Origin of the sequence: Xenophilus sp. Marseille-Q4582 (assembly GCF_916700565.1) — a bacterium.
GTDB lineage: Bacteria > Pseudomonadota > Gammaproteobacteria > Burkholderiales > Burkholderiaceae_C > Xenophilus.
On sequence record NZ_CAKAKO010000004.1, the window covers coordinates 1 to 56,445 of the forward strand.

General features: G+C 66.9%; 51 protein-coding genes, 1 pseudogene, 1 CRISPR repeat array and 1 riboswitch (1 of these 54 only partly in view). Of the genes and pseudogenes, 29 read left to right on the plus strand and 23 right to left on the minus strand.

All coding sequences use genetic code 11. The features are described from left to right. Positions 1 to 273: 273 nt before the first annotated feature. A complete protein-coding gene (locus LG388_RS15320) occupies positions 274 to 489 on the minus strand; it encodes a DUF3820 family protein (protein ID WP_225783618.1) in 216 nt (71 codons plus the stop codon). 70 nt (positions 490 to 559) lie between these two features. After that, positions 560 to 877, minus strand: coding sequence for a hypothetical protein (locus LG388_RS15325; RefSeq protein ID WP_225783619.1), 318 nt, complete (start codon positions 875 to 877; stop codon positions 560 to 562). Positions 878 to 1,089: 212 nt separating this feature from the next. On the opposite strand from LG388_RS15325, the gene LG388_RS15330 reads away from it, so the two are divergent. The 9 genes and pseudogenes from LG388_RS15330 (at position 1,090) to LG388_RS15370 (ending at position 8,176) form a co-directional block, all read left to right on the plus strand. Continuing rightward, positions 1,090 to 1,512 (plus strand): DUF6152 family protein, encoded by a 423-nt coding sequence (locus LG388_RS15330; RefSeq protein ID WP_225783620.1) that lies wholly within the window; start codon positions 1,090 to 1,092, stop codon positions 1,510 to 1,512. Between the two features lie 49 nt (positions 1,513 to 1,561). Then, entirely contained in the window at positions 1,562 to 2,035 is a 474-nt protein-coding gene (locus LG388_RS15335; RefSeq protein ID WP_225783621.1) for a DUF2214 domain-containing protein, read from the plus strand. Positions 2,036 to 2,108: 73 nt separating this feature from the next. Further along, positions 2,109 to 2,747 carry an ankyrin repeat domain-containing protein gene (locus LG388_RS15340; protein ID WP_370630205.1) on the plus strand — a complete coding sequence of 213 codons (639 nt, stop codon included), beginning with the start codon at positions 2,109 to 2,111 and terminating at the stop codon, positions 2,745 to 2,747. A 160-nt stretch (positions 2,748 to 2,907) separates the two neighbouring features. Then, positions 2,908 to 3,831, plus strand: a complete 924-nt coding sequence (locus LG388_RS15345; protein ID WP_225783623.1) for a hydroxymethylglutaryl-CoA lyase — start codon at positions 2,908 to 2,910, stop codon at positions 3,829 to 3,831. A 5-nt stretch (positions 3,832 to 3,836) separates the two neighbouring features. Further along, positions 3,837 to 4,361, plus strand: a pseudogene (locus LG388_RS26830) (DUF924 family protein); the annotation flags it as partial. 17 nt (positions 4,362 to 4,378) lie between these two features. Beyond that, positions 4,379 to 4,646: direct repeats of the CRISPR family, unit length 28 nt; unit sequence TTTCTGAGCTGCCTATGCGGCAGTGACG. Between the two features lie 142 nt (positions 4,647 to 4,788). Further along, positions 4,789 to 6,315 (plus strand): IS21 family transposase, encoded by a 1,527-nt coding sequence (istA, locus tag LG388_RS15355; RefSeq protein ID WP_225782461.1) that lies wholly within the window; start codon positions 4,789 to 4,791, stop codon positions 6,313 to 6,315. Beyond that, a complete protein-coding gene (gene istB, locus LG388_RS15360) occupies positions 6,308 to 7,123 on the plus strand; it encodes an IS21-like element helper ATPase IstB (RefSeq protein ID WP_225782451.1) in 816 nt (271 codons plus the stop codon). Before istA ends, istB begins: the two co-directional genes overlap by 8 nt. Before the next feature lie 376 nt (positions 7,124 to 7,499). Further along, positions 7,500 to 7,790: a nucleotidyltransferase family protein gene (locus tag LG388_RS15365; RefSeq protein WP_225783624.1), complete on the plus strand. Its 291-nt coding sequence runs from the start codon at positions 7,500 to 7,502 to the stop codon at positions 7,788 to 7,790. Continuing rightward, entirely contained in the window at positions 7,787 to 8,176 is a 390-nt protein-coding gene (locus LG388_RS15370; RefSeq protein ID WP_225783625.1) for a DUF86 domain-containing protein, read from the plus strand. The genes LG388_RS15365 and LG388_RS15370 overlap by 4 nt, the downstream gene beginning before the upstream one ends. Here the strand turns inward: LG388_RS15370 and cas3f are convergent. From cas3f to LG388_RS15410, 8 genes are all read right to left on the minus strand, one after another. Further along, a complete protein-coding gene (gene cas3f / locus LG388_RS15375) occupies positions 8,160 to 11,555 on the minus strand; it encodes a type I-F CRISPR-associated helicase Cas3f (protein ID WP_225783626.1) in 3,396 nt (1,131 codons plus the stop codon). The two genes, LG388_RS15370 and cas3f, sit on opposite strands and share 17 nt — an antisense overlap. Next, positions 11,552 to 12,553: a type I-F CRISPR-associated endonuclease Cas1f gene (gene cas1f / locus LG388_RS15380; protein WP_225783627.1), complete on the minus strand. Its 1,002-nt coding sequence runs from the start codon at positions 12,551 to 12,553 to the stop codon at positions 11,552 to 11,554. The genes cas3f and cas1f overlap by 4 nt, the downstream gene beginning before the upstream one ends. 29 nt (positions 12,554 to 12,582) lie before the next feature. Continuing rightward, positions 12,583 to 18,396 (minus strand): DNA repair ATPase, encoded by a 5,814-nt coding sequence (locus LG388_RS15385; RefSeq protein WP_225783628.1) that lies wholly within the window; start codon positions 18,394 to 18,396, stop codon positions 12,583 to 12,585. A gap of 85 nt (positions 18,397 to 18,481) precedes the next feature. Continuing rightward, positions 18,482 to 20,608: a flotillin family protein gene (locus tag LG388_RS15390; RefSeq protein WP_225783629.1), complete on the minus strand. Its 2,127-nt coding sequence runs from the start codon at positions 20,606 to 20,608 to the stop codon at positions 18,482 to 18,484. Between the two features lie 142 nt (positions 20,609 to 20,750). Further along, positions 20,751 to 21,395, minus strand: a complete 645-nt coding sequence (locus tag LG388_RS15395; RefSeq protein ID WP_225783630.1) for an OB-fold-containig protein — start codon at positions 21,393 to 21,395, stop codon at positions 20,751 to 20,753. A gap of 48 nt (positions 21,396 to 21,443) precedes the next feature. Beyond that, positions 21,444 to 21,842 (minus strand): hypothetical protein, encoded by a 399-nt coding sequence (locus LG388_RS15400; RefSeq protein ID WP_225783631.1) that lies wholly within the window; start codon positions 21,840 to 21,842, stop codon positions 21,444 to 21,446. Positions 21,843 to 21,902: 60 nt separating this feature from the next. After that, positions 21,903 to 22,661 carry a PspA/IM30 family protein gene (locus tag LG388_RS15405; RefSeq protein ID WP_225783632.1) on the minus strand — a complete coding sequence of 253 codons (759 nt, stop codon included), beginning with the start codon at positions 22,659 to 22,661 and terminating at the stop codon, positions 21,903 to 21,905. A 31-nt stretch (positions 22,662 to 22,692) separates the two neighbouring features. Further along, positions 22,693 to 23,109, minus strand: coding sequence for a YjfI family protein (locus tag LG388_RS15410; RefSeq protein WP_225783633.1), 417 nt, complete (start codon positions 23,107 to 23,109; stop codon positions 22,693 to 22,695). 208 nt (positions 23,110 to 23,317) lie between these two features. Continuing rightward, positions 23,318 to 23,424, plus strand: a riboswitch (S-adenosyl-L-homocysteine riboswitch). Between the two features lie 61 nt (positions 23,425 to 23,485). Here LG388_RS15410 and ahcY point away from each other — a divergent pair. Genes ahcY through LG388_RS15430 form a run of 4 tightly spaced genes read left to right on the plus strand, consistent with a single transcriptional unit; the run spans position 23,486 to position 27,353 of the window. Further along, a complete protein-coding gene (gene ahcY, locus LG388_RS15415; protein WP_225783634.1) occupies positions 23,486 to 24,943 on the plus strand; it encodes an adenosylhomocysteinase in 1,458 nt (485 codons plus the stop codon). Positions 24,944 to 24,986: 43 nt separating this feature from the next. Beyond that, positions 24,987 to 25,802 (plus strand): TlyA family RNA methyltransferase, encoded by an 816-nt coding sequence (locus LG388_RS15420; RefSeq protein ID WP_225783635.1) that lies wholly within the window; start codon positions 24,987 to 24,989, stop codon positions 25,800 to 25,802. Further along, positions 25,780 to 26,613, plus strand: a complete 834-nt coding sequence (gene metF / locus LG388_RS15425; protein WP_225783636.1) for a methylenetetrahydrofolate reductase [NAD(P)H] — start codon at positions 25,780 to 25,782, stop codon at positions 26,611 to 26,613. Before LG388_RS15420 ends, metF begins: the two co-directional genes overlap by 23 nt. A gap of 53 nt (positions 26,614 to 26,666) precedes the next feature. Continuing rightward, entirely contained in the window at positions 26,667 to 27,353 is a 687-nt protein-coding gene (locus tag LG388_RS15430) for a septal ring lytic transglycosylase RlpA family protein (protein ID WP_225783637.1), read from the plus strand. Positions 27,354 to 27,374: 21 nt separating this feature from the next. Here LG388_RS15430 and LG388_RS15435 read toward each other — a convergent pair whose 3' ends face one another. Beyond that, entirely contained in the window at positions 27,375 to 28,304 is a 930-nt protein-coding gene (locus LG388_RS15435) for a 23S rRNA (adenine(2030)-N(6))-methyltransferase RlmJ (protein ID WP_225783638.1), read from the minus strand. A gap of 219 nt (positions 28,305 to 28,523) precedes the next feature. Here LG388_RS15435 and rplM point away from each other — a divergent pair, with 219 nt between their 5' ends. The 4 genes from rplM (at position 28,524) to mdtD (ending at position 31,498) form a co-directional block, all read left to right on the plus strand. Next, entirely contained in the window at positions 28,524 to 28,952 is a 429-nt protein-coding gene (gene rplM / locus LG388_RS15440) for a 50S ribosomal protein L13 (protein WP_225783639.1), read from the plus strand. Between the two features lie 11 nt (positions 28,953 to 28,963). Then, positions 28,964 to 29,356 (plus strand): 30S ribosomal protein S9, encoded by a 393-nt coding sequence (gene rpsI / locus LG388_RS15445; RefSeq protein WP_225783640.1) that lies wholly within the window; start codon positions 28,964 to 28,966, stop codon positions 29,354 to 29,356. 232 nt (positions 29,357 to 29,588) lie between these two features. Further along, positions 29,589 to 29,966, plus strand: coding sequence for an iron-sulfur cluster insertion protein ErpA (gene erpA / locus LG388_RS15450; RefSeq protein ID WP_225783641.1), 378 nt, complete (start codon positions 29,589 to 29,591; stop codon positions 29,964 to 29,966). A gap of 86 nt (positions 29,967 to 30,052) precedes the next feature. Beyond that, positions 30,053 to 31,498, plus strand: coding sequence for a multidrug transporter subunit MdtD (gene mdtD / locus LG388_RS15455; protein WP_225783642.1), 1,446 nt, complete (start codon positions 30,053 to 30,055; stop codon positions 31,496 to 31,498). Positions 31,499 to 31,534: 36 nt separating this feature from the next. On the opposite strand, the gene LG388_RS15460 is transcribed toward mdtD, so the two are convergent. Together LG388_RS15460 and LG388_RS15465 are read right to left on the minus strand one after the other, a co-directional pair. Then, positions 31,535 to 32,659 (minus strand): anhydro-N-acetylmuramic acid kinase, encoded by a 1,125-nt coding sequence (locus LG388_RS15460; protein WP_225783643.1) that lies wholly within the window; start codon positions 32,657 to 32,659, stop codon positions 31,535 to 31,537. A 79-nt stretch (positions 32,660 to 32,738) separates the two neighbouring features. Next, on the minus strand, positions 32,739 to 34,088 hold the full coding sequence (locus LG388_RS15465; RefSeq protein ID WP_225784394.1) for a M23 family metallopeptidase: 1,350 nt from the start codon (positions 34,086 to 34,088) through the stop codon (positions 32,739 to 32,741). A 165-nt stretch (positions 34,089 to 34,253) separates the two neighbouring features. Between LG388_RS15465 and tyrS the strand changes: the two genes are divergently transcribed. From tyrS to LG388_RS15525, 11 genes are all read left to right on the plus strand, one after another. After that, positions 34,254 to 35,489, plus strand: coding sequence for a tyrosine--tRNA ligase (tyrS, locus tag LG388_RS15470; protein ID WP_225783644.1), 1,236 nt, complete (start codon positions 34,254 to 34,256; stop codon positions 35,487 to 35,489). 174 nt (positions 35,490 to 35,663) lie between these two features. Further along, the gene (locus LG388_RS15475; RefSeq protein ID WP_225784395.1) at positions 35,664 to 36,467 is read left to right on the plus strand and encodes a Stp1/IreP family PP2C-type Ser/Thr phosphatase; all 804 of its coding nucleotides are present in this window, start codon (positions 35,664 to 35,666) and stop codon (positions 36,465 to 36,467) included. A 49-nt stretch (positions 36,468 to 36,516) separates the two neighbouring features. Then, positions 36,517 to 37,167, plus strand: coding sequence for an FHA domain-containing protein (locus tag LG388_RS15480; protein WP_225783645.1), 651 nt, complete (start codon positions 36,517 to 36,519; stop codon positions 37,165 to 37,167). 90 nt (positions 37,168 to 37,257) lie between these two features. After that, on the plus strand, positions 37,258 to 39,525 hold the full coding sequence (locus LG388_RS15485; protein ID WP_225783646.1) for a CHASE2 domain-containing protein: 2,268 nt from the start codon (positions 37,258 to 37,260) through the stop codon (positions 39,523 to 39,525). 56 nt (positions 39,526 to 39,581) lie between these two features. Continuing rightward, complete coding sequence (locus tag LG388_RS15490) at positions 39,582 to 40,400, plus strand: MBL fold metallo-hydrolase (RefSeq protein ID WP_225783647.1); 819 nt, start codon at positions 39,582 to 39,584, stop codon at positions 40,398 to 40,400. 291 nt (positions 40,401 to 40,691) lie between these two features. Further along, the gene (locus tag LG388_RS15500; protein WP_304956852.1) at positions 40,692 to 41,135 is read left to right on the plus strand and encodes a pilin; all 444 of its coding nucleotides are present in this window, start codon (positions 40,692 to 40,694) and stop codon (positions 41,133 to 41,135) included. 76 nt (positions 41,136 to 41,211) lie between these two features. Further along, on the plus strand, positions 41,212 to 43,206 hold the full coding sequence (locus LG388_RS15505) for a hypothetical protein (protein ID WP_225783648.1): 1,995 nt from the start codon (positions 41,212 to 41,214) through the stop codon (positions 43,204 to 43,206). Continuing rightward, complete coding sequence (locus LG388_RS15510) at positions 43,203 to 44,063, plus strand: glycosyltransferase family 2 protein (RefSeq protein ID WP_225783649.1); 861 nt, start codon at positions 43,203 to 43,205, stop codon at positions 44,061 to 44,063. Before LG388_RS15505 ends, LG388_RS15510 begins: the two co-directional genes overlap by 4 nt. Then, a complete protein-coding gene (locus LG388_RS15515; protein ID WP_225783650.1) occupies positions 44,060 to 45,241 on the plus strand; it encodes a DegT/DnrJ/EryC1/StrS aminotransferase family protein in 1,182 nt (393 codons plus the stop codon). The genes LG388_RS15510 and LG388_RS15515 overlap by 4 nt, the downstream gene beginning before the upstream one ends. After that, positions 45,238 to 46,197, plus strand: a complete 960-nt coding sequence (locus LG388_RS15520; RefSeq protein ID WP_225783651.1) for an ATP-grasp domain-containing protein — start codon at positions 45,238 to 45,240, stop codon at positions 46,195 to 46,197. Before LG388_RS15515 ends, LG388_RS15520 begins: the two co-directional genes overlap by 4 nt. Before the next feature lie 3 nt (positions 46,198 to 46,200). Next, positions 46,201 to 46,917, plus strand: a complete 717-nt coding sequence (locus LG388_RS15525; RefSeq protein ID WP_225783652.1) for a class I SAM-dependent methyltransferase — start codon at positions 46,201 to 46,203, stop codon at positions 46,915 to 46,917. A gap of 16 nt (positions 46,918 to 46,933) precedes the next feature. On the opposite strand, the gene LG388_RS15530 is transcribed toward LG388_RS15525, so the two are convergent. The 7 genes from LG388_RS15530 to LG388_RS15560 form a co-directional block, all read right to left on the minus strand. Further along, entirely contained in the window at positions 46,934 to 48,184 is a 1,251-nt protein-coding gene (locus LG388_RS15530; protein WP_225783653.1) for a lipopolysaccharide biosynthesis protein, read from the minus strand. Then, positions 48,181 to 49,248, minus strand: a complete 1,068-nt coding sequence (locus LG388_RS15535; protein WP_225783654.1) for a glycosyltransferase — start codon at positions 49,246 to 49,248, stop codon at positions 48,181 to 48,183. Before LG388_RS15535 ends, LG388_RS15530 begins: the two co-directional genes overlap by 4 nt. 29 nt (positions 49,249 to 49,277) lie before the next feature. After that, on the minus strand, positions 49,278 to 50,573 hold the full coding sequence (locus LG388_RS15540; protein ID WP_225783655.1) for a glycosyltransferase family 4 protein: 1,296 nt from the start codon (positions 50,571 to 50,573) through the stop codon (positions 49,278 to 49,280). Between the two features lie 144 nt (positions 50,574 to 50,717). Next, a complete protein-coding gene (locus tag LG388_RS15545) occupies positions 50,718 to 52,025 on the minus strand; it encodes a nucleotide sugar dehydrogenase (RefSeq protein ID WP_225783656.1) in 1,308 nt (435 codons plus the stop codon). 208 nt (positions 52,026 to 52,233) lie between these two features. Next, on the minus strand, positions 52,234 to 52,830 hold the full coding sequence (locus tag LG388_RS15550; RefSeq protein ID WP_225783657.1) for a Uma2 family endonuclease: 597 nt from the start codon (positions 52,828 to 52,830) through the stop codon (positions 52,234 to 52,236). A gap of 108 nt (positions 52,831 to 52,938) precedes the next feature. Beyond that, positions 52,939 to 53,556, minus strand: coding sequence for an OmpA family protein (locus LG388_RS15555; RefSeq protein ID WP_225783658.1), 618 nt, complete (start codon positions 53,554 to 53,556; stop codon positions 52,939 to 52,941). Positions 53,557 to 53,573: 17 nt separating this feature from the next. After that, a complete protein-coding gene (locus LG388_RS15560; RefSeq protein WP_225783659.1) occupies positions 53,574 to 53,957 on the minus strand; it encodes a FecR domain-containing protein in 384 nt (127 codons plus the stop codon). Between the two features lie 300 nt (positions 53,958 to 54,257). Between LG388_RS15560 and dtd the strand changes: the two genes are divergently transcribed. After that, positions 54,258 to 54,698, plus strand: coding sequence for a D-aminoacyl-tRNA deacylase (gene dtd / locus LG388_RS15565; protein WP_225783660.1), 441 nt, complete (start codon positions 54,258 to 54,260; stop codon positions 54,696 to 54,698). Between the two features lie 74 nt (positions 54,699 to 54,772). Here dtd and LG388_RS15570 read toward each other — a convergent pair whose 3' ends face one another. The 3 genes from LG388_RS15570 to LG388_RS15580 form a co-directional block, all read right to left on the minus strand. After that, positions 54,773 to 55,528, minus strand: a complete 756-nt coding sequence (locus LG388_RS15570; RefSeq protein ID WP_225783661.1) for a sulfite exporter TauE/SafE family protein — start codon at positions 55,526 to 55,528, stop codon at positions 54,773 to 54,775. 110 nt (positions 55,529 to 55,638) lie between these two features. Further along, positions 55,639 to 56,094 carry an rRNA maturation RNase YbeY gene (ybeY, locus tag LG388_RS15575; protein WP_225783662.1) on the minus strand — a complete coding sequence of 152 codons (456 nt, stop codon included), beginning with the start codon at positions 56,092 to 56,094 and terminating at the stop codon, positions 55,639 to 55,641. Between the two features lie 10 nt (positions 56,095 to 56,104). Further along, positions 56,105 to 56,445 carry the 3' end of a PhoH family protein gene (locus LG388_RS15580; protein ID WP_225783663.1) on the minus strand. Its footprint extends 598 nt past the window's final position, so the window shows 341 of its 939 coding nt (coding positions 599–939); the start codon falls outside the window, past its right edge — the gene reads right to left on this strand; the stop codon is at positions 56,105 to 56,107.

The following is a 56,445-nucleotide window of genomic DNA, read 5'->3' on the forward strand; positions in this document are numbered from 1 at the left end:
GTCGCCTTGCCGGGCGTCCTGCGGCGTTGCAGCGCTTGCGCGTAGATCGCTACGAGCGGCGCGCTGCGCCTTGCAGGCCACCCGGCAAGGCGGCTGCGCGACCCCTTGGAGACACTGAACAGGCTCTGAGTTCTCGTGGCATGCAGGGCTCGGCGCTTGCATGCACGCGTGCCGCATTGTGAGGGAGCTCGCCGCCGCGCGCGGATGCGGGCGCGCCCCGGCGCGCGGTGTGTGGCGCAAACGCCGCGCCGGCGTTCGCCCCGCGGGGGGCCGTCAGCGCCGGGGGCGCAGCGGCTGCAGCAAGGGCCGCAGCCCGTTGTGGTCGATCTCGTGCATCAGCGCCAGCAGGCGGCCGATCTCCCCCTTGGGAAAGCCTTCGCGCGCGAACCAGGTCAGGTAGTTGCCCGGCAGGTCGGCCAGCAGCGTGCCCTTGTGCTTGCCGAAGGGCATGGGCAGGGTGACGAGGCGTTGCAGGTCTTCAGGATTCATGCGCGCAAGCGTAGCGCCCGTGCGCCGCGCCCTCGGACTTGCCGGCGCGCGGCCTGCGGGAGGGGCGCGCCTACCGCAGGCGCACCGTGCCCTGGATCACGAGGCCTCCCGGATCGGGCGCAGGCCCATAGGCCGGCGGCGCATACACAGGCACGGGCGCCGGGCCGCCGTAGCCGGGCGCGGGGCCCTTGCACTTGCGCTCCTCCTTGTACGCGCCGTCCTTCTTCCACTTGCGCTCCACCTTGCAGGGCCCGTCCCAGTACACCTCCTTGTGCGCGCGGTGGCCCTGGCCGCGCTGGCCGTGGCCAGGGTCGTGGGGGTCTGCCAGGGCCAGCGCCGGGGAGAGCAGGGCGGCGCCGGCCAGAAGGGCGAGGAGGGAGGATGGCATGGGCAGCTCGTGTGGCGAAGGCCGGAAGAAGCGTTTTCGCGGAGTCGGCCAAAGGTATCGCGGCCTGGGCCCTTGCCCGTAAGAAGAGGTAAGCGGCGGCCGGCGGCCGCGGCTTGCAAGGCCGGGCGCACCGCATCCCCATGTCCGTATGGGCCGAACCGGGAAAGCGCAGCCGGCTATGCTGGCCCACCGCTTGACAAGGAGTGCTTCCCATGACGAATGCGCAGAACCTCCCGCCCCGCGCGGCACGCGTCCGTTGCGCGCGCCGGACCCTGCTGGCCGCTGCTCCGGCGCTGCTGGCCCTGCTGGCCCCGGCCGCCCAGGCCCACCATGGCTGGTCCTGGGCCGACGGCGAGCAGATCACGCTCCACGGGACGCTGGAGTCCATCTCGATGGCGCCGCCGCATCCCACCCTGCGCGTGAAGGCCGCGGACGGGACGCGCTGGCAGGTGGACCTGGGCAACCCGTCGCAGACGCAGCGCTCGGGCTTCACGGGCGAGACTGCCAAGGTGGGCGATGCCATCGTGGTGCTGGGCAACCGGCACCAGGACCACAGCAAGCCGCACATGAAGGCGGTGCGCATCACGCTCGATGGCAAGCCCTACGACATGTACCCCGAGCGCATCCGCCACTGAGCCGCGCCGTGCGCACGACGGAGGCCGGACCTGAACGGGGCGCGCTGCCGTGGATGCCTGGCTGAGCCTGCTCGGCACCTGGCCCGGGGGGCGCTGGCTCCAGGGTTCGGGCACGGCCTACCTGTTCGTCAACACGGTCCATCTCCTGGGGCTGGCGCTGCTGCTGGGCGCCATCGTCCCGCTGGACCTGCGGCTGGCCGGCGGGCTGCGCGGCGAGGGGCTGCCGCTGCTGGCACGCGCCCTGTCGCGCACGGCCGCGGCGGGGCTGGCGCTGGCCCTGCCCACGGGGCTGTGGCTGTTCAGCGTGCGGCCGGTCGACTATGCGGACAACCCGGCCTTTCTGTACAAGCTCGCGCTGCTGTTCCTCGCGTTGCTCAACGTGGCCTGGCAGCACGCGGCGCCGGGCTGGCGGGCGGTGCTCGGCGGCGCGCCGCCCACGGCCGGGGTGCGCTGGCGCGCGCGCCTGTCGCTGCTGCTGTGGCTGGGCGTGCTGCTGGCCGGGCGGTGGATCGGCTTTCTGTGAGGCCGCTATCCTGGGCGCCATGAGAACGCCCGACAGGAGCCGGCCCATCAACCGCCGCCGGGCGCTGGGCGCCATGGCGCTGGCCTGGGGCCCGTTCGCCATCGCCGAGGACCCGGAAACCGCCATGCCTCCATTGCACCAGGCCGCCCAGGCCAACGACCTGAACGCCCTGCGCCGGCTGCTGGCGACCGGCGCAGCCGTGGACGCGCGCGACGCGCAGGGCCGCACCGCCCTGCTGGCCGCCACGCATGCCAACCAGATCGAGGCGGCGCGGCTGCTCATCGAGGCCGGTGCCGACGTGAATGCGAAAGACGCGATCCAGGACAGCCCCTACCTTTACGCCGGCGCGCGCGGCCACCTGGAGATTCTGAAGCTCACGCTGGCGCATGGCGCCGACCTGCGCAGCACCAACCGCTATGGCGGCACGGCGCTGATCCCCGCCTGCGAGCGCGGCCATGTGGAAACCGTGCGCACCTTGATCGCGGCCGGCGTGGACGTGGACCACGTGAACCGCCTGGGCTGGACCGGGCTGCTGGAGGCCATCGTGCTCAGCGATGGCGGGCCGCCGCACCAGCAGATCGTGCAGCTGCTCATCGAGGCGCGCGCCGACCTGAACCGGGCCGACCGCGACGGCGTGCGTCCGCTGCAGCATGCGCGCCGACGCGGGCAGACGCAGATCGTGCGGCTGCTGGAGGCGGCCGGCGCACGATGAGCCTGCCGCAGGAGGTCCCCACCGGCCCCACGCCTTCGCTTGGCGCGATTTGCAACGACCTTGGCCGGCAAGGGCCGCGCGGATCGCGTAGGCTTGCCTTTTCGTTCCCCCGGGGCCCGGCCGGCTGCCGCGCCGCGCCCGCACAGAGACACTGCACACCATGGCTTCCTACCCCTCCCGCGTGAAGATCATCGATGTGGGCCCGCGCGACGGCCTGCAGAACGAAAAGCAGCCCGTGCCCGCCGCCGTCAAGGTGGAACTGGTGCACCGCCTGCAGGCCGCCGGCCTGCAGGAGATCGAGGTCACCAGCTTCGTGAGCCCCAAGTGGGTGCCGCAGATGGCCGACAACGCCGAGGTGCTGCACGGCATCCGGCGCCAGCCGGGCGTGCGCTACTCGGTGCTCACGCCCAACATGAAGGGGCTGGAAGCGGCCCTGGCCGCGCCGCGCGCCGAGTGGCCCGACGAGATCGTGGTCTTCGGCGCCGCCAGCGAGGCCTTCAGCCAGAAGAACATCAACTGCTCCATCGCCGAGAGCATCGAGCGCTTCGCGCCCGTGGTCGAGGCCGCGCGTGCGCAGGGCATCGCCGTGCGCGGCGCCATGAGCTGCACCGTGGGCTGCCCTTACGAAGGCGAGATCGCGCCCGAGAAAGTGGGCTACCTGGCCGGCCTCATGAAAGGCATCGGCGTGGAACGCGTGGACGTGGCCGACACCATCGGCGTGGGCACGCCGATCAAGGTGCAGCGGGCCATCGAGGCGACGCAGGCGCACTTCGGCATCGACCAGATCTCCGGCCATTTCCACGACACCTATGGCCAAGCGCTGTCGAACACGCTGGCCGCGCTCGGCATGGGCGTGTGGAACTTCCAGTCCTCCGTGGCGGGCCTGGGCGGCTGTCCCTACGCCAAGGGCGCGACGGGCAACGTGGCCACCGAAGACGTGGTCTACCTGCTGCAGGGCATGGGCATCGCCACGGGCGTCGACCTCGATGCGCTGATCGACGCCGGCATGTACATCAGCGAAGCGCTGGGCCGCGAGCCGCATTCGCGCGTGTCCAAGGCCATCCGCGTCAAGCGCGCGGGCTGAGCGCCATGGAAGTCCAGGCCGCCGAGGCCATCCTGCGTTTCTGGTTCGAGGAATGCACGCCCGCGCAATGGTGGAAGGCGGACGCCGCCTTCGACGCGCAGCTGCGCGAGCGCTTCCTGCCCACGCTGCAGGCGGCCGCGCAGGCCGAGCTGCATGCCTGGCGCGCCACGCCCGAAGGCCGGCTGGCCGAGGTGATCGTGCTCGACCAGTTCTCGCGCAACATCTTCCGCGGCACCAAGCAGGCCTTTGCGCAGGACGCGATGGCCCTGGCGCTGGCGCAGGAGGCCGTGCTGCGCGGGTGGCACGCCGCCTTGCAGCCCGACCGGCGCGCCTTCCTGCTGATGCCCTTCATGCACAGCGAGTCGCGCGCCATTCATGCCTGGGCCGAACCGCTGTTCCGCGATTTCGCGCCCGCCCACAACCATGACTTCGAGCTCAAGCACAAGGCCATCGTGGACCGCTTCGGTCGCTACCCGCACCGCAACGCCATCCTCGGCCGCAGTTCGACGGCCGAGGAAATCGAATTCCTGAAGCAGCCGGGTTCGAGCTTCTGAGCTGCCTATGCGGCAGTGACGAACCCCGACACCATCCGCGCCCTGCTGGCCGATTTCTGAGCTGCCTATGCGGCAGTGACGGAGGTGCGGGCGGCCGGGATCGCGGGGCGCCTTTTCTGAGCTGCCTATGCGGCAGTGACGAGGCCCGCCGGCCGTCAGCCTGTTTCCGTGATTTTCTGAGCTGCCTATGCGGCAGTGACGCCCCTGGGCCGACGCTGGCGCCGAACCCGCAATTTCTGAGCTGCCTATGCGGCAGTGACGATCCTGGGGAGACGCCGAGACGGCGGCTGTTGATTCATTTCCAAAGCTGGGCCATTTCGGGACGCATTCACGTTGAAATTTGAGCCACGTTGCCGCTCTATCCTGCTGAATTTTTCAGCACGGGGGAGCAGGAGTGATCAACGTGAGCACATTGAGCAAGTTACGCCGCCTCGTGCTGAGGCAGGACGTGTCGGTGCGCGAGGCCAGCCGGCGCCTGGGCATCTCGCGCAACACAGCCACCAAGTGGCTCAAAGACGGGCAGATGGCCGAACCCCGATACCCGCAGCGGGTGTCGGGCCCCAGCATCCTGGATCCGTACAAGGAGCAGTTGAGCCAATGGCTCAAGGCCGATAGCCATCGCAGCAAACGCGATCGACGCGGGATCAAGGCCATGTTTGAGGCGCTGCGCGCGCAGGGCTACAGCGGCAGCCGAGGGCCGGTCTACGCCTTTGCCCAGCGCTGGCAGCAAGAGCAAGGCAACGCTGCGCGTGGTGCGGGGTTCGTGCCGCTGAGCTTCGAGTTGGGCGAGGCGTTCCAGTTCGACTGGAGCTGCGAGTACCTGTTCATCGGCGGGCTGCGCCGCCGCCTGGAAGTGGCACACACCAAGCTGGCGGCCAGTCGCGCCTTCTGCCTGGTGGCGTACTACAGCCAAGCGCACGAGATGCTGTTCGATGCGCACGCACGGGCGTTCGCCCTCTTCGGTGGCGTGCCCCGGCGGGGCATCTACGACAACATGAAGACCGCTGTGGACAAGGTCGGCCATGGCAAACAGCGCAGCGTCAATGCACGCTTCGAGGCGATGACCGGGCACTACCTGTTCGAGCCGGAGTTCTGCAACCGGGCCGCCGGCTGGGAGAAGGGGGTCGTGGAGAAGAACGTTCAGGATCGGCGCAAGGACATCTGGCGTGAGGCCAGCGAGCGGCGCTGGGGGACGCTTGGTGAACTCAACGACTGGTTGCAGCAGGCCTGCGTGAAGGCCTGGGCTGAGATGAGTCACCCGGAATGGACTCAGCTCACGGTGGCCGATGTCTGGCAGGACGAACGTGCTCGTCTCATGCCCAACCCCCGTGCGTTTGATGGCTACGTGGAGCAGCCGGTACGGGTCTCTGCGACCGCACTGATCCACTTCCAGCGCAACCGCTACAGCGTGCCGTGTGAATGGATTCATGCGGTGGTCAGTCTGCGGGCCTACGCGGATGGCCTGCTGGTGGTCGGGCCCGATGGGCGACAGGTGCGCCTGGCGCGCAGCTTCGAACGTGATCAGACGCTCTACGACTGGATGCATTACATCGCGCTCATCGAGCGAAAGCCCGGCGCGCTGCGCAACGGCGCGCCCTTCAAGACCATGCCCGAGCCACTGCAGGAAATGCAGCGCCAGTTGCTGCGCCACAGCGGTGGCGACAGGGTGATGGCGCAGGTGCTCATGGGGGTGAGCCTGCATGGACTGGAGGCCGTGGTGGTGGCGGTAGAGCTGGCGCTGCAGTCCGGGCGGGTGAGTGCCGAGCACGTGCTCAACGTGCTCTCGCGTCTGAAGGAGCAGCGCGTGCCCGAGCCACCGGTGGCCACGATGCTCAAGCTCAACACGCCGCCACTGGCCAACCTGCAGCGCTACGACGCACTGCGCAACGTCCAGCCTCATGAGGCATCACCGGAGTCCGACCATGCATGACGTCATTGATGCCCTCAAAGCGCTGGGCCTGCACGGCATGGCCAGTGCCTGGCCGGAGGTACTGGGCACCGCCCGCATGAAGTCGCTGGATCATGAGGCCGTGCTGCACCAGCTCATCAAGGCCGAGACCGCTCAGCGTGAGGTGCGTTCCATGGCTTACCAGATGCGCGTGGCGCGCTTCCCTTCGCACCGTGACCTCGCCGGCTTTGACTTCGCCCACGCGCAGCTCGACGAAGCACTGGTGCGCCAGTTGCACACCCTTCGCTTCGTGGAGTCGGCGCACAACGTGGTGCTGGTTGGTGGCCCCGGCACGGGTAAAACCCACCTGGCCACGAGCCTGGGGATCGAGGCCATTCGCATGCATGGCAAGCGGGTGCGCTTCTTCTCAACGGTGGAGCTGGTCAACGCCCTGGAGCTGGAGAAGGCGCAGAACAAGGCCGGGCAAATGGCGCACCGCCTGATGTACGTCGATCTGGTGATCCTGGATGAACTGGGCTACCTGCCATTCACGCAGTCGGGCGGCGCGATGCTGTTCCACCTGCTCTCCAAACTCTATGAGCGAACGAGCGTGGTGATCACCACCAACCTCACCTTCTCGGAGTGGAGCAGCGTCTTTGGAGACGCCAAGATGACCACGGCCTTGCTTGACCGGCTCACGCACCATTGCCACATCGTCGAGACGGGCAACGAGAGCTGGCGATTCAAGCACTCCAGTGCCGCTGGCGCGGCTCCCCCAAAGCAACGCCCAAAGAGCCAGAAAGGAGATCGAAAAACAGCAGACCCGATAGACTTATCCACAACCGAATAGTCAAAGAATCCATCAACCCAGTGGCTCAATATTCAACGTGATCACTGGCTCAGTTGTGCTGATGAATCAACAGACGTGAGCGCTACGCACGATGAACCTCCATTTGTTTGCAGACGGGTTGAGGGGCCAGGCTTGCCGGCCTGGAGTGCGGCGAGTTTGGGATGGGGTGCAAGGAAGCACCCCATCCCGAACCCGTTTCGCGGATTCTGAAGGAGAGTGGCCGGAAAATAAACCTATGAGCGCTGTAGTAAGAACCGGCTTCGATGCAGGTAGGTAGGTCTACACTCCACGTTGCCACTGCCGCACAGGCAGCTCAGAAATATGAACGCTGGAGTTTTGCTACTCTTTTGTACTACTGCCGAATAGGCAGCACACCATGAAACCCTCCGTCCCGTTCCAACAGAAGCGCCAAGATATCCGCCGGATTGCCAGCCGCTTTCGGGTGACGAATCCACGCGTCTTTGGCTCGGTGCTGCATGGGGACGACAGCGAGGACAGCGACCTCGACCTGCTGGTCGATCCGTTGCCGCAGACCACGCTGTTTGACCTGGGAGGGCTTCAAGGTGAACTGGAGGATCTGCTGGGCGTCAAGGTCGACGTACTGACGCCCAACTCCTTGCCCGACAAGTTCCGCGCTGCGGTCCTGGCCGAAGCGCAGCCCGTATGAAGTCTCAGCCGCGCTTGGCGGACTATCTGCGGCACATCCAGGAGGCCGCCGAGCAGACGCTGGCCTACATCGCCGGAATGGACCTCGCCGCCTTTCAGGCCGACCGGCGCACCCAGCAGGCCGTGCTCTTCAACTTCGTCATCCTGGGCGAGGCCTCGGCCAAGGTCATGGATGCGTATCCTGACTTCATGGCGCGGCACGCTGCGGTGCCGTGGCGCTCGATTCGCAACATGCGCAACCGGGTGGCCCACGGCTACTTCAAGATCGACTATGAGGTGCTGTGGGAAACGATGGCAGCGGCGCTGCCGGAACTGCTTGCCCAACTGCCTGCCCTGATCGCCGAAGCAGACCAGACGGTGGGCGATCTCCCTAGCGACGCTTCGTGAATCCCAGCGCCGGGTGGAAGCGCCAACCCCGGTCATGGTCTGGCAGCGTGACTTGGCCATATCGCTGCGCGCACAGCAGCAAAGGCATATCGAGCGCCGCCGCGAGGTCGGCCAGCGTCTGCAGGTAGTCCGGCGCGTTCCAGGGGGCGATGCGCTCGCCAGCCACAGCGGCGCCGGGAACGCGTTCCAGCTTGCTGTCGTACTCGACGTAGAGCGTCTCGCGCTTCACCCCTGGCTTGTCCTGCACGAGATGCAGGGCGAAGTCCTCACCATCTTCATCCGGCAACAGGCAGGCGTCGACCTCCCGGCCGTCGTCCTGGCGGAACGGCTGCTGCTGTTGCAGCACCGCCGCCAGCAAGGCATCGTGCCGCGCCAAGGTCCACCAGTGGTGGGCGAACAGTTCGTGCTGAGCGGTCGCTTCCACGCGGCTGTTGCTGCGGCGTCCGGGAGAGGGTGACGCGACGGCAACCGGCGGCGCGGGCTGCAGGGTGGCCTGCAGGCGCGCGTGTTCCAGGTCGACGAGGCTGGCGTCCGGCCGCAACGCCGGCTGCGGCAGGATGCGCGGCCGGGCGTCGATGACCTCGCGCTCGCCGGGGCGCAGCAGTTCGCCCAGGGGCTTGCGCGGCAGGCGCTGACTGGTGGTCTCGAAACCCGGGCGCATGAAAGCGGGCTGGTCCGGTTGCGACCAGAAGCGCAGGTTGTGGTCCAGCACGATCACGTTCGGTGCCGTGCATTCGCGCAGCGGCCGGTGGCGCCACACGCGGCCCGCCAGCTGGATCAGCGAACGCATGGACGAGGGCTCGACCACGGCCCAGTCATAGTCGTGGTCGCGGCCCACTTCGGTGACGGGGCTGCCGAGCACGACGAAGACCTGGTCGTCCTCGTCGTGCGCGACCAGCCGCGCACGCACCTCGGGCAGGCGGAACACCGCGCCGTCCTCCCGGCGGTCCAGCGCCTGGTCCAGCACGCGCTCGATGGCCGAGCGCAGCAGCAGCGGAAAGCGCGAGTGGTACACACACAGGTGCAGCCGCATGCCTGCTGGCGCCCCCAGGCGGTACAGGGCCAGCGCCACCTCCACCAGCGGCGCGATGTTGGCCATGCGCACCAGGCCGAAGCTCACGCGCTTGCCCGTGACCGGGTCGTGCCCGTGGTGGCGTTGGTGCAGCGTGGCTACGGCTTCGCGGATGCACTGAGCGGCGTGGGTCGGCAGATCGGCCGCCCGGCCGGCATGCGTGAACGGAAGCAACTCCACGCGGCGACGCACCAGCCCTTTGGCCAGATGCGCATGACGCTGCCGCACGAATCCGAGATGGGCCTGTGCAAAGCCTGCAGCCTCATCACTGTCATGCCGCTGCTGGTCGAATTCGTCGACCCAGGCGCAGGCGATCGGCGCGGCCTCGCCAGGCCGTAAGCCGCGGTTGCGGGCATACAGGCTGCGACCATCCCGATAGGCCTCAAACATGCCCTGCACCAATGCCGGTGGCAGCGTGGCCGACGAGATCATCACGCGCGCCCCCAGCAGGCCGGCCCAATGCACCAGTCGGGCCACGGCTGGCAGGTCCGCGATGTCGAAGTCGTCCAGCTCGTCGAGCACCAGGTCGCTGCTCATCAGCCGCAGCATGGGCGCGATCTGCCGGCCGCCGCGTTGGCTCTCGGTGGCAGGCGTCAGGTGGTCAATGGTGCAGACCAGCACCGGCGCGGCCAGCAGCTTGCGCACGGCGGGGTCGTGCATGGCCTTGGCCAAGAGGGGGTGTCCATCGGTGTTGCCTTCGAAGAACACGCCGCCATCGTCGTGGTCGCCCGCTTCGCCGAGCAGTGCCTGGCTTGAAGCGGATCCCGTGGCTTCAGCTTGCGCGAGCTGGTGTTCGAACAACTCCCGGCTGGGCGCACCGCCCACGCGGATGGCCACCACCTCATCGCCCAGCCGCACGTCGTCGCGGTAGACGCGGCCGGTCTGCAGGGTCAGCGTGCGCAGCCCCAGCGCAAAGCTGCAGCGCATGCCCTGCTGCGGGTCCGCCAGCGCGTACATGACGCGCGCATTGGCCAGCGTCTTGCCGCAGCCGGTGGAGGCCATGTTGACGATGAAGGCGCCACCGGCCGCTGCAGCGGTACGCATGCCGGCCGCCAGATCGGCCGCCTTGTCCTGCCAGCGAAAGCGCGCATCGTCGCTGCGCCGCTTCAGGCCCTTGTGGCGTGCGAGGCGCGGGAGGTGCTGCTCGAAGCGCGGCAGCGCGTGGCACAGCTCGGCGCAGTGGCGGGCCACACCCACCAGGTGCTCATCCAGCGTTTGGTTGACTACGCGCCGGCCTTCGCTGTCAAAGCGCGTGTTGGCGGCCAGCGGGTAGCCACGCTCGCCACGCACACGCCGGGTGTCCTTCGGATCGGTCAGGCTGGAATAGTGGTGGTCGGCCAGCATCAGCGCCAGGCGCGACACGTGCATCACGTAGGGGTTGGCCAGCCAGTCGCCCTTGCCGGGCTGCTGTCTCAGCGCGGCAAGGCGCCTGGCCACGCGGGCTGCGCGCTCGCGCCAGGCGGTGGTGGTCACGGGCAAGCCGTGCGGGAACTGCCAGTAAGGGCTGATGTGCTCGCGAGCGGTCTCGGTGCATTGCTCGTTCCAGCTCGCGTCGACCTGGGCCAGCAGGTCGGTCAGGTCATCGGGATTCAAGGGGGCGAGCTTCCTGCCCAACCTGGTCCCGTCGGGGCGTGGTTTGACTGGCAATCGATGGTGCGTCAGCACCAGCCAGGCCACGGCCTGCGCCAGTGGCGGCAGCACGGCAAAAGGCTTGTCGCACGGAGCACCCATGCCATCGCATTGCAGCCGGTCGAACCAACTGGCGTCGTCTCGCGCATCGGGTGCAGCCAGTCGTGCGAGCCAGACGGCGTCGTCATCGCGGCCGACGAAAGCCTGGAAGAGCCGCACCGACACCCACTCGTGGCGGTACAGGTTGCGCGTCAGCGGACCGTGGCCCTGCAGGCGCTGCTGGAACGCGGCCGTGGCCTTGCCCAGGTCGTGCAGCAGCGCGGCCAGCGTGCCGAGCAGATGGATGTCTTCACCTGTCTGCCAGTCGTTCTCGTCCCGCGCCCGCAGCACATTGCGCGCGGTGGTGTTGGTGGGCACTGCGCCTTCGGCATTGAATCGGCTGGCATCGCCCACCACCCACAGCATCTCGCTGTGGTCCATCCCGCGGATCCAGTGGCAGGCCACCGCAGTGTTCTTGCGCGCGGTCTTGCGCAGCAGGCGGCGCAGCGTGTCCAGCCCGTCCTGGGTGATCGGGGTCTGCCAGGTACGCTCGCCACGGCGCTCGGCGAACTGGTCGAGGATGCGGCGCGTCTCTGTCAACGCGCGCTTGTCGCATTGGGAAACGAGCAGGACGTTCATGCGCCGGAGCTCTGTGCCTTGGCCTGCGCCAGCCGGCCACCCTGCTCGGCCACGGCCTTCACGGTGTCGATCATGAAGTCCAGCGCCTCGCTGCGGGTGAGGCTCTCGATGCAGGCGCGACGGAAATCCTGCTCCTCGTCGCCGCGCACGGCGGCCACGAAGGCCAGCGGCAGGATGGTGGCGTCCTTCACGAGGTCGGCCACGTCGAACACCAGGCCGCCACGGCGTGTCTTGCCATGCAGCACGGCCAGGCCATGCGGCAGACCCAGCACCCAGGTGGCTGTGGCACCCAGACCGTAGGCCAGGTAGTTGCCGTGATCGAGGAAGCGGTTGGCCGGATCACCGCTCTCACCGCGCTTGGCACGGGTGAACTCACCATACTTCGTCGCCTGCGCGGCCAGCTTGAACAAGTGCTTGGACAGGCGTGCTTCCTCGGTCAGCTGGAAGGTGTTGTCTGGGGCAGCGTCGATGCTGCGCAGCGAGGCTGCCAGCGCCGCCTCCAGCGCCTGCGCATCCACCATGAATCCCGCATCCTTCAAGGCACGACTCTTGAGCCACTGCGAACGGATGCGCCCCAGCCGCGCGCGCTGGAAGGCCTTGGCCGCGGCGAGGCGCAGCCCGTCGTCGAACCAGAAGCGCACCCAGTGCTGCAGGTACTCCGTGGGCCGGTATTCGCTCTGCGGCGTGAGCCATGCCACGTCCACATCGACCTCGTTGGCACTGAACAAAGGCGTTCCGCCCCCTCCGCAGAAGCCTACCAGCACGCCGGCCTTGGCCAGTTCGCGCATGGCAGCCTGCGTGATGGACGTACCCGTGCCGAGAAGCACCGTGGTGGTGTTGGCGATGGGAATGTTCCAGTACAGCTGGCGCTTGCCCTCGTCCGTCACATACTCGACACGGCCACCGTTGACCAGAACGCGACAGTGCTCCAGGTAGTACAGGTTGGCTCGCTTGGAATGCAGGATCGTCTTGAGGTCGGTGGGGCTGAAGTCGTCCATGAGGTGCTCCTGTGTCCCGGGATGAGCGACTACTCGCGGCTCTTGTTTCCGCTGCGCCTCGCCTGCTTCTCCTCCAGCGCCTGCAGCTCCCCCTCCACACGCGCCACCTCGGGATGCGCCGTGTCCATGCCCATGCGCGCTTCGACGGCCTTCACCAGCGGCATGATGAGCTGGCGGTAGGTGACCGACAGCGACAGCAGCGCATCGACCATGCGCTGGTTCTGCGCGGCGTCGCTGTGGGTGTGCAGCGCCTCGGTGCTCTCGCGCAGGGCCTGCAGGGCGGCGGCGCTGGCGTCCAGGCTGGCGCGCAGTTGCTGTTGCGACTCGGTGTGGCCGGCCTGGAGTTGCTGCGCCAGCGCGCCCAGGCCGGCCAGCGGCTTCGCGAGCCGGTCCAGCAGCGCCTGCCGCTCGGGGCCGGCCGCGGCCAGCTGGTCGGCGATGCGCGCAAGCGGCACCTGCACGCGGTCGTCCAGGTGGGTCGCCATCTGCGTCGCCATGTGGCTGCCGACCTGGGCCAGACCGTTGGCGAATTGCGTGGACAGCTGGCTGGACAGATGGGACGAGAAGCGCTCGACCAGCGGCCCGGCCAGCTCGGCCAGCGGCTGGCGCGGGGCCAGCGCTTCCACGCTGCGCGCGATGTCCAGCAGGCCATTCGTGACGCGCAGGCTGGGGTCATCCTCGCTGCCGCCCAGCTTGCGCTGGCGCACGAAGTCCTCGCGGATCTGCTGCCAGCGCGCCTGTTCCTCGGGCGTGGCCTGGCCGATCAGGTGGGCCAGCGCCAGCAGGTTCTCTTCGGCGCCGGTGGTCAGCGTCTGGGCTTCGCCGCGGTAGTGGTCGCGCAGCAGCGCGTCGATCTCGTCGTCGCGCATCAGCGGCGTGACCTGCGGCGCCAGCCGCGCCATGTTCCGGTAGCTGCCCTGCAGGCGGAAGGGGGGCTTGTCGCGGTATCGGTCGTCCTGCGCGGCGGATTCGATGTAGGCCAGGTTCACCTTCAGCAGCACGTCGCGCACCTTGAACAGGCGCTGCAGCAGGCCCTTGAGTTCGTCCAGCTCCACCGCGCTGTAGGGATGCGCGAAGCTGCCGGCATCGATCGCCTCGCCCTGCGCCAGGCGCACCAGCAGGTGCACGTCCTTGGGTTCGCGCGCGGCCAGCGGCTGCGTGACCGGGTGCGAGGTCAGCGCGTTCTCGATGTACGACAGCGCGAACACCGCCTCGCGGCCCGAGAGCACGTCGCCCAGGTTGTAGATGTCGGCGCGGTTGGCCAGCATGTCGGGGATCTTGAACACGTCGCCCGACTCGGTGTACGGGTTGCCCGACATGACGATGGCGAAGCGCTTGCCGCGCATGTCCCAGGTGCGCGGCTGGCCCTGCCACACGCCTTCGATGCGGCGCGTGCCGTCGGCCAGCGCGATGAACTTCTGCAAGAATTCGGGATGCGTGTGCTGGATGTCGTCCAGGTACAGCATCACGTTGCTGCCCATCGCCAGGCCGAGGTTGAGCTTTTCCAGCTCCTGCCGCGCCGCGCTGTTGGGCGCGGTGGCGGGGTCGATGCTGGTCACGCCGTGGCCCAGCGCCGGGCAGTTGATGCGCACGAAGACCAGGCCCAGCCGGTTGGCCACGTATTCCATCAGCGTGGTCTTGCCGTAGCCGGGCGGCGAGATCAGCAGCAGCAGGCCCATGCGGTCGGTGCGCGCGCTTTCGCCGGCCGCGCCCAGCTGCTTGGCCAGGTTGTTGCCGATCAGCGGCAGGTACACCTCGTCGATCAGCCGGTTGCGCACGAAAGTGGCCATCGGCTTGGCCTGGAACTGTTCCAGGTGCAGGCGCTTCTTCTCCTGCACCAGCAGTTCGTGCCGCAGCGCCTGCAGCTGCGCGAAGCCCGGCGCCGCATGACGGCGGTGGTGGCGCACGCGGCGGCGGAAGTCGTTGAGGTTGAAGGGCAGGGCGCCCTCGCGGATGCGCGGGTGCTCGCTGCGCAGGCCGCTCACGGTGGCGTCCAGTGCGGCATTGATGCGCCGGCGTGCGCCACCGAAAGTCAGCGCCGTGGCGGCATCGTCGATCCAGGCGAGCGCCTGGGGCTGGCCGTCTTGCGCCTGCGAGTCGGCGAAGGCCTGCAGCCAGCCGCGCGCCAGGCGCCAGCGCTCCAGCGGCTCGGCGGCCTGCAGGTCGCGCTGCCATGCGCTGGCCAGGCCGCCGCGGTCCAGCGCCCGCTGAAGCCCTTGCGCCAGGTCTTCGCCGGCGCCGCTGATCACCCAGTGCGGCGTGGCGGGCGTGAGGTCGGCCGCGCCCTCGGTCTGCGCCAGTTCGCGCACCAGGTAGGCGGCGCCTTCCTCGGCCAGGGTCTGCAGCAGCGCCTCGCGCGGCGGGTCGCTTCTGTCTTCAACGTTCAGGGCCGCTCCCAGCGCCTGCGCCAGCCCGGGCAGCCATTCGTGCTGCAGCACGCGCTGCGCGTCGAGGAAGCCGCGCAGGCCCTGGGCGGCTTCCTGCTCCAGCGTGTCGCGCGGCTGGGTCTGGCCGAAGAGCTGGGCGATGTGCTGCGCGCTGCGCGCGCGTCGTGCCAGCGACAGGCGGCTTTCCTCGCGCAGCCCCAGGTGCCAGTAGAGCTTGGCCAGCGCGCGCTCGGCCGGCCCGTAGACCAGCAGGCCGGCCGCCTGCTGGATCGGCGCCAGCACGCGCACGATGGCCAGCGCGTCGTCGTCGTGGATGCCGCGCTGGTAGCCCTCCTGGTAGCGGCTGGCGGCGAAGCGGCGCAGTGAATCGAGCAGGGCCGCGGGTGGCGCGGCATCGGCGGCCGTGTCTGCGGCCTTCGCATGCTCGGCCAGCTGCACCAGCAGTTCGGCCCAGCCGGGCTCGGCCTCGCCGCGCTCCAGCGCGGCCAGCCATTCGGCGGCCAGGTATTCGGCGCGCGCGAGCTGCGGCGTTTCGGATATCAGGGCCTGTTGCCAGAAGGGCCGCAGCGCTTCCAGCCGCGCGTCGTGCGCGGGCGCCAGGTAATCGGTGCCCGTGATCTGCCAGGCCAGGCCTTCGCCATGGCCGACCAGCGTCAGGTCCAGCGGCTGCCTGTTGACGGTGAAGGTGTGCGTGCCCAGCTTCAGGCCACCTTCGGTGCCGGCCGAGAGCTCGCGCTGGTCGCGCACGGCGCGCACGGCCTGGTCCTGCGCGGTCTTCAAGCGCGTGGCGATGTCGTCGGCCGCCACGCTGGCGCCCAGCTTGCGCAGTTCGGCGATCTGCTCGCGCAGCTTGGCCAGCATCGGGTCGGACGCGAAGTAGCTGTGCACCTGCGCCAGTTCGGTGAAGCCGGCCACGCGGCGCGGCACGCCGTCGAGCACACGGCCCGCCGCATCGCCCAGCGCCTTGGCGCGGCGCTGCTGCGCCTCCACCAAGCTCTGGCGCCGGGCCGACAGCGCCTCGTACACGGTCTCGCGCTGGGTCGCAATGTCGGCCAGGAACTCTTCCTGCTCGGCAAAGCGGCCTTCGATGTCTTCCAGCTGCGCCAGCAGGCGCGTGAGCGCCTCGTCGCATTTCTCGGGCGTGTCCGATAGCTCGAGCGCGTTCTCCACGGCCTGGCCGAAGAGCTTGAACTGGGCGCCGAATTCGGCGCGCTGCTCGGCCGCGCCCAGGCTGCGGCGGCGCGCACGCGCATCGGCGCGCAGGCGGTTGATGTCGGCGTACAGCAGCGCGATGCGGTCCAGGATGGCGGTGCGCTGCACGGCATCGCCGCCCGGCAGGTGGCCCAGCTGTTCGCTCAGCAGGTCCAGGCCGGCGGCTTCGGTGTCCAGCGCCTGCAGCTGTTCACCCAGCAGCGTCGCGGTGGCGGCTTGCGGCAATGCCGCGGCCACGGCGGCCAACGCCTTGCGCTGCCCGTCGAAGGCCTTCTCGTCCGACAGGAACTGCATGGCGCGTTCGCCCACGCGCTGCTGCTCGGTGGCCAGCTGCGCGGCCATGGTGTCGATGCGCGGCAGGTCGGCATAGCGCAGCTCGCGCAGCAGATGCAACTCGCCCTGGCGCTGGCGCAGGCGCTCCAGCGCGCGCACGAAGTCCTGCGGGCTGCGCCACATCTGGCTCGCGATCTCGGTCATCAGCTCGCGCTGCTGGCCTTCGGCCTTCTGCAGGGCGCGGGCCGTGTCCTGGCGGATGCTCTCCACCTTCTCGAATTCGCCCAGCGTGGCCTGCGCGGCCTGCTCGATGGCCTGCAGATCGGCGGCGGCGTTCTGCGCCTCGGCCGCGTCCAGCCAGAAGTAGGCGTCGCGCGCGCGCAGGCACTGGCGGATCAGGTCTTCGTAGGCGGTGCGCGTGGGCACCTGTTCGCGCACGGCGCGCGCGATGCCCAGCAGGTCGGAGATGCCGCGCACCAGGTCGGCATTGCCCACGCGGGCGAAAAAGCGCCCCGCACGCTCCCCCGCTGCGCGAGGTCCGCTGTCCCCCGAGGGGCTGCTTTCGTCCTGGGGCGGCCCGGCGACGAAAGAGCCGGTGCCGGCCGGCTGCTGGCTCGCGTGCTCCTCGGTGGCAAAGGGCGTCTGCCACAGCTGCATCGGGTGCACGCGCGTGGCCTCGCCGCGCGCGGCCTGGAAGACCAGCAGGCGGCCATCGGGGAAGCGGCTGTAGCCATCGGCCAGGATGGGCGCGGCCAGCGACTTCTCGATCAGGTTGTAGGTGAAGAGGGCGTAGCAGCCCGCGTCCAGCGTGGCCGGGCTCCCCTGGGGCGGCGGCACGGTGCCATAGAACACATAGGCCACGTCCTCGCCGTTGGGCGAGCGCAGCATGCGCGTGAAGCGCAGCTGCTCGGTCAGTTCGGGCGGCAGGTCGAAGCGCTTGTGCTCGCCCGACTGCAGGTAGTAGCCGCCCGGGAAGATGATGCCGTGGTCTTCGGGCAGCTGCATGCACGAGGCGCCGATGGCGTCGATGCGCAGCACCTGCTGCGTGCGCTGGTTGTAGACCAGGTAGCGCGTCGTCTGTTCGCGGTAGGGCCGCACCTGCAGCAGGATCAGGAGGCCCAGCCGGGCGTAGGCGATTTCGGCATCGCCCAGCGCCTGGTTGGCGTCTTCCACCGGCTCTTCGTAGATGCCCAGGCCGGTCTCGGTGTTGTTCTCGACCTTGACGGTGAGCGTGCCGCCCGTGGTCTCGACGAAGAGCGTGTCCAGCACGTTGATGTGCGGATGCGCGCCGCCGACGTGGTGCTCGCGCGTGAGCGGCGTCCAGGCGAAGTCGTGGCTGGGCGGCGGCGCCAGGTCGCGCTCGCCACGGTTGTCCACGTACTTGAGCGAGCCGTCGTTCTCGCGCTTCCAGCGGAACACGCGGATGTCGCCCGCCGTCTGGCCGATCTGGAAGGCCGCCAGCAGGAACTCGGGCGTGGGCCGCAGCAGCTGCAGCGTGGCCTGCTTGTAGTAGGTGTAGAGCTCGTTGAAGTCCGAGACGAAGCGCGGATCGGCCAGGAAGCTGCCGTCCAGCGGCACCTGCACCAGCTCGTCGTTCTCGGGGTTGCCCGCCGCATCGGCTGCGTGGTGCGCCAGCTCGTAGATCGCGAACACGTCCTCCACGCGCGTTTCGCGCTTGAGGCCCATGAACACGTTGTAGCCGAAGAGCAGCCGGTTGCCGCCGATCCAGGCCAGGTCGCGCGCCACGCAGTTGTGCTCGGTGCGCGCGCGCGTGCGCAGCAGCAGCTGCTGTTCGCGCTGGCCGAAGTGCGCGACGCGCTCGGCATTGAGCGCCTGCGCCTTCGCCAGCAGCTGGTCGCCCTGCACCTCCAGGCGCTTCTTGAGCAGCTCGTAGCTGCTGCTTTCGGCCACGCTGGCGTCGATGGCGGCGCTGTCGTTCGCGTCAGGGGAGGAGGCGGAGGAGCTGGACATGCAGGTTCGGAAGGCGAGGGGGCAGTGAAGGGCGCTTCAGGCCGGCCTCTTCGCCGGTGGCGCGAAGAGGCCGGCGCAGGCAGGCTTACTTGCGCAGGCTCTGCACCAGGTTCTGCAGCGCCTGCTTCTGGCTTTCGGTGCCTTCGCTCATCACCTTGCCGACCAGGGCCGAGACGCTCAGGTTCTGCAGCGCGCCGGCCGACTGGCCCGCCGCGCCCAGCAGCTGCGACAGGTCCTCGACCACGTCGCGCTCGCCGGCCAGCTGTTCCTTGAAGGCGATCTTCAGCGTGTCGCTCTTGTTCACCGCGGCGTCGATGCCCTTGCCCACCGACAGCGCCTTGACGAAGCTGTCGAAGTAGTCGCCCTGGCCGCCCACGATGTCGATCCTGGCGTTCTTGAGCGCGATGCCCAGCACTTCGGCCTGTTCCCTGGCGATGGCCTGCTGCGCCTCGATCTGCTTGAGCGTCTCCAGGTGCGCGCGCTCCAGGCGCATGCGGTATTCCTCGTGCTCGCGCGTTTCCGGGCTCATGGCCTTCATGGCCTCGAACTTCTCCTTCAGGCCGCGCGCTTCGGCGCTGAACTTGACGTCGATGTTGTGCGCCTCGGCATCGCCCTGCTTGGCCAGCGCCTCGGCGTCCACCGTGCGCACCAGCGCATCGGCCTGGCCGATCTTTTCCTTGCCGGCGGCTTCGGCCTCCATGCGCGCGCGGATGCCCACGGCCTCGGCTTGGGCCTGCGCCTCGGTCACCTGCGCCTGGGCACGGCCCACCTTCTCGGTGCCGGTGGCCTCGGCTTCCAGGCTGGCCAGCTTGGCGCTGGCGCTGGCCACCTGCACCTTGGCGTCGGCCAGGCCCGGCGCGGCCGACAGGGCCTCGATGCCTTCGGCCTCGCGCTTCTTGGCCTCGGCCTCGCGCTCGGCCACCTTCAGGCGGGCATCGGCCAGCAGCAGGTCCTCGGCGGCCTTGTGGCGCGCCTTGCGTTCCTGCGCCTCGGCGGCCTTCACTTCCAGGATCACCTTTTCCTCGGCCGCGGCTTCGGCACCGATCACCACCGCCTTGCGCGTGCGGTCGGCCTCGGCCACTTCACGCACTTCCTTGATCGCCTCTTCCTGCTCGGCCACCGTGCGCTCGACCACGATGCGCTCGCGGATCACGTCGGCAATGGCCTTCTTCTGCACTTCGACGGCCTTGTCTTTTTCGATGCGCTGCAGCGTCACCTCCTTCTCGCGCGCCACCACTTCCAGGTCCTGGGCGCGGGTCACGCGTTCCTGTTCGATGACGACCGCGCGCTTGCGGTTGTTCTCGGCCACTTCCTTTTCGCGCAGCACGTTCTCGTTCTGCACCGCGATCTGCTGCTCGGCCTGCAGGCGTGCCATCTCGGCACGCGTGCGTTCCTCGGCCTGGATCTTGGCGGTCTCGGCCTCTTCGCGGGCGCGCACGCCGGCCACTTCGCGCGCCTGGCGCGCGGTGGCGTCGGCCTGCTGGCGTTCCAGCTCCAGCAGCGCTTCCTGCGTCTCGACGTTCTTCTTCTTGATCTGCATCTCCTCGTTGCGGCGCAGTTCGTTGGTCACCACGTGCTCCACGGCCGTGAGCTGCGTGATCTTCTTGATGCCCTGCGCGTCGAGGATGTTGTTGGAGTCCAGGCGTGCCAGCGGCGTCTGCTCCAGGTAGTCGATGGCCGAGCTTTCGAGTACGTAGCCCGACAGGTCGTTGCCGATCTGGCTCATGATCTTGTCGCGGAAGACGTCGCGCGCGTCGTACAGGTCGACGAAGTCCATGGCCTTGCCCACGGTCTTGAGCGCCTCGGAGAACTTGGCCGAGAACAGGTCTTCCAGCGTGGACTGGTTGGAGGCGCGGTCGCAGCCGATGGACTGCGCGACGTGCAGCACGTCTTCGGCGGTCTGGTTCACGCGCACGAAGAACTTCACCTTGATGTCGGCGCGGATGTTGTCCGCGCAGATCAGGCCTTGGTCGCCCGAGCGGTCGATCTCGATGGTCTTGATCGAGATGTCCATCAGCTCGGCCTTGTTGATGATGGGCAGCACCAGGCCGCCGGTGAAAGTGACCTTCGGGTCGCCGCGGAAGGGGTTGATGATCAGCGCGTGGCCCTGCTCCACCTTGTGATAGAAGCGGGAGAACATCGCGAAGACGCCGAAGATCACGATGATCGCGATGACGGCCAGGACCACGAAGGTGATGATCGAAGAGGACATGCAAAGGCTCGCTGGAGAGGAAGAGTAGAAGGGCTGTGGGCAGGCGAGGGGGCCTGTGTCAGCCCCTCAGGGGAAGGACGTCAACGCCGCAGGCGGGCAGGCCGGGGCGGCGGCTGCGCCATCGGCCTGCATGTTCGCCGCATCAGGGCGCGGCATCCATCGACTGAACGAGATAGCGCCGCGCATGGCGGTCGTATTCCACGATCAGGGCCTGGCTGCCGCGCCGCAGCGGGTTGGGGCTCGGCGACCAGACCTGGATGAGGAGGGCGGCGCCGCGCTGCGCCACCTGGGCATAGCCCTGCTGCTCGTCCACGCTGCCGGTGGTGATGGTGCAGGTCTGGCCGATCAGGTCGCTGTTGTGCCGCGCGTACTGCGTGACGAAGGCGCCGCGCAGCGGCCGCACGATGCGCGCTGCGATCACGATGGACAGCGCGAAGCAGGCGGCCAGCACCGCCAGCCCGGCCAGGATCTGCAGCGGCAGCGTGGGCACCCAGGCCAGCAGCCAGATGCCGGCCAGCGTGCTCAGCGTCCAGCCGATGACGACCAGCAGCGTGACGACGATGGAAAAGGGCACGCCCGACAGGCCGAAGGCCACCACGTAGCCGGCGATGGTGCCGAGGTCGTCCGCGCTCACGTCCGCGTGCTCGGCAATGTCCAGGTCGATGCTGCTTTCGCCGAAGTCGACCAGGCCGACGATGGCGGCGATCCAGTACACCAGCACCACCGCCAGCGCGAGGCTGTACAGGAAGGTGGGAAAGCCGAAAACGACGGAGAGGAATTCGCGCATGGTCTTGTGTTTGTTGTGCAGTGGCGAAGGGCTGGGCGGGTGGCTGTCTCAGGCTTTTCGCTTCCTGGCCGCCGGGCGTGGCGCGCTGGCGGCGGCGCGCGCGGGCGGCGCGGCCGGTGGCACGAAGGCGATCAGCTCGCGCGTAGCCGCCTCCTTGATGCCCAGCCGGTCCTCGGGCGCGAGCCCGTAGCGCTCGGCCAGCAGCGCATAGTCCGATTCGTCGAGCGTGACCGTGAGGCGGGGCCGCTTGGGCCGCGCCGCCACGGGCAGGCCGAGCACGCTGCGGATCTGCTGCGAGGTGGACACGTTCTCGTGGAAGGCGGCCACGCGGATCGCCTCCATCACCGCTTCTTCCACGTCGAAGGCCACCTGCACCGCGCGCAGCGCCGATTCCGAACCCTGCCAGCGGGCGGGCGTCTTTCTCTTGGGTGTGTTGTTGTGGCTCATGCGCGTGACGGGCGTATGACGCGGTGTCCCAAAGATCGGATGTGCGGCGGGCAGCCGGCCTCAGGCAGCCGGCGCGCCGTCGTCCCGGGCGGGCGCTGCCGCCGGCGAAGCGGCCGGCGCTGCCGCAGCGGCCTGGCGCGCGCGCAGCCTGGCCATCACCGATTCCGCCCGTGCCTTGTCGTTGTCGCCGATGCCGGCCGCCGCCAGTTCGTGCTCCAGCGCCTTGTGGCCGAACTCCTTGTCCAGCGCCTCGGCGGCCGCCATGCGGTCGGCCAGGTCCTCGTGCCGCTTCTTGATGCGGTCCAGCGATTCGCGCGCGCTGGTGAGCCTGGAGCCGGTGCTGCCGATGCTGTCCGAAATGCTCTGCGTCGCGCGGTAGACGCTCTCGGTGGTCTTGGCGATGCCGATCTCGCGCTCGTGCTCGCGCACGCGCGCCTCGGCGCTGCGGATCAGGTCCTTCAGGCGCTGCACCTGCACCGCGAAGCCGGCATGCGCCTGCGTCTGCGCCTGCAGCTCGGCTTCCAGGCCGGCCACGCGCTCGGCCACCTTCAGCGCCAGGCCCTCCTCGGTCTTGTCCAGCGCCTGCAGGGCCATGTCTTCGTGGCGGCGGATCTCGCCCTTGATGCGCTCGATGTCGCGCGCGGTCTGCATCTCCTTGGCCATCACGGCCGTGAGTTCGGTCTTGGCCTCGCTGATGCTCGACTTGGCGTCGATGATCTCCTGCTCGTAGATGCGGGTGGCGTTGTTGTCGACCACGCTCTGCCCCAGTTCGCGCGCGCTGCCGCGCAGCAGGGTGACGAGTTTCTTGATGACGGTCATGTTGGGCTCCGGTGGGGTTCGTGGGGGAGGTTCAGCGCAGGAATTCGGCCAGCGCGTCCAGGGCGTCGAGCGCGTTGTCGCTGAGCACGGCCACTTCGTGGGCCACGTCCTCGGCGCGTGCGCTGCGCGAAAGTGCGCCATGGAGCACGTAGCGCGTGCCCACGCGCCCGAAGGAGGACAGCGGCACGGAGGGGTTCAGGTCGAGCAGCGCCTCGTGCAGCTCGGCGCGGCGCTCGGGGCGCACGTCCTCGTCGGTCCAGAGGTAGCACAGGCAGATGAACTGCGTGTCCGAACTGGTCACGAAGATGGGCAGCTCGTCGCGCCCTTCGATGCTGACGCGGATGACGGGCACCTCGCCCGCAATGGGCTGCAGCTGCACGGCCACGCCACCCATCAGGGCCGAGGTCAGCGTGTCCAGGTTGCTGAGTTGATGAAGCAAGGTGGTCATGGTCCCTCCAGTGGATCGACGGGTGCAGGGCAGGCTGCCTTGAAGGGCAGTATGCGGAGCTGGACATATCATGTCAATCGAATTTTCGACATGCTATGTCTTTTCTGCAGAAGCCCGGCCTAGGCCGAACGGCCGGTTGGGCGGCCTGCCTGCGGGCTTTGCGGGGTGCAAGGGGTGGCGCACAAGCGGCTCCCTATAATCCCGGCCTTTCTCCGAGGAGCGTTGCAGCGTCCCCTTGCCGCGGGCAGGGCGGGTGCGAGGCTCGGAGCCCGGGACCGGCCCGCTAGGTCCCCTCTGCAACGACGCTCGCCCACGGCTCTGTGCGGTGAGTTTTCCCCAGAACGTGGTCGTCTTCAACCTGCCGTATGGAGCATTGATGAACGCGCCTGCCACTTCCCAACAACTGACCAACACCGATTGCGCCATCGCCGACCTGGGCCTTGCCGCCTGGGGCCGCAAGGAGATCGCGATCGCCGAAACCGAGATGCCCGGCCTGATGGCGATCCGCGAGGAATACGCCAGGAGCCAGCCGCTGAAGGGCGCGCGCATCGCGGGCTCGCTGCACATGACGATCCAGACCGCAGTGCTGATCGAGACGCTGCAGGCCCTGGGCGCCGAAGTGCGCTGGGCGTCGTGCAACATCTTCTCGACGCAGGACCATGCCGCGGCGGCCATCGCCGCGTCGGGCACGCCGGTGTTCGCCGTGAAGGGCGAGACCCTGGCCGACTACTGGGACTACACGCACCGCATCTTCGAGTTCGGCCCCAAGGGCTCGAAGGCCGAAGGCCCGAACATGATCCTGGACGATGGCGGCGATGCCACGCTGCTGATGCACCTGGGCGCCAAGGCCGAGAAGGACATCAAGGCCCTGGGCCGCGCCAGGAGCGAGGAGGAGAAGATCCTGCACGCCGCGATCAAGGCCAAGCTCAAGGCCGATCCGACCTGGTACAGCCGCCGCCTGAAGAACATCATCGGCGTGACCGAAGAGACCACCACGGGCGTGCACCGCCTGAACGAGATGTCGGCCAAGGGCACGCTGCTGATGCGCGCCATCAACGTCAACGACTCGGTCACCAAGAGCAAGTTCGACAACCTCTACGGCTGCCGCGAGTCGCTGGTGGACGGCATCAAGCGCGCCACCGACGTGATGATCGCCGGCAAGGTCGCCGTGGTCTGCGGCTACGGCGACGTGGGCAAGGGCTCGGCCCAGGCGCTGCGCGCGCTGTCGGCGCAGGTCTGGGTGACCGAGATCGACCCCATCAACGCGCTGCAGGCCGCCATGGAAGGCTACAAGGTCGTGACCATGGAATACGCGGCCGACAAGGCCGACATCTTCGTCACGACCACGGGCAACCGCGATGTGATCCGCTACGAGCACATGGTGGCCATGAAGGACCAGGCCATCGTCTGCAACATCGGCCACTTCGACAACGAGATCGACGTCGCGGCGCTGGAGAAGCACTGCCAGTGGGAAGAGATCAAGCCGCAGGTCGACCACGTGATCTTCCCCAAGGTCGGCCGCAAGCCCGCCAAGCGCATCATCCTCTTGGCCAAGGGCCGCCTCGTGAACCTGGGCTGCGGCACGGGCCACCCGAGCTACGTGATGTCGTCCAGCTTCGCGAACCAGACCCTCGCGCAAATCGAGCTGTTCACCAAGCAGAAGGACTACAAGGTGGGCCAGGTCTACGTGCTGCCCAAGCACCTGGACGAGAAGGTCGCGCGCCTGCAGCTGTCCAAGCTGGGCGCCGAGCTGACCCAGCTGACCAAGGAGCAGGCCGCCTACATCGGCGTGCCCGTGCAGGGGCCGTACAAGCCCGACACGTACAGGTACTGAGCGAGCCGGGCGCGCGCCACTTGGTGCGTACGCGCCGAATGCCATGCGGGCGGATCAGCTTCTTGTTGCACGCGGCCTGGCCGCCTCGCGGTCCCAGGCGGCGCGCCTGATCGCGGGCGGGCTGCGCTGGCGCGCGCATGCGGCCCAGCCCTGGCGCACGGTGGCCAAGAGCGGCGAGGAACTGCCCGAGGGCGCAGAGCTCGAACTGGTCGACGGCGCCGAGGCACGCTATGTCTCGCGCGGCGGGCTCAAGCTCGAGGGTGCGCTGGCCGCCACCGGCGTGGCGGTGGCCGGGCGCCTGTGCCTGGACGTGGGCCAGTCCACCGGCGGCTTCACCGACTGCCTGCTGCAGCAGGGTGCCGCCCATGTGGTGGGCGTGGACGTGGGCCACGGCCAGCTGCATGCGCGGCTGGCCGCCGATGCGCGGGTGACGGCCATCGAGAAATGCAATGCGCGTGCGCTCGAGCCCGCGCAGCTGCGCGATGCGCCGCCATTCGCGGGCGGCGCGCCGATGGGCTTCGACCTCGTCGTCGGCGATCTGTCGTTCATCTCGCTCACGCTGGTGCTGCCGGCGCTGGCGCCGCTGCTGCGGCCCGGCGGCGATCTGCTGATGTTGGTCAAGCCGCAGTTCGAGCTGCAGCCCGCGCAGATCGGCAAGGGCGGCATCGTGCGCGATGCGGCGCTGTACGACCAGGTGCAGGCGCGGCTGCGTGAGGCCGCCCTGGCCTGCGGCCTGCGGGTGCGACACTGGCTGCCCAGCCCCATCGTGGGCGGCGACGGCAACCGCGAGTTCTTCATTCATGCCCGGCAGGGCAGCAGCAGCGAAGGAGGAGGCGATGCGCCTGCCACTGAGCTTTGAGTTCTTTCCCCCCAAGACGCCCGAGGGCGTGGTGAAGCTGCGCGCGGTGCGCGCCCAGCTCTATGCGATGAAGCCCGAGTTCTGCTCGGTCACCTATGGCGCGGGCGGCTCCACGCAGGCCGGCACCTTCGGCGCCGTGCAGGAGATCCTGGCCGAAGGCGTGGATGCGGCCAGCCACTTCTCCTGCGTCGGCGCCACGCGCGAGACGGTGCGCGCCCAGCTGGCCGAGCTGCGCGGCATGGGCGTCAAGCGCCTGGTGGCGCTGCGCGGCGACCTGCCCAGCGGCTATGGCGTGGGCGGCGAGTTCCAGTACGCGAGCGACCTCGTCGCCTTCATCCGCGCCGAGACGGGGCGCGACTTCCACATCGAGGTGGCGGCCTACCCGGAAGTGCATCCGCAGGCGCGTTCGGCCGAGGCCGACCTGCAAGCCTTCGCGGCCAAGGTGCGGGCGGGCGCCGACTCGGCCATCACGCAATACTTCTTCAGCGCCGAGGCCTACTGGCGCTTCGTCGACGATGCGCGCGCCAAGGGGCTGGATCTGCCCATCGTGCCCGGCATCATGCCGATCACGAGTTCCACGCAGCTGATGCGCTTCTCCGACGCCTGCGGCGCCGAGATCCCGCGCTGGATCCGGCTGCGGCTGCAGGGCTTCGGCGACGACACGGCCTCCATCAAGGCCTTCGGCCTGGACGTGGTCGCGCAGCTGTGCGAGCGGCTGCAGGCGGGCGGTGCGCCCGCGCTGCACTTCTACACGATGAACCAGTCGGTGGCCACGCTCGGCGTGCTGCAGCGGCTGGGTTGGGCGGCATGAAGGGGCCGCAGGCCGCATCGCCCCGCCGACGCTTGCGGGCGCCGCGCCGGGACTTGCGATCCGTCCTGACCGTGGCGGCCACGTCGCTGCTCGTGGCGTGCACCCACACGCCGCCTGCCGAAGGGCCCGAGCAGCCGGCCGAGGCGATGCCGCCGCTGAAGCCCCTGGCGCGCCAGCCCGGCACGCCGGCCGATGCGCCGCGCAGCCTGGTGCCGCAGGCGCGCTACGACCTGGCGATCGGGCGCACCGAAGAGGAACTGGAAGCCGACGATGACAAGCCGGGCGACGACGCGCCTGGCGAGGTGTTCCAGCGCGGCGGCGCGTCCTACTACGGCATGCAGTTCCACCAGCGCCGCACGGCGAACGGGGAGCGTTTCGATGTAGGCGCGATGACGGCCGCCCACAAGACGCTGCCGTTCAACACCCGCGTGTGCGTGCGCAGCCTGGTCAACGGCAAGGAGGTGCTGGTGCGCGTGAACGACCGCGGCCCCTTCGTGCCGGGGCGGGTGATCGACTTGAGCCCGGTGGCCGCGGAGGCCCTGGACATGGTGGACATGGGCATCAAGCAGGTGGCGCTCACCGTGGTCGGCCCCGATGGCGGCCGCTGCGCGGGCCGTGCCGTGGCCGCCGTGCAAGCCGCGTCGCCGGCCGCGGAGCCGGTGGCGCCGCCGCAGAGCAAACCGGCCGCACCGGTCAAGCGCACCGCCTCGGCCCGCCGCAGCACGCGCGGCAGGCGCTGAGCCGGGCCGCGCATTTCTCGGTCAGCCGCCGTGTTCGAGCGTGAAGCCCGCGTGGCGGTCCTGCGCGAGCCACGCGGCCATCTGCGCCAGGGCCGGACGCAGCTGGTCGGCCAGTGTGAAGGGCGGGTTGATCAGGAACATGCCGCTGGCGGGCAGGCCAGGGCGCTTACCCTGGCCGTCGGGCGTGCTGGCGATCTTGCTGGACTTCACCGTCAGCGTCGCATGCAGCCAGGGCTTGCCGGCCTTGTTCGCCAGCGTCTTGAGGCGGCGCGGCAGCTCGTGCGCCTCTGGGCGCGGGATGATCGGGTACCAGACCGCATAGACCCCCGTCGCGAAGCGCTTGAGGGCTTCGGCCACGAAGGCGGCCGTGCGCGCGTAGTCGGTCTTGAGCTCGTAGCTCGGATCGGTCAGCACCAGCGCGCGGCGCGAGGGCGGCGGCAGGAACTTGGTGGCGCTGCCGAAGCCGTCCTCGCGCAGCACGGCGACCTGGCGGCCGGCCTCCAGCTGGGCGACGTTGGCGTCCAGCGTGCGCGCGTCCGTGGGATGCAGTTCGTAGAGCTTGAGCTTGTCCTGCTCGCGCAGCAGGTGCTGGGCGATGAAGGGCGAGCCGGGATATACGCGGGCCTGCCCGGCGCGGTTGAAGCTGCGCACCAGCTCCAGGTAGCGGGCGAGGGCGGGCGCGGGTTCATCGGGCACGGGGGGCTTGCGCGCGGGCGCCGAGGGGGCGGCGTCGGCGTCCGGGCTCAGCAGGCGCAGCACGCCTTGGGCCGCCTCGCCGCTGGTGCCCGCGTAGTCGCCGTCGAGCCGGTACAGGCCGGCGCCGGCATGGGTGTCGATCACCGTGAGCGGGGCGTCTTTCTCGAGCAGGCGCTCGAGCGCCGCAATCAGCACCGTGTGTTTGAGCACGTCGGCATGGTTGCCGGCGTGGAAGGCGTGTCGGTAGCTGAACATGGTCCGATGCTAACCGCCCGGGCCAGGATTTGCGGTACCGGCGCTTGCCCGCCTATAATGGCGGGCTTTGCAGCGATTTCGGGTCCCGCGGCAAAGACGCCTGGATGCTTCGCCTTCGTGAGGTTTTCAGGCCGCAACCCACCTAAGAGCTTTCCCTCCAGAGGATGGCCGACCGTGGAAAAGGGCCCTCAGCAAACCTTCTTCCTCCCAGGAAAACTCATGTCCACTTTCAGCGCAAAGCCCGCTGAGGTCGTGCACGAGTGGTTTGTGATTGACGCGACCGACAAGGTCCTCGGACGGGTAGCCAGCGAAGTTGCCCTCCGTCTGCGCGGCAAGCACAAGGCCATTTACACGCCTCACGTCGACACCGGCGATTTCATCGTCATCGTCAACGCCTCCAAGCTCAAGGTCACCGGCACCAAGTCGCTCGACAAGGTGTACTACCGTCATTCGGGCTTCCCCGGCGGCATCACCGCCACCAACTTCCGCGACCTGCAAGCCAAGCATCCTGGCCGTGCGCTCGAGAAGGCCGTCAAGGGCATGCTGCCCAAGGGTCCTCTGGGCTACGCCATGATCAAGAAGCTGAAGGTCTACGGCGGCGCGGAACACCCGCACACCGCCCAGCAGCCCAAGCCGCTGGAAATCTGAGGAGCCTTGAGATGATTGGTGATTGGAACAATGGCACCGGCCGTCGCAAGTCCAGCGTCGCCCGCGTGTTTCTCAAGAAGGGCACCGGCAAGATCACGGTGAACGGCAAGGCCATCGAAGAGTTCTTCGGTCGCCAGACCTCGATCATGATCGCCAAGCAGCCCCTGGTGCTGACCGACAACGTCGAAACCTTCGACATCCAGGTCAACGTCCATGGCGGCGGCGAATCCGGCCAGGCCGGCGCGACCCGCCACGGCATCACCCGTGCCCTGATCGACTACGACGCGAACCTCAAGCCGGTGCTGAGCCAGGCTGGTTTCGTCACGCGTGACGCCCGCGAAGTGGAACGCAAGAAGGTCGGTCTGCACTCCGCCCGTCGCCGCAAGCAATTCTCGAAGCGCTGATCTTCGCTGCTGCGGACCTGGATGGCCGCGTTGCGAATCCTCACCGGACGTGAGTCCGGTTCCGGTTCGCGCCTTGCCCTCCAGGCCCTCGCGACGCGAATATCCGCACTTCGTGCCTGCATGCACGATCAAAAAAACCGCCCTCCGGGCGGTTTTTCTTTGCCTGCGTTAGCATTCCACACCTTGGCTGCACGGCTTTTTCTGCCGGTGCGGTCCCCACGGAGTCCCTGCCATGAGTGCTGTTGCCGAAGAAACCCCTGTCACCTCGTCCGAGGCGATGCCCGAGCCGATCATCTTCACGGACAGCGCGGCCGCCAAGGTGGCCGATCTGATCGCTGAGGAAGGCAACCCCGACCTGAAGCTGCGCGTGTTCGTGCAGGGCGGCGGCTGCTCGGGCTTCCAGTACGGCTTCACCTTCGACGAGATCACCAACGAGGACGACACCACCATGACCAAGAATGGCGTGTCGCTGCTCATCGACGCGATGAGCTACCAGTACCTCGTCGGCGCCGAGATCGACTACAAGGAAGACCTGCAGGGCGCGCAGTTCGTGATCAAGAATCCGAATGCCACCACTACCTGTGGCTGCGGTTCGAGCTTCTCGACCTGAGCGGGGCGCCCCCGCCGCGTTCGCCCAAGAAAGACCAGCCGCCTTCGGGCGGCTTTTTCGTTCCCGCCGTCTCGCATCGCCCCGCCATGCCCTCCGTTTCCCCCTCTCCTCCTGCCGGTGAGGCTGCGCCCTCGACGCGCGTGCTGTTGTGGCTGGTGGCCATCGGCTTCTTCATGCAGACGCTGGACGCCACCATCATCAACACCGCCCTGCCGGCCATGGCGGCCAGCCTGGGCGAAAGCCCGCTGCGCATGCAGTCGGTGGTGGTGGCTTACTCGCTCACCATGGCGATGCTGATCCCGGCCTCGGGCTGGCTGGCGGACCGCTTCGGCACGCGGCGCGTGTTCATGTGCGCGATCGCCATCTTCTCGCTGGGCTCGCTGGCCTGCGCGCTCGCGCACTCCCTGTCGGCCCTGGTGGCGGCCCGCATCGTCCAGGGCGTGGGCGGGGCGCTGCTGCTGCCCGTGGGGCGGCTGGCCGTGCTGCGCACCGTGCCGCGCGGCGAGTTCCTGCAGGCGATGAGCTTCGTGGCCATTCCGGGCCTGATCGGCCCGCTGCTCGGACCGACGCTGGGCGGCTGGCTGGTGCAGGCCGCGTCCTGGCACTGGATCTTCCTGATCAACCTGCCCGTGGGCGTGCTGGGTGTGGCCGCCACGCTGCGCTACATGCCCGACGCGCGCGCGCCGGAGCGCGTGCGCTTCGACCTGTTGGGCTATGCGCTGCTGGCAGTCGCCATGGTGGCCATCTCGCTGGCCGTGGAAGGCAGTGCGCAGCTGGGCCTGGGCCGTGGCGGCGGCTTCGTGCTGGCCGTGTTCGGGCTGGCCTCGCTCACGGTCTACTGGCTGCATGCGGCCCGCGCGGAGCGGCCGCTCTTCTCTCCGCTGCTGTTCCGTGTGCGCACCTTGAGCGTGGGGCTGCTGGGCAACCTGTTCTGCCGCCTGGGCAGCGGGGCCATGCCTTTCCTCATCCCGGTGTCGCTGCAGGTGTCGCTGGGCTACACACCGCTGCATGCAGGGCTGATGATGCTGCCCACCGCGCTGGCGGGCATGGGCATGAAGCGCGTGGCTACGCCGCTGATCCTGCGCTTCGGCTACCGCAACGTGCTGGTGATCAACACCCTGGTTATTGGCGCGCTGATGGCCAGCTTCGCGCTCGCCGGGCCGGGCATGCCGGTCTGGCTGCACGTGGCGCAGCTGGCGGTGTTCGGCGCCTTCAATTCGCTGCAGTTCACGGCCATGAACACCATCACGCTCAAGGACCTGGACGGCGCCAGCGCCAGCAGCGGCAACAGCCTGCTGTCGATGGTGCAGATGCTGGCGATGAGCCTGGGCGTGGCGGTCGCGGGGGCGGTGCTCGCGGGCTTCAGCGACGCCTTCGCGGCCTCGGGCGCCGGCGCGGCGCAGCGGGCCTTCGAGGCCACTTTCACCACGGTCGGGCTGATCACCATGATCTCGGCCGGGGTTTTCTGGCACCTGCCGCCGCAGGCGCGCGCGCCTGAGCTGGAGGGGCCGGAGGTGTCGGGCCAGCGCTGAACTCGCTGCGAGGTTCCGCAGCGGGCCGGCGCCCCCTCAGCGCGGGTAGATCGCGCCGAGCACGCGCGGGCCGCGCGCGCCGGTCACGTCGGGCAGGTTGCCGGGCCGCCGTTCCAGGGCCCGATGCGCGAGCCAGGCGAAGGCCGCGGCTTCCACCTGCTGGGCGGGCAGGCCGCGCACATCGGTGGGCTGGACGCTGCGCGCCGGCAGATGCCGGCGCAGGCGGGCCATGAGGTCGTCGTTGCGCGCGCCGCCGCCGCAGACCAGCAGTTCCGGGCCCTGCGGTGCGTAGCGCTGAAGGCTTTCGGCACAGCTGCGCGCGGTGAGCTCCGCCAGCGTGGCCTGTACGTCCTGCGGCCGTGGCACCATGGGCAACTGTGCCAGCCGCGCGTCCAGCCAGCCGGGGTTGAACAGGTCCCGCCCCGTGCTCTTGGGCAGCGGCTGCGCGAAATAGGGCTCCTGCAGGCACAGCGCGAGCAGGGCGGCGTCCACGGTGCCGCTGGCCGCCCAGGCACCGCCCGCGTCGTAGGGCTGGCCGCGATGGCGCTGGTGCCAGTGGTCCAGCAGGGCGTTGGCGGGTCCGCAGTCGAAGCCGCGCACGGGCTCGCCGCGGCCGGCGGCCGGCAGCAGGCTCAGGTTGGCGATGCCGCCCAGGTTCAGCACCGCCACGTCCGCGTCGGCGCGGCCGAAGACCGCCGCATGGAAGGCCGGCACCAGTGGCGCCCCCTGGCCGCCGGCCGCCACGTCGCGGCTGCGGAAGTCGGCCACCACGTCGATGCCCGTCAGCTCGGCCAGCAGCGCCGGGTTGTTGAGCTGCAGCGTGTAGCCCGTGCCGTCATGCAGGCCGGGCTGGTGGCGCACGGTCTGGCCGTGGGCGCCGAGGGCGCGCACCTCGCTGGCCGACAGGTCCTGCTGCGCGAGCAGGCGGTTCACCAAGTCGGCGCAGCCGCGGGCCAGGGCGTTGGCGGCCAGCGCGGCGCGGTGCAGTTCGTGGGCGCCGGGCGCATTGAGCGCGAGCAGCTCGGCGCGCAGGGCGGGTGCGAAGCCGGTGGCGGCGTGAGCGCGAACGCGCAGGCCGGTGTCCGAGACCTCGGCCAGCACCGCGTCGATGCCATCGAGCGATGTGCCGGACATGAGGCCGAGGTACAGCGCGTCATTCATGCGAAGGCCCATGTGAAAAGCGCCGCAGGCGCGGCGCTTGGAGGAAACGAGGCGAGCCCGCGTGCAAGCTCAGGCGCGATCAGTTGGCATTCGCCTGGACCACCGAGAAGGCGGCCGCCAGTTCCTGGCGGTTGGCGCTGGCCAGCTTGTCGAAGGCCGGGCGCGCTGCGGCCGTGATGGGCACGCCGCCGCCTTGCTGCGCGATGGTGCTGGGGTCGTGCGGCTGGCCGTCGATGCGGAATTCGAAATGAAGGTGCGGGCCCGTGGCCCATCCGGTCGCGCCCACGGCGCCCAGCGTCTGGCCCTGTTCCACGCTCTGGCCAGGACGCACGTCGATGCGCGACAGGTGGGCGTAGGCGGTCTGCTGCTGGTTGCGGTGCGTGACGATGACGATGTTGCCGTAGCCGTTCTGCGTGCCGGCGAAATCGACCACGCCATCTCCCACCGTGCGAACGGGCGTGCCCGACGGCGCCGCGAAGTCGATGCCGTTGTGCTGGCGCCAGGTGTTGAGGATCGGGTGCGTGCGCATGGCGAAGCCGCTGGACACCCGGGTGAATTCGACCGGCGAGCTCAGATAGGCCTTGCGCAGGCTGTCGCCATTGGGGCGGTAGTAGCCGCCCTTCTGGCCGGGCTCCTGGTACCACATGGCCTGATGCGTGCGGCCGTTGCTCTCGAACTCCGCCGCGAGCACGCGGCCGGAGCGCAGCGTCTGGCCATCGGCCTCGAAACTCTCGTAAAGCACGGCGAAGCGGTCGCCCTTGCGCAGCTGGCGGAAGTCCACGTCGCCGGCAAAGATGTCGGCCAGCTGGCTGGCCACGGCGTCGGGGATGCCCGCCGCGTCGGTGGCAGCGAACAGCGAGCTGCGCACCACGCCGCTGGCCAGCCGGCTGCCCGCGTCCAGCGTCTCGGGCTCGAAGCGGCTCCAGAAGCCCTCGCCCTGGCGCTCGACCACGAAGCGGCGGAAGCCGCCGTCGCCGTCGGGAATCCAGCGCGCCAGCAGCTTGTTGAGGCGCTGGTCGTGGCCCAGTTCGGCCGACACGGTGCGGCCCACGCGGTTGAACAGCGCCTGGCGGGCGTCGACGCTGCCGCGGATGAAGGCCGCCGCAGCCGGGTCGCTCACGCCCAGGCGGCCGAGCAGCGCGTCGGCCGTGTCGCTGGCGCGCGTGGCGTCGGTGCGAAAGAGGGTGAAGCTGAACTGGTCCAGTTCGCTGCTCTGGGCGTCCAGCGACAGCGGGGTCACCGATTCGAAGACCTGCTGCACGGGCAGCTGGGCGACGCCCTGGTCCAGCGAGGCGACTGCGAAAGCGCCACCGCCGGCGCACAGCAACAGGCCGGCGATCGCGGCACTGATCTGTCGGGGGTAGCTTCTGAAGGTGCTGACCACGCGGGAGGCAACAAGCTCCTCCGCGGCCAGAATGCCGTTGATCAGTTTGGACAACTCAGAAATTCCAGCGCGATGTCGTCGACCGGCCGAGCGGCGCAAGAAGCGGGCCTGCTGTGCAACCGGGGCGAGAGAGCCACGCCTTTAGAATGGCGGGCTCGCAAAAGGCGTTGCAGTATAGCCAGCAGCGTTGTATCCACCGCAAAAAATCTGATGAATCCCGTGTTTGTTACTAGTCAGCCGCCCTCTGTTGATGTAGGACAGGCGCTTTCCATTTCGCTGCGGGGGGTCGACGAACTGCTGCCACAGGAAGAGTGGGTCAAGAAACTGCAGCGCTCCGCCGCCACCGGCCAGCCGCTGCGCATCAAGCTGGGGCTGGACCCGACCGCGCCCGACATCCACCTGGGCCACACCGTGGTGCTGAACAAGATGCGCCAGCTCCAGGACCTGGGGCACACGGTCATCTTCCTGATCGGCGACTTCACCAGCACCATCGGCGACCCCTCGGGCCGCAACAGCACCCGCCCGCCGCTCACGCGCGAGCAAATCGAGGCCAACGCCCAGACCTACTACCAGCAGGCCAGCCTGGTGCTGGACCCGCAGAAGACCGAGATCCGCTACAACAGCGAATGGAGCGACCAGCTGGGCGCACGCGGGATGATCCAGCTGGCGGCCAAGTACACCGTCGCGCGCATGATGGAGCGCGAGGACTTCGACAAGCGCTACAAGGCCAACCAGTCCATTTCGGTGCACGAGTTCCTGTACCCGCTGATGCAGGGCTACGACTCGGTGGCGCTCAAGGCCGACCTGGAACTGGGCGGGACCGACCAGAAGTTCAACCTGCTCATGGGCCGCCACCTGCAGCAGGAATACGGGCAGGAGCCGCAGTGCATCCTGACCATGCCGCTGCTCGAGGGGCTGGACGGCGTGGAGAAGATGTCCAAGAGCAAGAACAACTACATCGGCATTTCCGAAGAGCCCAACACCATGTTCGCCAAGGTGCTGTCGATCTCCGACGAACTGATGTGGAAGTGGTTCACGCTGCTGAGCTTCCGCTCGCTCGAGGACATTGCGGCCCTGAAGGCCGAGGTGGCGGCCGGCCGCAACCCCAAGGACGCCAAGGTGCTGCTGGCGCGCGAGATCACCACGCGCTTCCACAGCGCCCGGGCCGCCGATGCGGCCGAGCAGGACTTCGCCAACCGCAGCCGTGGCGGCGTGCCCGACGAGATTCCCGACGTGCAGCTGGGCGGCGCGCCGCTGGGCATCGCGCAGCTGCTCAAGCAAGCGGGCCTGGCGCCCTCCACCTCCGAAGGCAACCGCCTCATCGACGGCGGTGGCGTGCGCGTGGATTCGGTGGTCATCAGCGACAAGGGGCTGAAGCTGGCGCCCGGGACCTACGTGGTCCAGGTGGGCAAGCGCAAGTTCGCGCGCGTGCAATTGGGCGCCTGAGGGGCGCCTGAGCCGGCTCGCGCGGCCGCGCTCCCCAAAGAAGGGGCGCACAAAATGTATCGAACGCCTCACTCATGAAACGTTCGAATACACTTTCGACGAGAAATTGCCACGCTGGCGCATTGCGCTGCGATGATCGGGCCTCTCATGAAATCCCAGCCTCCCGTTGCGCGCATGACGCCGCAGGCCACGCCTGCGGTGACCGCGCGCTGGGAATTCGCGGCGCTCAGCGACGCGGGCCGCGTGCGCCGCAACAACGAGGACGCGATCGCCTTCGACCCCGCCCTGGGGCTGGCGGTGCTGGCCGACGGCATGGGCGGCTACAACGGCGGCGAAGTGGCCAGCGGCATGGCTATCGCGCTGCTGCAGGCCGGGTTCGGCCGCTGGCTGGCGCATGCGGGCGCTTCGGCGCCGCCCCGGGCCATGCGCCGCGCCATGCAAAAGAGTGTGGACGAGACCAACCGCGCCATCTTCGAGGCCGGCGCGGCCAACCCCCAGTTGCGGGGCATGGGCACCACCCTGGTGCTGGCGGCCTTCGGGGCCGACCGGGCCGTCGTGGGGCACATCGGCGATTCGCGCTGTTACCGCTGGCGCGGCCATGACCTGGAACTGCTGACGCGCGACCACTCGCTGCTGCAGGAGCGGCTGGATGCCGGCGCCCTCACCCAGGAACAGGCGGCGCTGTTTCCCTACCGCAACCTGGTGACACGCGCGCTGGGCATCGAGCGGCAGGTGGAAGTCGAGGTGGGCGAGCACGGCGCCCAGGCCGGCGATTTGTTTCTGCTGTGCTCCGACGGGCTCAGCGAGATGCTGGCCGAGCCCGATATGGGCACAATTTTGTCACGGAATGTGTCTTTGGCTCAGAAGGCAACACTTTTGGTTGCAGCGGCGAACGACAATGGCGGCAAAGACAACATCTCGGTGTTGTTGGCGCAAGCCGCCGTGGCCGGTGGCCGCTCATCGCAGCAGGGCCATTGAGCGCGGGGCGCCGGCGTCAATACAGAAAGTCGCGCAGAGGAGTTCGGCCATGCCGAAACTGGTGGTTGCCATCGATGGGGTCGTCCTCAAGGAAGTTCTGCTGGCCAAGGAACGGACCACGCTGGGCCGGCGCCCCTACAACGACATCGTGATCGACAACCTCACCGTGAGCGGGGAGCACGCCGCGCTGCACTTGATCGACGGCGACGTGTACCTGGAAGACCTCAACAGCACCAACGGCACCTATGTCAACGCGCGGGCCGTGAGGCGCCAGTTGCTGGCCCACAACGACGTCATCGAAGTCGGCAAGTACAAGATCCGCTACCTGGTGAGCAGCGATGCGTCCGCGGCGGCCACGCCCGTGCGCGTGGGCGCTTCGCCCCTCATTTCCTCGCCGGTGCCGCTGGCGGCCGGCAACACTGCGCCCGTGCCGCTCGGCGGGACGGGCCCGGCCGTCATCCGCGTGCTCAGCGGCGCGGGCGCGGGGCAGGAGTTCACCTTGCACAAGGTGGTCACGACGATCGGCAAGCCCGGCGTGGCCGTGGCGGCGGTCACGCGCAGGCTGCAGGGCTACGTGGTGGCGCAGGTGGAGGGCGGCACGCTGCTCAACGGCGAAGCCGTTGGCGCCGCGGCCGTGGCCCTGCAGGATGGCGACTTGCTCGAACTGGGCGGCTCGCGCATGCAGTACGTGCAGGGCTGAGGCGCGCACCGCCGTGGCCCGCCTCTGGCCTGCGCGCGCGCCTCGGTCGTCGGCGGCTGAAACGCGCTCTGGCGCGGCCGGCCGTCAGCCATGAAATGGCGCCGGCGCCACGCGCCCCGCATCCTTCTCACCCTGATTCCCCTGCTGCTGGCGCTGGCGCATGCCGGCGGGTGGATGCGCATGCCGGTGGTCGACGCGCTCGACGCCTTCATCTACGACGCCCGCCTGCGCGCGTCTCAATCCCAGGTGGCCGATCCGCGCATCGTCATCGTCGACATCGATGACGCCAGCCTGCAGCAATATGGCCAGTGGCCGTGGTCCCGCGAGCGCCTGGCGCAACTCACGCGCGAGCTGACCCAGCGCCAGCGCGTGGGGGTCCTGGGCTTCGACATCATGTTCGTCGAGAACGAACGGAATTCGGGCCACACCGTCCTGCAGGCGCTGCGGCAGGGAGCCTGGGCCAGCGAGCCTGCGCTGGCCGCCGAGCTGGACCGCCTGGCCCGCCAGGTCGACCACGACCGGCGCTTGACCGACGCGCTTCGCTCGCAGCCCGCGGTGCTGGGCTTCTACTTCTCCCAGGCGGCGCAAGCCGGCGGGCAGGGCACGCTGCCGCCCGCCGTGCTGCCCGACGGTGCGCTGCCCGAGGGGGCCGACCACCTGCCGCGCTGGAACCACTACGGCGCCAGCCTGTCGGAACTGGCGGAAGTGGCGCCGGCCGGCTTCCTCAACGTGGTGCTCGACCCGCGCGCCGACGGGGTGGTCCGTGCCGTGCCGATGCTCGCGCGCTATGAGCCGGGCGCCTCCAGCGCGGCCGGCGCCGGCTACTACGAATCCCTGGGCCTGGCCGTCTACAGGCGCTGGCTCCAGGCGCAGCCGCCCGTGGCCGTCACGTCGCCCGCGGACGAAGGGCCGCCGCAGCTTCAGTCGCTGCTGCTCCAGTCCCCGGCCGGCCTGCGGACGGTCCCGGTCGATCCGTCCGGCCAGATGCTGGTGCCCTATCGCGGCGATGGCGGCCCGCAGGGCGGCATCTACCGCTATGTGCCGGCGGCGCAGGTGCTGGAAGGGCGCCTGGCCGAAGGGGAACTGGCCGGCAAGGCCGTGCTGGTGGGCACCAGCGCCGCCGGCCTGCGCGACTTGCGGGCCACGCCGGTCAACGCCACTTTTCCGGGCGTCGAGATCCACGCCACTGTGCTCTCGGCGCTGCTGGACGGCCGCTTCGTGCACCAGCCGCCCTATGCCCAGCGCTTTGCGGTGCTCGCATCGCTCGTGCTGATCGGCGGGCTCGCCCTGGCGCTGGCGGGGCTGCCTGCCTCCGCAGCGATGAGCGCGACCTTGCTGGGCACCGCGGCCGTGGCCGCAGGGGCCCAGGTGGCCTACCTGCGCGAAGGCCTCGTCCTGCCCTTGGCGGCCCTTCTGCTGGGCGTGGGACTGGCCGTGGCGCTGAACCTGGCCTGGGGCTACTTCGTGGAGGCGCGCATGCGCCGCCAGCTGGCGCGGCTGTTCGGCTCCTACGTGCCGCCGCAGCTGGTGGGCGAAATGCTGCGCGATCCGGCCCGCTACACCATGCGCGCCGAAAGCAAGGAACTGACGGTCATGTTCTGCGACATGCGCGGCTTCACGCGGCTGTCGGAAGGCATGACGCCGGCCCAGCTGCAGCCCTTGCTCAACAGCCTGTTCAGCCGCCTCACGGCCGTCATCAGCCGCCACCGGGGCACGGTCGACAAATACATGGGCGACTGCGTCATGGCCTTCTGGGGCGCCCCGCTGGACGCGCCCGACCATGCCGACCTGGCCGTGCGGGCCGCCCACGACCTGGTGGCCGAGATCGCCGCCATCAACCGCGAGCACCTGCGCGACGGCCTGCCGCCCGTGCAACTGGGCATCGGCCTGAACACCGGCGTAATGCACGTGGGCGACATGGGATCCACCCTGCGCAGGAGCTACACCGTGATCGGCGACGCCGTGAACCTGGCCGCGCGGCTGGAAGGCCTGGGCGAACGCTACGGGGTCAGCATCGTCGCGGGCCCGGGCACGCGCGAGAAGGCAACCGCTTACTTGTGGCAGGAGCTCGACCAGGTGCGGGTCAAGGGCCGGCAACAGGCCGTGCGCGTCCACACGCCGCGCGGCCTGCGGGCCGAAGCCGGCGCCGACTTGATCGCCGAACTGGACCAATGGCAACAGCTGCGCGACGCCTACATGGCACGGCAATGGCCAGAAGTCCAGAGCACCTTGCAAATCCTGACGGCCAAAGCCGACAAAAAAGTCCTTTACCGCTTGTACGAGCAACGCTTAGCCTTGCTCCTCGCTCAACCGCCGGGCCCCGAATGGGACGGCACCGAAGAGTTCCAGACCAAATAAGTCGCTCGCGTTCTTGCTGCGACATCACACACTCAGATTCGGAAAGAGGAGCCTTGATGCAGGTGCGGGTGCTGGGATGCTCGGGGGCGATCGCCAGAGGCTGTCGCACCACCTCCTTTCTGGTCGACAGCGATCTGCTGGTCGACGCCGGCACCGGCGTGGGCGACCTAACCCTCGACGAAATGAGCGCCATCGACGACGTGGTGCTCACCCATTCGCACATGGACCACGTCGCCAACCTGCCGCTGATGCTGGACGCCGTGGCCGGCCGCCGCGCCGGCCCCCTGCGGGTGCACGCGCTGCCGGAAACGATTGCCGCCCTGCGCCAGCACATCTTCAACGACGTCATCTGGCCCGACTTCGAGCGCATCCCGACGGCGGCGGCGCCTTTCATGCACTTCCGTCCCTTTGCGATCGGGCAGTGCCTGGAACTGGGCAGCCAGAACGTCAAGCATGTGGAAGTGCTGCCCGCCGTGCACACCGTGCCGGCCTGCGGCTTCGCCATCCGCCGGGCGGCCGGCGGCCGCCATTGGGTCTTCAGCGGCGACACCGAGCGCAACGCCGCCTTCTGGCACCGCGTCAACACCCTCGACGTCGGCGCGCTCGTGATCGAAACCGCCTTCAGCGACCGGGAGCGCCTGCTGGCCGAGCGCAGCCTGCACCTGTCGCCGGCCACCCTGGCGTCCGAACTCACGCACATCCCGCCCCACCAGCACTATCCCATCTACATCACCCACACCAAGCCCGCCGAGACCGAAGAGATCATGAGCCAGATCGACATGCTGGCCTCGAACCACGAGTTCGCCTTCGACGCGGGCGGCGCGCCCGAGCCGGACATCCGGTGGCTGCAGACGGACGAAATCCTGCGGGTGTAGGTGCGCCCTGGCGCGGCGCCCGTTCTGGTCGGCCCTGCAAGCCGCCGTCGGATGACGAGGCCTCTTCCGTCGTGCCTTCCGCCCACTCGCTCAACCGCCGACAAAGCGCGGCAGGCTGACAAAAATGTCAGTGACAAACTGCCATCCCAGCACACGTCTTGTCACTCGTTGTAACTTGTGCGTGAACTAATTGGCTAAGAAAGCCGCGTCCGCGGGCCTGGCACGGCGACTGCAAGGAGGAAGCGCGCCGGGGAGGTTCCCGGGCTTTCATCCAAACCTGGAGTAACTCAAATGAACCGTCGTTCCATCGCACGCAATGTGCAAAAGGGCTTCACCCTGATCGAACTGATGATCGTGGTGGCGATCATCGGTATTCTGGCGGCCATCGCGCTGCCGGCCTATCAGGACTACACGATCCGCACTCAAGTTTCGGAAGGTCAGACCCTGATGGCTGGCGCCAAGAATGGCGTGATGGACTTCTGGTCTGAGCGCGGCCGTTTCCCCGCCACCAATGCATCGGCCGGCATTTCGGCTGCTGGTTCGATCACCGGCTCTTATGTAACGCAGGTGGCCGTGGGTAACAACGGCGTGATTACGGCAACGTACGGCAAGAAGGCTAACAGCAAGATTGCTGGTGGCACCTGCCAAATTACTCCGGCAGACGCTGGTGGAAGCGTCACTTGGGCTGGGACTTGCTCGTTCGCTGACAAGTGGCGCCCGTCGGCTTTCCGTTAATCGGTTAAGCTGGCTTGAACCAAAAGCCCGAGCAATCGGGCTTTTTTTTGCTTGTGCCATTTTGATGGGTAAGTGCTTGCAAACACGATCGAATTTCCAGATCTCCGCGGGGTTGATGGTGGTGGGCACCTGTGGCGCTCTGGTGTGGCTTCTCTACACGCAAGCGCGCGCCATGACTTGGCAGTTCGATGACCTCATCAACCTGCGTACGCTTGCGGGCGTCAGCACTCATGCCGGCCTGGTGGATTTTGTCTTTGGCGGCGTGGCGGGCCCGTCTGGACGCCCGCTGTCCTTGCTGACTTTCGTTGCGAACTACGGTGACTGGACAGGCAATCCCTGGGGCGCTTCGCGCTTGAATCTGTTACTGCACAGCCTCAATGGGGTACTGGTCTTCTTGATCGCGCGGCGCCTTTTCGCGCGAGTGCCTGGCCAGGCGAGCATGAACGTCTGGCTTGCTGCCGCAACGGCCGCGCTGTGGATGCTGCTTCCCATCCATGCCAGCAGCATCCTGATGCCCGTGCAGCGCATGACGCAGGTATCAGCCTTCTTCACCCTGTTCACGCTGTATGCCTATGTGGCGCTGCGCGCGAGATATGCCGGCACGCCTCCGATTGCCGGCATTTTCTGGCTCAGTCTGTGCGTGGGCACCGGCACACTGTTGAGCGTGCTGGGCAAGGAGAACGGGGCGGTCACGGCTGCCCTGGTCGCGCTGATTGAACTGTTCTTCTTTGATCGATCCCCTAGCAAGTCCATCGTGCAGCGCGTGTGGCGCCTGTGGATCTTCGCGGCCCTGCTCCTGGTGCCTGCGGCACTGGCCTATCAGTTGGTCACCGTGTGGGATGGCATCCAGGGCCGCTTCATCCACTATCGCGGCTACAGCATGGCGGAGCATGTGGCGACGCAAGCCGTGATCTCGTGGGAATACATGCGGCAAATCCTGCTGCCCCGCGCGGCACTGTTGGGGCCGTATCACGACGGCCACGCGGTGTATGGGTGGACCATGTGGCAACCCTATGCCGCGCTGATCGCCTGGCTCGCTTTGCTCGGTGCGGGGCTGGCATTACTGCGCCGCGGCTATGACGCCACGATTCGGCGATTGGGCAAATTCCTGCTCCTCGCCATCGTCTGGTTCTTCGCCTGCCACCAGATCGAATCCACCGTGATCCCGCTCGAACTGTATTTCGAGCATCGCAACTACCTGGCAGCGCTGGGACCGTGTTTCTTTCTCGTTTCGGCCGGAGGGGCATTGTGGGCTCTTGCGCAGAAACGAAAGTTGGTTTTGCTCGTGTCTGGCGCTCTGCTGGCTGTGCAGATCTTTGCTTTGCAACAGATCACATCCCTCTGGGGGCAACCGATGCTGGCCAATGAAATGTGGGTCATTCACAACCCGGGGTCCACGCGCGCAACGCAGGCCCTCGCCAACGACTACCTCCGTCTCGGATTCAGAGAAGCCGCGCTGAGAATCAGCGATGAATTCGCTAGGGCCAACAACGCCATTGACGTGGCGATCCAGTTCTTTCCAAAGCACTGTTCCTCGGCCGACGCACACGAACTGCAGACAAGGTTTGCAGCCATCCAGGCGATGATTCCTTTGACGAAGAGACCGGGAGGCATTCCCACCGGAATTGCCGCAATGGGCAATGCAATAAGAAAAGGTGAGTGCCCGGGCATTAGCCGGCTAGACTACATCGGCTTGCTGGGCCGCATGCTCGACAACGCTTCTATCCGCTGGAATCCGGCGGTCCGCCATCACCTGAATTACGAGATGGCATTGACGCAGATGGAGGAGGGGGATGTGCCGCAGTATGCGGCCTATGCCCAGCGCGCCTTCCTTGATTTCCCGTCATTGTCTGTTGCCCAAGCCGTCGCGTTGAGCTTGTTTTCGCATGGCGAGTTGGAGCGGGCATTGGAGTGGGTGAACATGGCTTTGGCCAAGGCGCCGAACAAGATGGTTCGAGAGGCTTGGACAGAGCAATTGGGCAGCCTGCGCAATGCGATGCTGGATGTCCGGCGGCAATTGGATCATGCCTCCATGAAAGTTGAAGAAACCGAAAAGGAGGGTGCCAAATGATTTTACCGGACGAGATATCGTTTGTGCTGCCGGCCAAGAATGAAGAAGCTGCCGTGGGGCAGACTGTGGGCGGCATCCGCGCGCAGTTTCCCGGTTCGGAAATCATCGTGGTGGACGACGGTTCCACTGACGCGACTGCCGAGGCTGCGCGAGACGCGGGCGCGACAGTGGTGTCGCATCCCTATTCGAAGGGCAATGGGGCTGCCATCAAAACCGGAGCGCGTGCAGCGAAGGGAAAGGTGCTCGTGTTCATGGATGCCGATGGCCAGCACCAGCCCCAGGAGGCCTTGGAATTGCTGGAGCGCATCGAACAGGGCTATGACATGGCCGTGGGTGCTCGCAGCAAGACGGGGCAAGCCAGTTTCCATCGCGGATTGGCCAATGGCTTCTACAACCGCCTTGCCTCATGGATGGTGGGGCAGACGGTGGAAGATCTCACTTCCGGCTTCAGGGCCGTGCGCGCAGACCGGTTCCGCGAATTCCTTTATCTGCTGCCCAACGGCTTTTCATACCCTACTACCAGCACGATGGCGTTCTTCCGCGCCGGGCATTCGGTGGCTTACGTGCCCATCCATGCGGCCAAACGCATCGGCAAGAGCCATATCCGTCTGCTGCGCGACGGCGCGCGGTTCTTCCTCATCATCTTCAAGATCGGCACGCTGTTTTCGCCACTGAAGATATTTGTGCCCGTTGCCGTAGCTATGTTTTTGATTGCGACGGGATGGTACGGCTGGACATGGTGGAGCCAGGGCCGATTCACCAACATGAGCGTGCTGCTCTATACCGGCAGCGTAATAGTGTTCCTGATGGGGCTAATTTCGGAGCAGATCACGGCATTGATGTATCGGGGGGAATGAATGTGAGCGCCAAGCGAATTCGGAGCGTTGCGGATCTGGCCACCAATGGTGCGCAACCTGCTTTTGCGCAGCCTCTGCATGTGGGGCGCCCCAACATCGGTAATCGTGACGCTTTTCTGGCAAGCGTCAACCGACTTCTGGACGATCAATGGCTGACCAACAACGGTCCGCTGGTCCAGGAGTTCGAGAAACGGATCGCCGGCATCCTGGGCGTCAAGCACTGCGTGGCAATGTGCAACGGCACGATTGCATTGGAGATTGCTATTCGCGCACTTGGGCTGACAGGCGAGGTCATCGTACCGTCGTGGACCTTTGTGGCCACCGCGCACGCGCTGCACTGGCAAGGCATCACGCCCGTGTTCGCGGATATTGATCCAAACACGCACAACCTTGATCCGCTTGCGGTGAGGCGCATGATCACCCCACGCACCAGCGGCATCATCGGCGTTCATCTGTGGGGCCGCGCAGCGCCAGTCGATGAACTACAAGAGATCGCCGATGAGCATCGGTTGAAATTGATGTTCGACGCGGCCCATGCGTTCGGCAGCAGCTATGGCGGCAGGAGCATAGGGAGCTTTGGTGCATGCGAGGTATTCAGCTTTCATGCCACCAAAGCGTTCAATACGATGGAAGGCGGCGCCGTCACTACCGATGATGATGAGTTGGCGGAAGCCATGCGCTTGATGCGCAATTTCGGATTCGAGGGCTATGACAATGTCATTCACCCAGGCACCAATGGCAAGATGATCGAGGTATGTGCGGCAATGGGGCTGGCGAATCTGGATGAATTCGATGCCATCGTCGCCGCGAACAAGCGGACCCATACCATCTACAGACACGTGCTGGCGGGCATTCCCGGCATCTCTTTGCTTGACTACGGCTCGGTTGAACGCAACAGTCACCACTACGTGGTGGCGGAGGTCGACGAAGATTGCCCGGCCCGCCGCGACGACATCATTGCTGCGTTGCATGCCGAGAACATTCTTGCCCGTAAGTATTTCTGGCCGGGTAGCCACCGAATGCAGCCTTATCGCGATCTGTTTCCACACGCAGGACTGGTGCTGCCGCAGACGACTCAACTGGCGGAGCGAGTGATGGTCTTGCCGGCAGGTGCATGCATGACGTCTGAACAGATTCAGACCGTTGGCGATGTCATTCGCCATGCCGTCTTGCCATGAAATGCCTGGTGACGGCCATCGGATCCATGTCGGCTGAGGCCGTCATTAGCCGCTTGGCTCGCCTGCCTGGTGTGGAGGTTGTCGGCTGCAACCTGCATCCTGCGTCGTGGACGCCAGCCTCGCGCTTGGTTCGCTGCTTTTATCAAGTACCTTCCGCGAAGGATGCAGCAGCTTATGTGGCCCGTCTGCTGCTGATTTGCGAGCGCGAGCGAGTCAGCCATCTCATTGCTTTGACAGACCCGGAAGTCGATGTTCTGTCTGCTCACCGTGAGGCTTTCGCTGTAGCTGGCATTGTGCTTTGCATTCCCCCCGAACCAGCCGTGCAGGTGGCGCGAGACAAATTGTCGATATATCGGCGCTTTGCCGATCATCCGCGTATACGACCAATTGCAACCGCAGATCTCCACGAAGCCGAACGCAGGGCGTTTTCTTGGCCATTGATCGCCAAACCACGTCGCGGCAGGAGCAGCGAGGGGCAGGTGCATATCCCCGATGCAGGTGCGTTGCAATTCTGGGGCGCGCGGCTGGTCGGGCAGGACTATGTTGTGCAGCCTTGCCATGTCGGTGATGTCATGGTGGTGGACGTGGTGCGCCACCCTGAGGGTAAGGCGGCGGCAGCCATGACGCGGCAAGAATTGCTGCGAACGGCAAATGGCGCGGGAATGACTGTTCGCATGCAGCCTGGACACCCATGCGACGCCTTGGCGCAGGAAGTGGCGGACACCCTTGACATGCGTGGCTGTGTGAATGTGGAATTTTTGATCGTGAATGGCGTGCCGTTGTTGATGGATATAAATCCGCGATTCTCTGCTGGCGTGGCTTTCAGCATTATGGCGGGCTATGACATGGTGGCCAATCACCTGCGCTGTTTTGTAGGCGAAAACTTGGCGCCGTGCCTTGCCCCGCCGGACGCAGTCTACACGCGCGGCTTTCTTGAATACTCATTGCAAAATTGAATAATGCAGCTTCGAAATCTTGAGCCCTCATCGAGTAGCAAGGACTGGGACCACAAGTGGGCAGATATTTTTTCGCACTATCAGCAGGATCTTCGCCATGCCTATTACATTCACGCCATGCTGGATGCCGAAGAGAACCATGTACTGGAGCTAGGGGCAGGAAGTTTTCGCGATATGGCGGAATTGCGTAGACGGGGAATCGACTGCGAAGGTATGGACTTCTCGCCGGAATCGGTCCGTCTGGCACGGAAGCAGTTTCCAGAGTTTTCGAAGGCGATCCATCAAATGAGTGCCTTCGAAATGTCGTTCGATGACAAAGCATTTGATGTGAGCTATCACAACGGGTTTTGGGTTCTATTTGAAGACTCGCAGATCCAAACGCTTGCGGCTGAGCAGGCCCGCGTCACACGGCATAAGTTAATTGCGACAGTTCACAATGCCCACAACAAACAGTTCCTTGAATACTTTGACCGGCTGAAGGTGAGTGATCCTCTCTATGATATTCGTTTCTTTGAAATGGATGAGATTTTTGATTTATTGCGGCAGGTGTGCCGCGATGTCATGATCGTTCCCGTCGGCAAGGGCAAGAAACATCATGAGGACTTTCTGATCAAGAGTGGAATCACCGATCCGAGGACCTTGCGTGCCTGTTTTGACGAAAGTGGATTGTCATATTTGGAAAGCAGCGAGCGGTTGATGTGCATCGGGACAGTTCGATAATCGGGTGAATCCATGATTATTCCCGACGATTTTTGATCGCCAGAAGAATCAATGATGTCACCGCCTCCGTCACCAATAGAGCCAATGCCGAGGAATTGGCTCCCCAGCGGCACAAAAGAATCAGATTGAGCAATACGGTCAGAAGCAAACCCGCGACTTCGACCATAGAGCGTGCATACTGTCGATGCGCGGCAGTCAGTTTTGCAGCCAAGCACTGGCGCAGCGCAAAAAGCATGGGCCAAGGCGCCAGCACCAGGAGGTATTGCGCGGCGTCTTCGTAGTCGGGGCCAAACAGGCGTGGGACGAATGGACTGACAACCAACATGGCTAGGCCAGCTAAGCAACCATAACTCAAGGCCGACAGCAGCACAGCGCGATAGGTGCGCTGCTGACTGCCGGTGGCGCACTCGGCTATCAGTCGAGGCAGCGTTGCGCTGATGAGCGCGGAAACTGGCAGAACGAAGAGGCTGGCGACGCGAAATGCGACGGAGTAAGGTCCGACTACTGCGGCCCCCAGCAGTTGCAGCATCAGAATCTTGTCTACTTCTTGATAACTGGTTCCAGCAGCGTTGCTGATGGCGTAGGGCGCGCCCTGTCGAATGGAATCGCGCAGGGGCAGATATGCACGCCAAGCGGGCGGGCCATCAATTCGGGCCACCAAGGCGATCGCCGCGGCAAAGCCCAGTATGGTGCCTCCGAAATGGGCCCATGCAGCATGTTCCGGTGTGGCGCTAAGGCCACTGGCCATCGCGCTGAGCACGGCCAAGGTGCGACCCATTGGAACGAGGCAGACGGACAGAGCTGATGCGCCGCCGTGTTCCAATGCATAACACTGGCTGCTAGCGGCATGAGAGGCGGGCAGCAGCAGGAGTTCGGACACCGCCAGAAGAAGGAGCGGACCCAGAGCCAGTTGCTGCGACAATAGCGAGACCGATATGAGCAGCGTCACAATCACCAATGCGCTGCCGACGATGCCGGTTTGCACTAATGCTGTAGTCCACATGGCACGTGAACGGCTGCGGTCTTGCCCAATGTGCTGGGTCAGCAGCAAGGCGCTGCCCCAATTGCCCAGAGGCGTGGCCAACGCGGCCAAAGCCACTGATCCGGCAAACAGGCCGTAGCCTTCAGCGCCAAGCCATCGTGAAACGATCAGCAGGTAAGCGGCTTGGATGATGGCGCGTATGCCCAATCCAGTGGCACCGAGCAATGTGTTCTGGCCCAGCCGCCCTGGCCTATAGTTCACCAGCGTGCGCCATGCATTGTTCATTGCGATTGTCCAGCCTTTGTCGCTTGGTGGGGCATTTGCCGACGCCGGCGTTTCAATGTGGGTAGCCGCATGACAATGGTTTTATAGCCCGTGGCAATGAAGTTGATCAGGGTGAAGTGCCGCTTGAAGTCGGCAAGCGCAATTCTGATTGCAGGTAAATCACACGAACGCAACGCCCATAGGAGCAATCCGGCAGCTGAGTCCCAGCGGTAGCCTAGCGGATAATCGGCGCCCACAGCGAAGAATGCGCGGGCCGCAGTATCGAATTCGAGTGCGGATTTATAGAAAGCGACTCTTGCTCGGGCTCCGGAGCGCAAGGCGGAATTGGGGCTGACGCGGTAGACGGCAGTCACTTCCGGAACATAGCCGACTTGGCTGCGTGCGGTAATCCAGGCGGACAGTACACTGTCACCAAAATGGTACTTGGCGTCCATCAGCCCCGATGCGTACCATTCGGCCACGGTCTCTCTACGCAGAAGGATGGTGCAGGTGCGCAATATTTTGGGATAGTGCCACGTGGCAAAGATGTTACCACTCAGATATTTCTCGGAAACCCTTGCATGCACAGATTTCGTTAAACTGTATTCCCACGCTCCATTGCGCAGGTGGCATCGGGTCCAGTCGCTGTGAACGATGCCAATTTTCCGGTTGCTTTCCATCAGCGCAACTTGGCGCGCCAACTTATACGGTGTACACCAGTAATCGTCACCTTCACAATAGGCTATATACTCACCGCGCGCCTTATTAAAAATCCGCAGTGAATTGGCGTTCATTCCCACGTTGTTCGGCGAATGAATCACGCGAATGATCCTGGGATAGCGCTTCTGGTATTCAAGCGAAATTTGAAGGGTGGTATCGGTAGAAGCATCTTCGCCAATGATCAGCTCAAAGGAAAAATCACATTGCTGATTGACGACGCCTTCGATAGCTTCAGACAAATAGTTGGCGTGATTATAGGTAATCATCAACACGGTAACGCGCGGTTCCTGCACCAGCGCTAGTGTGTCGCTCACTTCGCGCGCCTGATTTTGATGATTGAGATTGTTATCCTCGATCTGGTTCATGCCGGATTCCGCGGTGAAGACGTGTTGGCTTATGCGGCAGGAAATCGGGCAGTAGCCTCGCTCGGGCTCATGCGCTCCGCTCCAGTCGGAACACCACTGTGGGGATGATCGGCCGTAGCGGGATCAGAAGCGCATCGGACGTACGGATCAGGGTTGACGGCGACATGCTCAGCTCCTGGCTCGGGGCATTGCAGGGCACGCGCCAACTTGCGGCCTTGCGCGGGCCATGCAAACTGCGCGGCGAAGATGCGGCTGGACGCCTGCCATATTTCCAAGCCATCGCCCAGCACCTCAAGGGCCGCCTGAGCCAGGCCCGCATAGTCGCCTGGGCGCACAAGCCGGCCGGACTGACCTTCCCGGACGGCGTCGACGACGCCGCCCGTCGCAAACGCCACGGTGGGCAAGCCATGGGCCGCGGCCTCGATGGCGACCATGCCGAAGCCTTCCGGGTCGTCCGGGATGTGGCGCACGGGGAAGACATGCACGTCGGCCGCCTCGTAGACGGTGGCCAGAACCTGCGCATCGGTGATGACGCCCAGGAAGCGCAGATGGCCAGCGACGCCAGATTGCTCAGCTTGGGCCTGGATGCTTTCCACGGTCTGGAGGCCGGCGCCGAGGGAGTTCCGAGGAGCTTCGCCGACTACGACCAGCACTGTATCGGGCTCGGCCTGCACAATGGTTGGCAGCGCGCGCTGCACGAACTCGCGCAATCCCTTGCGGGTCGTCAGACGTCCCACGGAGAGCAAGATCTTCTTGCCATGCAGCCCGTGCTGGGCCTTGAACGCTTCAATGCGCTCGGCGGATTGAGGGGTGGCGGGCAGGCTGACGCCAGGATGGACGATGTTCACGCGGTTTGAGCTGACACCGGCAGCCAGGGCCAAGTCCTGTGTGGGAGTGCTGTTAACGATGACGCAATCAAGTCTCTTCAAGACTGGGTGCCATACGCGGCGGTAGAGACCGTGATTGACCGTGATGTCCAGGCCGTGCAGATACGCGGCCGACCTAGCACCACTGGCCTTGCCGGCGAGCCAAACCAAAGGAGCCGTAAGGCCGCTGCCGGCCAGGATGACATCTGGCCGCCAGCGCAGCGCAGTCCACAATGTCTTGAAGAACGCAATGATTAGGAAGAGGAACAGGGGCTTAAGCGGGGCTTCGGCCAGCGTGACCGAGGCGGGCTTGAGCACGGCTGCACCGCGAGGTCCGATGACTCGCACATCGGCTTGCTTGGCCAGTTCAGCAGCCATGTGCCAGTTGAGCCGCTCCATGCCTCCGACCAGAGGTGGCAGGTTGCGGGTGAGGTGCAGGATCCGGGGATGAGCCTTCATGGGCAGCCTTTTCGTGCCACCGCGTCCGCCGCTGGAAGCGAGGCCAAAACCGGCAAAGAGCGTGGCATTGGATTCTGGGTCTCTGAGCGGGTAGAGCGCGTTGCCCGGCCAGTCATGACTGAGTTCTGGCCATGCGGGGCTTTTCTAGGCGCATACGACGTTGGGACTGGACTTCCAGCGCCCCCGCGTATCGACGATCAACTGCGCGTTGTGTTGCAGCAGCGGGTAGTCAAACCCATCGTGATCCGTTGCCAGCACCAAGCAGTCATAGCCTGCGATGGTGTCCGTTGTGAGCTGCACCGATTGCAGGTCGAAGTGATAGTCCCGCTTGCGCGGGAAGACGGGCACATGCGGGTCGCTGTAATCAATGAGGGCTCCCTTGGCCTGCAGCAGGTCCATGATTTCGACGGCGGGTGATTCGCGTGTGTCGTCGATGTTCTTTTTGTAGGCCAGTCCCAGCACCAGGATGCGGCTGCCCTTGATGGCCTTGCCGCGCTCGTTCAGTGCGTCTGCCACCTTGCCGACGACCCAATGCGGCATGTAGTGGTTGATTTCACCAGCCAGTTCGATGAAGCGGGTGTTGACGCCGTACTCGCGGGCCTTCCAGGTCAGGTAGAACGGGTCGATCGGAATGCAATGCCCACCCAATCCGGGGCCTGGCTTGTAGGGCACGAAACCGAAGGGTTTGGTGGCCGCCGCGTCGATCACTTCGTGGATGTTGATGCCCATCTTGTCGGCCACGATCTTCATTTCGTTGACCAGACCGATGTTGACGCTGCGATGAATGTTCTCCAGCAGCTTGGTCATTTCCGCAGCGCGGGTGGAACTGACGGGCACCATGCGGTCGATGGCATGCGCGTACAGAGCCTGGCCCAGTTGCAAGCAACTGGGCGTAGTGCCGCCAATGACCTTGGGAATGTCCTTGGTGCCGTAGCGCGGATTCCCGGGGTCTTCTCGCTCGGGGCTGAATACCAGCGCGCAGTTCAGGCCGGGTTCGAGCCCGCGCGCGCGCAGGCGAGGAGCCAGTATTTCCTCTGTGGTGCCCGGCCAGGTGGTACTTTCCAGGCTCACCAACTGCTCCTCGCGCATGTGCGGCAGAGCTGCCTCAATCGTGTCTACGATGAAGCTCAGGTCAGGTTCGCGATGCCGATCGAGCGGCGTCGGAACGCAGATGATGAGGGCATCTACTTCTGCGGTCCGGCTGAAGTCGTGCGTGGCTTCAAAACCTTGGGCCGCTGCTCGGCTGATTCGCTCTGGCGAAATACGTTCGATGTAACTGCCACCCGCGTTGAGCGTCCGGACTTTGGTGGTATCTATGTCGAAGCCCAGAACGCGAATCCCGACTTCGTTGAAGCGAAGTGCCAAAGGGAGCCCGACATAGCCAAGGCCATAGACGCCGACCACGCAGGTTTTCTCGGTGATGCGCTCGCGCAGGATGCGAAGTGTGTCCATGGCATGCATGGTAAGCGTGTCTCCCGTAATCGTGACCGTCTGTAAGCGGGGACGCGATGCCATTTGCTGCGTGCAAACAACTCAATCTGCAACGAGGCCCGCGACGGCGATCGCGCAGGAATTGGGGAAGTCGGTGTCCACCGTCAGCCGGTTGACCGCTCGAGCGGAGGCGCGCGCGGAACTCAAGAACTGACCCGTGGGTCGGCAACTATGGGTGCTCAGCGCGTGAGGCCGGTGCTTCATTCAATTGCACGTCCTCATACAGCGCTTCGATCGGCAGGATGAGGCTGATGCTGGCAAATTCGATTCGAGCGCCCGCTTCAAAGGGGTAGAGAACCCAACGGTCTTGGGCGTCGCGGCGGAACAGGTCCACGCTCAGCCGCTCGGGGTCGATGAGCAGGTATTCGCGCAGGCTGGGCAGCTTTCGGTAGGCGGCGAATTTGGCGCCCCGGTCATAGGCGCTGGTGGTGGGCGATAGCACTTCGGCCACCAGCGTGGGGGCGCTCTTGGCCAGGCTTTGCGCACGGTCGGATTCGGCGCAGGTGACGAACACGTCGGGATAGAAGAACGCGTTGTCGGCCTGCACGTGCAGTTTCATGTCGGAAATGAACACGCTGCAAGGGCCGCCCCGCAGATGGGTGCGCAGTGCCATGAAAAGGTTGCCGGCCACGGTGACATGAGCGTCCGAGGCGCCCGCCATGGCGAACACTTCGCCGTCCAGGTACTCGTGTTTTTCGGCCTGCTGGGCTTCCCAGTCCAGATAGGCTTGCTCGTCGAAACGGGGCTGTCTTTGAGGCAGGTTCATCGCCAGTCCTGAGTTACCTTGTGAGGCCCCGATTGTGGCGCTGGCGATAGCCGTCCAGTGCAAAGGCCGTAAGGCCCGTGAGATCGACTTTTCGGCCACCTCTGCCTGTCAACGCACTTCGACCGTCACGCGCCGATTCCTCGGCTCATCCACCTCGTCCGCCGTCGGCACGGCCAGATCGCGCTCGCCACGCCCGGCCGCCTCGATGCGCTGCGGCGGAAAGCCCTGCTGCACCAGCATTTGCCGCACTTCCTGCGCGCGGCGCAAAGACAGTTGGTCGTTGCGCGGGCCGGCGCCCTGGGTGTCGGTGTGGCCGATGACCACGATGTCCCCCCCGATGCGGGCGGTGGCGGCGCTCAGCAACTGGGGCAGCAACTGCTGGGATTCCGGGGTCAGGGCCGTGTTGCCCACGTTGAAGTACAGCGTGTAGTGCTGGATGGGCGGCGGCATCAGGGAGAAAAGCGTGGCGTTCTCCTGCCGCACCTGGCCGGGGTCGGCCTGCTCCAGCGTGGGCGCGGCGTTGCTGCCGCGAGACACCGTGGCCCGTTGATAGGGTTGCGACAGCAGCTGTTCCCCTTGCGCATTGCGCACCACGACGGCAGAGGCGCTGCCGTCTTCTTGCGGCAGCAGCACCACGCGGGTGGCAGGGGTGGAGCAGGCCGCCAACAACGCGGTCAGCGCTGCGGCGGCCAAAAGGCGGGAAGTGGAGCGGAATGGCAAGAGCAAGGCGTCCTTTCTCCTCCTCATGGATGCGCGTCCGTGCTGACGATGAAGTCAGTGCCGCGGATGCCGATGGTGGCGGTCTGAGTGTCAATGCGCACAGCTTCGGGCTGCTTCTTGGCGATCAGGCCGCTGACCATGCGCATGGAGCCCTGCAGCAGAGACAGCAGGATGTTGCCGTCGTGCGTGGTGGCGTTGAACTGGTACTGCTTCAGATCGAGTTGCGACTGCGGCCCGACGACCAGCACGGTGCCGTCGCGCAGGCGCAGGCTGGCGCCGCTGTGGGCGCCGGTCTGGATGCGGTCCACCTGGCTCACGCCGTCGCCCGGTTGGGCGATCTCCGTGCGGCCATCGGCGCGCAGCAGGCGCACTTCGCCTTGCACCGACTTCAGAACGCCCGCCTGCATGGCGGCTGACGGGGCGCCTGTGGGGGACGGAGCCGCCGCGGAAGGGGCAGCGGGCACGATCGGGCCCACAGAGGACTGGGCCCACAAGGAGAGGGGCGCGACCAGAGCAGCGCTGAGTGCGCAGACCCGAAAGCCGCCCAGGGTGGATGTGCGGGGGCGTGGCAAGCGTCGCATAGGGATCGAGCCTCCAGAAAGGTGGTGGGGAGAAACGAATGTTAAGCGGCCGTCTGAAATCGTGTTGCCCATAATGCCGCGCCATTGCCGCCAGATGCGGGCGGCTTTCACGAAATGGGGATCTGAATGAAGGCGCTGTTGCAGCGGGTGCGCGAGGCGCGCGTGGTGGTGGAGGGTCAGGTGGTCGGCCAGATCGGGGCCGGATTGCTGGTGCTGGTGTGTGCCGAGCCCGAGGACAGCGAGGCGGTGGGCGAGCGCCTGCTGGCGAAGATCCTCAAACTGCGCATCTTCAGCGACGAGGCCGGCAAGATGAACCGCAGCGTGCAGGACGTGGGCGGCGGCCTGCTGCTGGTGAGCCAGTTCACGCTGGCTGCCGATGTGCGCGGCGGCAACCGGCCCAGCTTCACGGCCGCCGCGCCGCCGGATCTGGGCCGGCGCCTGTACGACGCCTTCGTGGCGCAGGCGCGGGCGCAGCACCCGCAGGTGCAGACGGGCGTCTTTGGCGCCGACATGCAGGTGCACCTGGTCAACGACGGGCCGGTCACCATTCCGATCGAGATGCGCTGAATGCAAGACCGCGCGCGGCCGGCGCGCAGTACCACGGGCATGGCGGCGGAATGGCCTCACGCCCCGCCTGCTGCCTACTGCCGCCAGAAAAACACCGCGGCCATCACCAACCCCGTGGCGACGATGCCCGCGCGCAGCCAGGGCGCGGGAATGCGCCGCGCCACGCGCGCGCCGCCGTAGCCGCCCAGCGTGGCCGCGACCATCATCAGCAGCGCCTGCGGCCACAGCACCAGCCCGCCCACGGCGTAGATCAGCACCGCGATGGCCGTGAGCACGGCCGACACCAGGTTCTTCATGCCGTTCATGGCGTGCAGCTGCGTCTGCCCCAGCAGGCCGAACAGCGCCAGCAGCAGGATGCCCAGCCCGCCGTTGAAGTAACCGCCGTAGGCGGCCACGGCCAGCACGCCCAGCGTGGCCTTGAGCGCGGACGGCGGGGCATGCTCGCCCGAGGCCGGCGCCGTCCAGGCGCGCAGGCGCGGGCCCAGCGCGAACAGGGCGGTCGCCGCCAGCAGCAGCCAGGGCACGATGCGGCGGAAGGCCGCGTCGGAGGTCATCAGCAGCAGGGCCGCGCCCGCCGCACCGCCGATCAGCGACAGCAGCAGCATGCGCTGCAGCGTCAGGCCGGGCGGCGGCTGCCAGTCTTCCCGAAAGCCCCAGGCGCCGGCCAGGTAGCCGGGCAGCAGCGCGACGGTGCCCGTGGCGTTGGCCATCACGGGCGGCACGCCGGTCAGCACCAGCGCGGGCAGGGTCAGGAAGCTGCCGCCGCCGGCCACGGCGTTGAGCGCGCCCGCGACGAAGGCTGCGGCCAGCAGCACGGCGGTATCGAACATGGGAAAGGCCTCCGGAAAGGGCGGCCGGTCTGGGCCGGCTCGCGTGATGCAGAACAGTGAAAGAGGAAGAAAGGGCGGCGCGGCAGGGCCGCCGCGCGCCCGCCCGGCCTTCAGCGGTAGGGGTTGCGCACGCCCAGGCCGGCCAGGATCTCGATTTCGCGCGCTTCCATGGCCTCGGCGTCTTCCTCGCCGGTTTCATGGTCCCAGCCCTGCGCGTGCAGGGTGCCGTGCACCAGCAGGTGGGCGTAATGGTCGGCCAGGCTGCGGCGCGCTTCCCGGGCCTCGCGCGCGATCACCGGGGCGCACAGCACCAAGTCGGCCATCACCAGCGGCGACTGCGCGTAGTCGAAGGTCAGCACGTTGGTGGCGTAGTCCTTGCCGCGGAACTCGCGGTTGAGCTGCTGGCCTTCCTCGGCGTCGACGATGCGCACCGTGATCTCGGCCGGCCGCTCCAGTGCATGGCGGATGCAGCGCGCCACGCGGTGGCGCGGCAGTGCGTCGCGGTGGCGCGCGGCGTCGTCGAAGCGGGCGAATTGCAGCGAAAGGGTCAGGTCGGGCAGCGGCATGGCGGTTCCGTCAAGTCCGCTTGCCGGTCTTGTCATAGGCGTCGACGATGCGCGCCACCAAGGGGTGGCGCACCACGTCGCCGCTGTTGAAGTGCGTGAAGGCCAGGCCGGCCACGCGGCGCAGCACGCGTTCGGCGTCGATCAGGCCGCTGGTCTGCGTCTTGGGCAGGTCGATCTGGCTCACGTCGCCCGTCACCACGCACTTGCTGCCAAAGCCGATGCGCGTGAGGAACATCTTCATCTGTTCGGGCGTGGTGTTCTGCGCCTCGTCGAGGATGACGAAGGCGTTGTTCAGCGTGCGCCCGCGCATGAAGGCCAGCGGCGCGATCTCCAGTGCGTTGCGCTCGAAGG

Excerpts from the sequence above, each read along its gene's own strand:
- LG388_RS15390 (WP_225783629.1), bottom strand. The coding sequence starts at position 20,608 with ATGTCCTCTTCGATCATCACCTTCGTGGTCCTGGCCGTCATCGCGATC.
- LG388_RS15490 (WP_225783647.1), top strand. The coding sequence starts at position 39,582 with ATGCAGGTGCGGGTGCTGGGATGCTCGGGGGCGATCGCCAGAGGCTGT.
- metF (WP_225783636.1), top strand. The coding sequence starts at position 25,780 with ATGCGCCTGCCACTGAGCTTTGAGTTCTTTCCCCCCAAGACGCCCGAG.
- LG388_RS15385 (WP_225783628.1), bottom strand. The coding sequence starts at position 18,396 with ATGTCCAGCTCCTCCGCCTCCTCCCCTGACGCGAACGACAGCGCCGCC.
- LG388_RS15345 (WP_225783623.1), top strand. The coding sequence starts at position 2,908 with ATGGCTTCCTACCCCTCCCGCGTGAAGATCATCGATGTGGGCCCGCGC.
- LG388_RS15515 (WP_225783650.1), top strand. The coding sequence starts at position 44,060 with ATGAATGTGAGCGCCAAGCGAATTCGGAGCGTTGCGGATCTGGCCACC.
- LG388_RS15325 (WP_225783619.1), bottom strand. The coding sequence starts at position 877 with ATGCCATCCTCCCTCCTCGCCCTTCTGGCCGGCGCCGCCCTGCTCTCC.
- cas1f (WP_225783627.1), bottom strand. The coding sequence starts at position 12,553 with ATGGACGACTTCAGCCCCACCGACCTCAAGACGATCCTGCATTCCAAG.
- cas3f (WP_225783626.1), bottom strand. The coding sequence starts at position 11,555 with ATGAACGTCCTGCTCGTTTCCCAATGCGACAAGCGCGCGTTGACAGAG.
- LG388_RS15400 (WP_225783631.1), bottom strand. The coding sequence starts at position 21,842 with ATGAGCCACAACAACACACCCAAGAGAAAGACGCCCGCCCGCTGGCAG.
- LG388_RS15330 (WP_225783620.1), top strand. The coding sequence starts at position 1,090 with ATGACGAATGCGCAGAACCTCCCGCCCCGCGCGGCACGCGTCCGTTGC.
- LG388_RS15570 (WP_225783661.1), bottom strand. The coding sequence starts at position 55,528 with ATGTTCGATACCGCCGTGCTGCTGGCCGCAGCCTTCGTCGCGGGCGCG.
- ybeY (WP_225783662.1), bottom strand. The coding sequence starts at position 56,094 with ATGCCGCTGCCCGACCTGACCCTTTCGCTGCAATTCGCCCGCTTCGAC.
- rpsI (WP_225783640.1), top strand. The coding sequence starts at position 28,964 with ATGATTGGTGATTGGAACAATGGCACCGGCCGTCGCAAGTCCAGCGTC.
- LG388_RS15460 (WP_225783643.1), bottom strand. The coding sequence starts at position 32,659 with ATGAATGACGCGCTGTACCTCGGCCTCATGTCCGGCACATCGCTCGAT.
- LG388_RS15395 (WP_225783630.1), bottom strand. The coding sequence starts at position 21,395 with ATGCGCGAATTCCTCTCCGTCGTTTTCGGCTTTCCCACCTTCCTGTAC.
- LG388_RS15405 (WP_225783632.1), bottom strand. The coding sequence starts at position 22,661 with ATGACCGTCATCAAGAAACTCGTCACCCTGCTGCGCGGCAGCGCGCGC.
- LG388_RS15525 (WP_225783652.1), top strand. The coding sequence starts at position 46,201 with ATGCAGCTTCGAAATCTTGAGCCCTCATCGAGTAGCAAGGACTGGGAC.
- LG388_RS15540 (WP_225783655.1), bottom strand. The coding sequence starts at position 50,573 with ATGAAGGCTCATCCCCGGATCCTGCACCTCACCCGCAACCTGCCACCT.
- LG388_RS15510 (WP_225783649.1), top strand. The coding sequence starts at position 43,203 with ATGATTTTACCGGACGAGATATCGTTTGTGCTGCCGGCCAAGAATGAA.
- LG388_RS15535 (WP_225783654.1), bottom strand. The coding sequence starts at position 49,248 with ATGAACCAGATCGAGGATAACAATCTCAATCATCAAAATCAGGCGCGC.
- LG388_RS15320 (WP_225783618.1), bottom strand. The coding sequence starts at position 489 with ATGAATCCTGAAGACCTGCAACGCCTCGTCACCCTGCCCATGCCCTTC.
- LG388_RS15435 (WP_225783638.1), bottom strand. The coding sequence starts at position 28,304 with ATGTTCAGCTACCGACACGCCTTCCACGCCGGCAACCATGCCGACGTG.
- mdtD (WP_225783642.1), top strand. The coding sequence starts at position 30,053 with ATGCCCTCCGTTTCCCCCTCTCCTCCTGCCGGTGAGGCTGCGCCCTCG.
- LG388_RS15520 (WP_225783651.1), top strand. The coding sequence starts at position 45,238 with ATGAAATGCCTGGTGACGGCCATCGGATCCATGTCGGCTGAGGCCGTC.
- LG388_RS15530 (WP_225783653.1), bottom strand. The coding sequence starts at position 48,184 with ATGAACAATGCATGGCGCACGCTGGTGAACTATAGGCCAGGGCGGCTG.
- LG388_RS15340 (WP_370630205.1), top strand. The coding sequence starts at position 2,109 with ATGGCGCTGGCCTGGGGCCCGTTCGCCATCGCCGAGGACCCGGAAACC.
- istB (WP_225782451.1), top strand. The coding sequence starts at position 6,308 with ATGCATGACGTCATTGATGCCCTCAAAGCGCTGGGCCTGCACGGCATG.
- LG388_RS15410 (WP_225783633.1), bottom strand. The coding sequence starts at position 23,109 with ATGACCACCTTGCTTCATCAACTCAGCAACCTGGACACGCTGACCTCG.
- dtd (WP_225783660.1), top strand. The coding sequence starts at position 54,258 with ATGAAGGCGCTGTTGCAGCGGGTGCGCGAGGCGCGCGTGGTGGTGGAG.
- rplM (WP_225783639.1), top strand. The coding sequence starts at position 28,524 with ATGTCCACTTTCAGCGCAAAGCCCGCTGAGGTCGTGCACGAGTGGTTT.
- LG388_RS15545 (WP_225783656.1), bottom strand. The coding sequence starts at position 52,025 with ATGGACACACTTCGCATCCTGCGCGAGCGCATCACCGAGAAAACCTGC.
- ahcY (WP_225783634.1), top strand. The coding sequence starts at position 23,486 with ATGAACGCGCCTGCCACTTCCCAACAACTGACCAACACCGATTGCGCC.
- LG388_RS15420 (WP_225783635.1), top strand. The coding sequence starts at position 24,987 with ATGCGGGCGGATCAGCTTCTTGTTGCACGCGGCCTGGCCGCCTCGCGG.
- LG388_RS15365 (WP_225783624.1), top strand. The coding sequence starts at position 7,500 with ATGAAACCCTCCGTCCCGTTCCAACAGAAGCGCCAAGATATCCGCCGG.
- LG388_RS15475 (WP_225784395.1), top strand. The coding sequence starts at position 35,664 with ATGACGCCGCAGGCCACGCCTGCGGTGACCGCGCGCTGGGAATTCGCG.
- LG388_RS15485 (WP_225783646.1), top strand. The coding sequence starts at position 37,258 with ATGAAATGGCGCCGGCGCCACGCGCCCCGCATCCTTCTCACCCTGATT.
- LG388_RS15480 (WP_225783645.1), top strand. The coding sequence starts at position 36,517 with ATGCCGAAACTGGTGGTTGCCATCGATGGGGTCGTCCTCAAGGAAGTT.
- LG388_RS15560 (WP_225783659.1), bottom strand. The coding sequence starts at position 53,957 with ATGCAGGCGGGCGTTCTGAAGTCGGTGCAAGGCGAAGTGCGCCTGCTG.
- LG388_RS15500 (WP_304956852.1), top strand. The coding sequence starts at position 40,692 with ATGAACCGTCGTTCCATCGCACGCAATGTGCAAAAGGGCTTCACCCTG.
- erpA (WP_225783641.1), top strand. The coding sequence starts at position 29,589 with ATGAGTGCTGTTGCCGAAGAAACCCCTGTCACCTCGTCCGAGGCGATG.
- LG388_RS15370 (WP_225783625.1), top strand. The coding sequence starts at position 7,787 with ATGAAGTCTCAGCCGCGCTTGGCGGACTATCTGCGGCACATCCAGGAG.
- LG388_RS15550 (WP_225783657.1), bottom strand. The coding sequence starts at position 52,830 with ATGAACCTGCCTCAAAGACAGCCCCGTTTCGACGAGCAAGCCTATCTG.
- tyrS (WP_225783644.1), top strand. The coding sequence starts at position 34,254 with ATGAATCCCGTGTTTGTTACTAGTCAGCCGCCCTCTGTTGATGTAGGA.